The organism is Bacillus sp. 7884-1 (assembly GCF_002272245.1).
Lineage (GTDB): Bacteria > Bacillota > Bacilli > Bacillales > Cytobacillaceae > Neobacillus.
In genome coordinates, this window is the sequence record NZ_NPDD01000020.1 from 1 (window position 1) to 56,892 (window position 56,892).

Here is a 56,892-nt window from a genome sequence, read left to right on the forward strand (position 1 = left end):
TCCCATCGATTAAGGTGAATCTTCCTTACGCAATCAGACTTGTTTGGTAAATTCGAAGGCAATCGAGATCTAATCAGCTACCTTTTTAATTTCTAGAATTAAAACTATTTGAAAACAACAATCAATGCGAAAACAGCCTTTAGATAAATATAAGAAATCCGATCAGTACCACAGTTGACTTAATCGGAGTTTAATTATCATTTTTAAAAATTTATACTTAAATTATATTTCGGGATATCAACTCTTTTCAATCGGTATTGAAAGGGTTTGAAAATTCTCCATATATTTGTAATAAATTTGACTTTAAATGTCCTTAACTTAGACAGAATATTATATAAAATGAAAACGAAAAGAAATAGACCAGCATGCCGGTCTATTTCTGTGTTAATGCTTTATTAGGGTCCATATTTATTGCTGTCCAAGCAGTCTGATCTCCGAAATTTCTAGACCAGGCAGCTACTCCAGCTAGTTGGTAAGTAGAAGCAAGGTTTGCACGTTTAGATAATGATAATTCATCTTCAATCCAGACTTTATAGGTTGCCTTCTCCACTTCCGCATAATATTCTACATAGTTTTGACCGCTTTCTTCATCATAAGCAGGCTGTAATCCTTTCTCCGCAAGCCATTCTTTCACCTTCGTCATCGACAAAGCCTGAGAGCTAACCTCGGTCGTCCCGTCCTCTTTTTGTTGTTCTTTCCAAAGTCTGGTGTATAATGGCACACCTAGAATGAGCTTCTCTTTTGGAACTTCATTCAACAAGTTTTGTAGATTTTTCTCTACCCAAGGCAGACTTGAAACACTCCCGGCAACCGGAGATGAACCAGAATGCTCATCATAAGCCATAATAATAAGATAATCTACAATACCAGCGAGCTTACTTCTTTCATAGAAGGAAGACCAGTTATTATTTTCGCCGGCATAAAAGGTAATGTCCATCGAAACAACTAATCCAGCTTCGTGTAAGTAAGGTGTTGCTTCCCGCATGAATTGAGTGACTAGCGGACCGTCTTCCTGCTTTACATTTTCTATATCAAAGTTAATTCCCTGTAATTGGTACATTTGACTGAAATGAAGCAGCTGTACGATTATCTTTTGCCGTGTTTCAAAATCTTTTAACGCCTCATGCGTGAGCACTGGGTCAAACGAATTCGAAAATAACCCCCATACTTGATAGCCCTTTGACTGTGCCCATTTACTATATTCCAAGGATGCTAAATTACTTGTGCTTCCATCGTTTCCAATTAAGGCGAACCAAGATGGAGACACTACATTCAAACCCAACATATCAGGTATTTGCGTATGATCTGGATTTTTGGTATAAACCGCTTCCCAGGTTAATTGAATAGGCCCATTAATTTTGGGGATTTCTAATATTTCATTTTTCTGTGAGATTGTAATCGTAACTTCTTTGTTTTTCTTAACATATTTCTTGTTGATGTACCCACTTAATCCATTTTCTTTTCTCACCAAATAATAATCCTGTTCCTCAGCCTCTATCATGACGGTTTCTTGTTTAGACATTTCCGCAGTATATGGTGAATTTAATGTGGACTCAGTTCGTAATCTCAATTTTTCAGGGTGAACATCTTCTGCTGTTATTTCTCCTTGAATATAGTGATCACCATTTTTTTGTACCCAAACAGCACCCGTTTCCTCTAGAAGCGAATATTGGATAGGATAATAGGACAGCAACGGATCGATTGCCACATATAATTGACCTTCTTTGGAAATAGTCGGTGATACCTGCAAATCCACTGGTTTTTTATTAATAAAGAAAGTTAACGAATCTGTAGGCATTTGAATGACTTTATCTGTTGTCGTAATGATGATGGACTTAGATTTTTCATCAAAAATAATAGAATTATCTATGTGCTCTTGCATAAATGTAAGTGGGAGAAAGATAGAACCCCCCTCGAGTAGTGCATTTCCCTTTTGAGTTCCTTCAAAAAGGATTGGATTTTTTTCGGTAAAGTAAGTTGATCTTTCCTTAGATGCAAACGGATATAATAAAAAAAGAATAGAAGATGCAATCATTAAAATTGCGATCATCAATCCTCCTAGGATCCATTTTGGTGATAATAATTTCTTCTTACGGTATTCAATTTGTGCCAACGTTCTTCCCCCTCACATCTATCGTACGGTATTAAATAAAAATTGAGAAGGAATTTTTTTAGCACTTTTTGAAATAGTTAAAAGCGGTGGTAGTGTTTTTTCATCATTACATGGTAAAATAATAGGACATGCATTATTTATAGAAGGAGAAATCGTTGATGGTTCAAATTATTTTAGTCTTGATACTAGCCTACCTGCTAGGATCCATTCCGTCAGGTTTAATCATTGGGAAAGTTTTTTATAAAACAGATATACGTGAACATGGAAGTGGGAATTTAGGAGGAACGAATACTTTTCGAACCTTAGGAGTAAAAGCGGGTCTAGCTGTTACTGTGGCTGATATCTTAAAAGGGACGTTAGCGGCATCCTTACCTGTATTGTTTGGACTTGATAATATCAATCCTTTACACGCTGGTGTTTTTGCTGTTATTGGACATACCTATCCCGTCTTTGCTGGATTTAGAGGCGGCAAAGCAGTAGCTACTTCTGGAGGCGTATTATTGTTTTGTGCACCACTTATGTTTTTAACCATTTTCGTTGTCTTTTTCGCCAGTCTTTACATAACAAAATATGTATCACTATCATCCATGCTTGCTGGCATTTGTGCTGTGATTTATGCTGCAATCGATGGAGACATTCCCCTTCTTATTGCAGTAACACTTTTGACCTCATTTGTAATTTATCGACACCGTACCAATATAAAGCGAATCATGAATAAAACGGAACCTAAAATTAAATGGCTTTAAGGAATCTTAAATGGTTCCTTAAAGCCATTTTTCATGAAAATTTCATATTTCCTGTCATTTTCCTTCCTCATTGTAAAGTAAAATAAGGGTAAAGGAACCCATGGAGGGGATTTTATGTCTGACCTTAATCAAACCTATATGTTTTCAACAGATGTTTCAACACCTGCAGATCAAGAATTTGTGGTTGAATTTTATCAGTGTTTAATGGATGATATACCAGAAAAATTTCCTTACAAGGTAACAAAGAATTTTGACGAACTAATTGATTTTTTTGAGCAAATGGATGAATAAATAACAGAAAAAACGGAGTTTCTAAAAGTAGAAACTCCGTTTTTAAACTTTTAATAATGTAAATGAGTATTTACCCAGAGCATTCTCTACATAATCAAGTTTAGTATGGTCAAAATAAACATAATCCTGTTCATGTATGAGAATATTAAGCCCTTCAAATTCAAATAGTAGATCACCAGTAATTTTCCGCTCTTCCAGAGACAGATTTAATTTGGGTCCTCCTCAGCCAATCCCCATACTCAACCGAACCAGTAGTTCCTCATTTGGAGATTGCTTTTCTCTCAGGATAATTCCTTCCAATATACTACGGGCACTCTCCGTAATCTTGAACAAACCTATCACATCCTTAATTTTTTTTCATAATTTGCAGGAAAAAGTCGAAAAATAGCACATAAATATATTATAGTATTGGTAGAATGGTTGAAAATATTTTGCCTCAAAACAGACTAGTAAGGAGAACCTATGAAAAAGAAGGCCATAATTTCGTCTTTTATTATCATTTCTTTGTGTATGATCGTTGCTGCGGTGCTTCTTATTAAACAGCATAATAACCAGGCTGCTGCAGAAAAAAAACACCCTGCAAAGGAACATACTACAAGATTGCAGACTGTTATGAGCAGGACTCTAACAGAAAAGGTAACTGTCGGTGCCATCGGCGACATTTTGATTCATGATACGGTTTATCAGGATGCGTATAATGGATCGCAATATAATTTCAACCCTATCTTCGAAAATGTTAAAAGCATGATGGAATCACCGGATGTACTAACGGCTAATCAAGAAAGCATGTTAGGTGGAGTTGACATTGGTGTATCAAGCTACCCGACGTTTAATAGTCCACATGAGGTCGCAGATGCTCTCGTCCATTCGGGGGTTGATATTGTGTCAATTGCTAACAACCATACGTTAGACAAAGGGGAAAGAGGTATTCTTTCCGCTACGGATTATTTAAATAGCATCGGACTTCCCCATGTTGGAAGCTTTCTAAATCAAGAGGATCGCAAAAAACTAAGAATCATCAATAAAAATGGCATAAAATTAGCCTTTCTATCTTATACCTATGGTACAAATGGAATACCCATTCCAGATGGAAAGGACTTCCTTGTTAATCTTATCAATCTTGATCTTATGAGTGACGAAATTCTGCGTGCTAAGAAAGAAGCAGATGTTGTGATTATGAGTATCCATTGGGGAAATGAATACCAACGAATTCCGACCAACGAGCAAAAGGATTTGGCGAATTTCCTTGCGAACCAAGGAGTTGATATCATCTTCGGGTCTCATCCCCATGTACTTCAGCCAATGGAATGGATCAATACGGAAGATGGCGGAAAGTCATTTGTTATTTATTCATTGGGTAACTTCATTTCAGGACAAGTAAGAGACTATAAAGATATTGGCGGCATGGCAACGGTTGAAATAACGAAACATATATCTAATACTGGAAAGTCAATTGAATTATCAAATCCGGCTTTTTATCCCACCTATGTTTCTAGCCAACGAAGTGAAAATTATCAAGTCGTACCATTAGAAAATGCTGGTTCCTTCGGATTGCAAAATGCTGCTGCTAAATACCAGGAAATTAAAGACCATATGACCCAATGGCTCCGTTAATACGGGGCCATTTATCCGTTTTAATTGGAAGGAAGTTTCAAATGAAACAAATTAACTATCAAGGATATATTTTATCAATATTGTTTATCGTTTTAATTTATTTCTTCACGAGAAGTTACTATAGTCTATTTACTTGGTTCCTCCTTGGCCTGTTCCTCTTGCTCGCTTTCCTGAAGGAAGAAAATCGTTTATTTGCATGGGTGATGATTTCCTTTTTTGGTGGAAATCTAATTCTCTTTTATACCGATAAATTTATTGAAGGGTATCAGTTCATTCCAATCTATAGGGTAATCATAAATCAAGTATTGTTCCTTATCCCTATCCTATCGATATGTTATGTAATTAAGCAGTTCAATAAAAAAATTAGCTTCTTTTTTAATAAACCAGAGCTAAATAACACCAATAAGCTTTCCTATATCATTTTGATACTTCTTGTTGTTGGTGTTACTTTCTTATTAATCAATAATAGTGAATCAGATTTGAACAGGATCCTTTCTCTTATCACCTTCACTCTTATTCATGCCTCTCTGCAGGAAGTGATATGGCGAGGTATTCTGTTAACACAATTAATTAAGATAACAAATGAAACATCTGCTATTTTGTTTACAAGTATTGCCTTTGCGATGAACACAACTATATTTGGATTTTCTATTTCTGTAGTTCTGGTATATCTATTTTTAGGGTTCATATTTGCCTTGTTCACCATTAAATATAAAAGCATTTTGCCATCTATTTTCGCCCATACATTGATATTAATTTTCTTTTACCTAAATGACTGGCTTCAACTTCCTTTATAGGCAACATCATCGATAATTGCCTTTAATTTATTATATAATAACATCATAGGTATTTTGAAAGGAGAAACAGATGAAAATCCTAATCAACAGTGAAGCAGCAGCATGGTACAAGCAAGAACTAAATCTTAAAACAGGTGATTTTGTCCGTTTCTATGTCCGTTATGGCGGATGTAGTACCGTACAAAGTGGGTTTTCACTTGGTATATCAAATGATGAACCCGTTGATATTGGAGCAAAGACAACCGAAGACGGGGTAACTTTCTATATTGAAGAAAAAGACTTATGGTACTTCGATGACCATGATTTAATCATTGAGTATCATGCAAAATATGATGAGCCTGTTTTAGATTATAAAAAAGCATAATCAAAAAAAAAGCACACATGAAAGATGGTACTTTCATGTGTGCTTTTTCTATTACCTGTTCTCCAGTTGTTGGACAACTAGCTCGCATATTTCATGTGTCTGTAATGAATCTCTGGCAGTAACGGATGGAAAGCCGCCATTACCTACCGCCCTTATAAACTCTTCAACAATCTGTTCAAATCCTCTTTTAAAAAGAGTAGAATCCCAATTGTTAAAAGAATGAGCGATTTCCTTTTGATCACGATAAATCGCTAATTTATCTAAATCATGAACAACTCTTTTCTCGTTCGTTCCCATTACTTCTAATCTCTCTTCTACTGCCCCGCTGTCGCGATTCATAATCGCGATACCTGTCATGTCCTTACAGATAAATTGAACGACTACATGATAAAGCATCCCATTATCTACTCTTCCATTAACGATTGTTTCTTGGACAACACCTTTCAACAGGTAACGCACCGTATCTAAAACGTGGATAAAATCATCATAGACAAATGAGCGAATATCGCTGGGGAGTGCGTGGCGGTTCTTTTGTAAAATAACCATATTTGGTCGTTCAATTTCTGTCAATGCCTGATAAAATGGGGCAAATCGTCTGTTAAATCCAGTCATTAAGATAAGCCCTTTTCTCTCGGCAAGTTCCACAAGTTCCTTGGTTGTCTCCAAGTGATAGGTGATAGGCTTTTCGACATAGACATGGATACCATTCTCTAAAAGCTCTCTTACAATTTCCTCATGAGATTCCGTTGACGAATGGACAAATGCTCCTTTAATTCCGCATTCTATTAGTGAAGTAAGACTAGAATGAGTATGTGGAAAACGATATTGAGTACTAATTTCTGTTAAAACGTTAGTATTTCTTGTGAATAGATGGAATTCCACATCAGCTAGCTTACTAAAAACAGGCAAATAAGCTTTTTTCGCTATATCCCCAAGACCGATAATTCCTAACTTTAACATGGTTTCATCTCCCTGCTTTCACCAAATATGGTGATGTAATCCTTCTTTATCTAGTATTTCTTTTTGCTTTTCTCCAATTAAATCAAAATGTGAATAGCCGTCACGGCGGTGGTGAATCCATTCTTTTTGTAACCCATATTGTCTTCCCCATTCAGCAAGTTTTTCAAGGTCTAGGCAGCCTACCTTAGTAACGGTGTTACAGCCTGGAAAACGATCATCCAGCCAATAGTGGGTTAAGAATGCGATTTCACCCTTATCAATTTTTCGTTTCCACTCCATTACTTCCTGTCTTTTGATTCCAAATGCCATATAGTCACCTCAAAACTCTTACGGTTACTTCTTCTTTATTTCTTCATACTTCAGGTACCATTCAGGAAACGCCTTTTTGAATGCAATCGGTCTAAAGTTGTCCTTTTTGACAACAATATGAGTCGAAGTCCCTTCTGCACATACTTCCTCGTCTCCATTTATGATGGAATACCCATAAACAGTTTTAAGCCCGTCATTTTTTTCAATCCAAGTCTTTACGAAACCTCTATCACCATAACGTAAAGGTTTTTTATAGGTAGCTTGGATGTCATAGACGGGTGCAAAATACCCTGCATTCTCCATATCTACATAACTATAGCCAAGGTCCTCAATTAATCCACTTCTGCCGAGTTCAAAATACTTTAAATAGTTGGCATGATAGATGACTCCCATCATGTCCGTATCTGCATATAAAAGTTGAATCTCTCTTGTAGATATAAATAAATTGTCCATTTCTCTATTCCCCTTCCCTAATCAAAGGAAATTTAGTAAGCGCCTTTTCCACATCTTCACTTTCAATATGGATGGCCTTTTCTAATAATTCCTCTTCCTCTGTCACTCCTATAAGCCTCATTGCTTGTGCTTGAATCATTTCATCTGCCAAATTGGTAGCAAATCTTCCGTTCCCTTTGAATGTATGATTTTCAATACTTTGATTCAAAAGAGCTCTTGCTTCTTCACTTAATTGGTATTGAAAGCTATCTACATATGTCTCGATAATCGCAATAAGCTCTTCCGCTGAATAGTCAGGAAACAGGAAGAATTTTTTAAATCTCGAGCGCAAACCAGGGTTGCTCTCTAATAGCCGGTCCATTTCATTGGGGTAACCTGCAAGGACCACAACAAGATTTTCATTATGCTTGGTCATTTCATCAACGAGAGTGTCGACTACTTCCTTACCAAAATCACCTGCTGTTTGGCTTAAAAGTGAATAGGCTTCATCAATAAATAATACTCCGCCAAGAGCCTCGCGGATTTTTTTCTTTGTCTTACCTGCTGTTTGACCCACATAACCTGCCACGAAATCCGCTCTGCTTGCCACAATTAAATGACCTCTTTTTAACATTCCGCATTCTTTCAGGAGCTCTGCATAAATTTTTGCCACTGTGGTTTTACCAGTGCCGGGATTCCCAGTGAAGACCGAATGAAGCTGAATGGGTACCGTTGGAAGCTTCTTTTCTTTTCTAAACTGCTGCATTTTAACAAAGGAAAATAGGGTTTCTAATTCACCTTTTAGTTTAGTCAAGCCAATTAACCGACCTAACTTTTCAAACGGAGATTCCCGATTTTCATTCTGTTCTATTTTAAAATCCGCTTTGTCTAATAAGGTGTAAGTGAGAATATCCTCATTTGATTGCGGATGATCAGACCCCTTTTTAAAAATGGCATCTAACACAATATTGCGAACGGATCGCGCATTACCGAAAGTATCATCCACCCGTTCCTGATCAAGGCGATGGTTAATTTCTATCTTCGCTTCCTCCGTAAGGATATAATCGTTTTCTGAGGCAATTATTTCAGCAATCGATATTAATTCCTCATTGGAATAATTAGGTAAATGAATGAGGTTAGATTGAGGAAATCGGCTTCTTAGTCCAGGATTAGCATCTAAAAAAATACGCATTTCATCAGGATATCCCGCCAAAATTACGGCAAATTTCCCACCGTATTCCTTTCCCGTCATTAACGAAACAAGAGTATCAACCGCTGTTTGCCCATAATCATTTCCAGTTTGGCCCTCTCGTTTTAAACTATAGGCTTCATCAATAAACAGTACCCCGCCAATCGCTTTCTCAACTACGGCGCGCACGTTTTCCTCTGTTTGACCTACAAAAGCCCCTACGAGCTGTGATCTATCAGTTTCAATCACTTCAGGACGCGGCAGCACTTCAAGCTCATGATAGATTTTAGCTAATAAACGGGCGATGGTTGTTTTCCCTGTTCCTGGATTTCCAGTCAGAACCATATTAAGACTTAATTCATCCTTTATTTGGAAACCAAGCTCTTTCCGATCCTTTTGGTATTTTAAAAACTGGTAAAAATCATTGACTCGCTTTTTTACGACATCCATCCCAATCATTTCATTTAATTGGTCCAAGGCATTTTCTGAATCCTGTTGGACGTCTTCTGCGACAATAAAGAGATTCTGCCAGTTTTTTTTAATATCTTCGAGGCTGGACAAATGTAGTTTTAAGTCCTCATAATAGGTTGCCGTATGAAATACTCCTTTTATGGATTCCTCATACTCCTCAGCAGCCTTTAATAAGTTCCCGTTAACTTCAATAGCTTCAGTAAGCAAATCAACCAGTTTTTTATATTGAAGAGAAAGTGGTTCATTTCTCAATGCCTCAGCAAGATTCCTCTTATCGGTAAGATTCTCTATATGATCATCTGCTTCTGCTAAGAAGTTTTGACAAATTTGTATGTATTGCTCAGCCACTTTCTTCTTTGCAGTTCGATTATCTGTTTCCCTTATTGCGGGAAATTCTAGGATATCTAAAATGTCTTTTTTCTTCTTCCAATCGTACTGTATGAAATAGGACTTTGCCATCTCGTTATCTGGGTGTAAATCTAATGCTTTTTGTAACCAAGCAAAAGCTAATGTATCTTGGTTCTTGCGCGTTAAACGTGAAAGTGCGGCCATTGTTAACATTTTTGATATAAGTACGGGGTTTGATTGGCCTCGAATAGCCGTTAATAGCTCATTTTCATTGGTAATACTCCCGTTTTCATTCAGTTCTTTTTCCCACTGGGTAATCTGTTCGGTTTGGTCAATTGGTTGATTCTTTTGTTGTCGTATCATAGGATCACTTCTTCTTCAAAATTTCCCTTTTATCTTACCACAACAAGACCATTGACACGAAATTCAAAGATTTAATAAATAAAGGACCTGTACGAATTGAACAGGTCCTGGAACTTTTGCTTAGACTTCATCCTTAATTTCTGCGCGGTAGGATTCGATACTTTCCCGGCGTCGTTCGTTTTTCGCGTCAATCTGCTGTAGTTGTGTTTCGCTATCAGTGAATGCCTTTGAATCCTCTGCGGCTTCAATGTTTTCTAGTGTATCATGTATCATCGCTTGAAGCTTTTCAGCATTATCACTACGGTCGTCTGGTTTCGGTTTGTTGTTATTAGTCATAGAATTTCCCTCCTAGGTGGTGTAGTGTTACAGATATAGTGTGTAACTTATTGAAAAAAATATCACAGAAAATTTCTGCTAGGAAAAAATCACAAAAAAGACCCGCAGGCTGATGCCTGACGAGTCTTAACCACTTATTTATTCACCTTTTGTTTGGATGACTTGCGCATGCTTACCAGATGTATCTTGATGGGTTTTACCTTTGTTTCCTCCAAAACCCCTATCTTTTGTTCCAATATGGTTAGGAGCAAAGTGTTTACTATCTCTTTTCGGATTACTCATGTTTATCCCTCCTCCTTAAACATTTTGCCCGCTTTAAGGGAGGAACATGATTGGTAATCTATGTGAGTTACTCTGCTTTTCCAAGTCTCTTTTCTTCTAAACGCATTTCAATTTTTTCCATCGCAGCTCTATCTTTCAAAAGTTGACTTTTATTTTCGGATACAAGTTCTGCAAAGGAACGTTTTCTAGGCTTTCTCATGTATATCACCTTCCTTATTAACTATTCTAACAGTTATTATGCCCGGAAATGGTTTCAATTATTACAACTTTTTGAAAATTAAAAGAAAATTATACTTTAAAGCGTTACTATGTTAGAACAAAAAAAGACATTGGATTAATTTATCCAATGTCTATTTCAAATCCTTGGTATATTGTTTCATAGCATCGAGATTCATGGCGCCGATAAATTTGTTTCCAATATTGCCCTTCGTATCGATAAAATACGTGGTTGGAATAGAAAGGACTTGATAGGTTTCGTTTACTTTATCTTCAGCATCTAAAGGAATCGGAAAGGTAATACCATTTTCATCTACAAAAGCTTTTACATCTAGGTGTGGGTCAATGTTTACGGCTAAAATAACTACCTCATCCCCAGCTTCTTTATGAAATTCCTCCATGGCTGGCATTTCTGCTTTACATGGCGGACACCAAGTGGCCCAGAAATTGAGCATAACTTTTTTCCCTTTTAAATCGGATAGTTTAACAGTATCTCTCGATAATGTTTTAAGTTCAAAATCGGGTGCCTTTGCCCCGACTTTTAAACCACCCATATTCGCAGCTTCTTGACTTACATTTTCGGGTTCAGCCTTTTTATCCATAGCCTGAACAATCGCAACTCCAAGTAAGGCTATTAATGCAACAACAGCAATGACTTTTTTCACCATAGCCGAAAACCCCCTTGATTCAATAATATGCTACATCGATTTTACACTATAAAGTCAGTTGAAATACAGGTTGTATATGCCAAATATGTGACAATTTAAAAACAGTTTAGTAGAAGTATTCTAGAAAAGCAAATCAAATTACTTATTTAAGGCGTTAAGAACACTGGTTGTTACCCGGTCTACAATCAGGTCAATATCTCTTTCTGATAAGGTCTGTTCATTCACGGAAGTCACTTTCTTTGCATGAGTGCCTTCAGGGACATCAACGCCCTTCGGGGAAACCCCTTCTAATCCCATCATCGTTTTAAGATCAATAAGCTTAGCAACATTTTCTTTGGAAAGTTCGCGATCCCCTTTTAATAGTCTGGAGATCCAATTAATTTTTGCCGTGAACTCTAAAGATTCCATTAAGTAATAAGCGTATTCTAAATTCTTCCCCCATGTCAAGGCACCGTGGTTTTCCAATAATACCCCTTGATGATTGTGGACATGTGTTTTGACGGCCTTTGGTACTTCATCTGTAGAAGGTGTCCCATATTGAGCTAAGGGAATGGTCCCCAGGGATACAACAGCTTCTGGCATAATTGCCTGATCTAAAGGAATTCCTGCAATCGCAAAGGCAGTTGCATACGGGGGATGAGCATGTAAGACAGCATAAACATCTGGCCGTTCACGATAAACAAGCAGGTGCATTTTCATTTCCGAAGTAGGGGTATAATCCCCTTCGATTACATTCCCATCGCTATCTACTTTTATAATCATATCTGGGGTTAAGAATCCTTTACTAACATTGGTTGGAGTAATTAAAAACTCATTTTCACAAATACGGACAGAAATATTTCCATCATTGGCTGCAACGAAGCCCTTTTCATATACACGTTTTCCGATATCGCATATTAATTTTTTATATTTAATCTCGATAATCATCTAAACCCTGCTTTCCGTTATGAAAACAATTGATTAATAATAGTATACCCTTCTCCTTAATGATATTAGAGTTTTATGCCTAGGTTAAATTACCACAATCTTATGAAAATTTGTTAATATGAAATTACGGAGAGGAGTTGGATTATGAAGATACTTGTTTTAGGGGGAAGCCGCTTTTTAGGTAGAACATTTGTCGAGGCTGCTCAATGGCAAAATCATGAGGTAACAATATTTAATCGCGGGAATCAAAATGAAGGGTTTAAAGATGTTGAAATCATTACGGGTGATCGCTTTGGTGACTTAAACGAACTTAAAAGCCGTTATTGGGATACTGTTTTGGACACAAGTGGATTTATTCCTTCCTCAGTTTTAAAGTCCACCGAACTGCTAAAAGACCGGGTAAAGCATTACACCTTTATTTCAAGTATTTCTGTTTACAAAGATTGGATTCAGGAAAATCTCGATGAAACTTATCCTGTTTATGAAATGTCATTAAAGGAAGCAAATGAGCTTTCTAAAAATGGCGTAAATTATGAGTATTACGGGCAATTTAAGGCTTTATGTGAAGTGGTTGCCGAGAATAATATGCCTGGGCGTGTTGCAAATATTCGTGCTGGGCAATTGGTCGGGCCTAATGATTATACGGACCGCATTCCCTATTGGATAAATAGAATTGCAGCAGGCGGTAAAGTTCTAGCACCAGGGAATCCAAATAGACCTGTACAAATGATTGATAATAAAGACTTATCAAATTGGATATTAAAGTTAATGACGAATGAGACAACAGGAACATTTAATGCAACCGGACCTGATTATAACCTAACCATGAAAGATTTTCTCGATACTTGCATAAAGGTAACAGGCTCTAATGCTGAAGTCGTTTGGGCTTCTGAAAAATTCCTTCTTGATAATAAGGTCGCTCCATGGACGGAAATGCCGCTTTGGGTGCCGGATGAGTTCCCTCTTGAACCAGAGCTTAAAGAACCTTGGAAAGGCGCCTTTACTGTTAATATTTTAAAAGCCATTGAAAGGGGGCTCACTTTCCGTCCTATTGAGGAAAGTTTAGCTGAAATATATGACTGGGAAAGGAAACGTAGTCTCGCTGAGAGCGAATGGAAATCTGGAATGCTGTCAGATAGGGAGAAAGAATTGCTTGAATTGTGGTTTAGAAAATAAGAAAAATTGTTTATCGCTGATATAATCGAATTAACGCTGATAATTAGAAATGGTCCCTGCTAGAGGGACCATTTTGAGGGCAGTTTACGCTGCTCTTTTTGCTTTTTACATTAATTTTCTTTTTTGCTTCAATAGTTCGTTGAATTCACAATCTAATTCCGGGTATTTAGGATTTTTTTGGTCAATTAGTGATAATTCACCCAAGATTGTAGCGATTCGATTTTCAATAATCATCAATGTTTCTTTTTTATCAGTAGGTTCAGTACCTTTGGTTTTATTAAAATACTCATCTGGCTTCATTTCCACACGTTGAATTCTTTGGTTCTCGAATACAAGGAGTTTATCACACAGCTTATTTAAAAAATAGTAATCATGAGAAACAGTAATTATCGTACCTGCGAATTCATTAAGTGTTTTTTCAAGTTGTTCCCTGCTCGGTAAGTCCAGGTGATTGGTTGGTTCATCTAAGATTAGAACATCATAGTCCTTCATAAGCATGTCAACTAACTTCACCCTTGTTCTCTCTCCGAGACTCAAAGTTCCAATGGGCTTCGTAATAAACTGTTCCTTTAATCCCAGATTGGCAAATAATGTCCTCGCCTTGAGAATGTTTTCTCGGTCAGTAAAACCTAATGCCTCTAATGCAGTTTTATTAACTGGTAAGTCATCAACATCTTGACTTAGGTAAGCAACCTTTAAAGATTCACTTTTCCAAAGCTCACCGCTGGAAACGGGTGTTTCACCAAGTATCATTTTAATTAAAGTCGTTTTACCGCAGCCGTTTTCTCCTATTAAACCAATGCGCTCTCCGTGATTAATATAAAAATGAGAATTGTGGAATAGGGATCTTGCATCAAACGACTTTGTTACACTTTTAGCCTCAATTATCCTTTTACCTCTATTTCCTTTCGTATCAAACTCAAATTTGACCTTTGTCTCCTCAAGAGGTTTGTCGACCTTGTTTTTTTCAAGCTCGCTCTGGAGCCGTTTCATTTTGGACTTCACTTGAGCATCACGTTTTTTCGCCTTTACCCGGTGATATTCTTTATTACCAAAATCTCTTCCTTGTTTAGTTGATGCTCTGTGAGCTTTCTCGGACCAGGACGATAATTGCTCCATTTGCATTTCTATTTCTTCTTTTTTGCGCTGTTGAACCTCATAATGGTGGATTTGGGTTTCTAGTCGATGCTGCTTTTCCTTCTGATAATCACTGTAGTTACCATTGTAAAAGTTAATCTTTTTATTCTCTATCTCAAAAATACGTGTCACTGTTTTATCTAAAAAATGACGATCGTGAGAAATAATCAGCACGGGTCCTTTAAATTTCTGCAACTCTTCAATCAACCATTCAATTCCTTGAAAATCAAGGTGGTTGGTCGGCTCATCGAGAATTAAGAATCCTGGCTTGGAAGCCCACACATTGGATAATGCGAGTTTCAACTTCTCGCCACCGCTTAAATGGTTTAAACGCTTCTCTTCCCATTCATAAACCTTTTTAAGACCCAACTCACTTGAATGCTGTAATAAGTCTCCATCAATAGAAAAGATATCACTGCCTTCATAATCAATAGATTGGGTAAGGTATCCAATCGTTAATTCAGGTGATTTTTCAATAACACCTTTATCAGGTGCAAGTTTACCTGTAAGGATATTAGCCAATGTCGTTTTGCCGGTGCCATTATAACCGACGAGACCAATTCTTTCGCCGTTTTTTATATCAAAAGAAATATTGTCTAGGATTTTCCTTAGATTAAAGTTCATTTCTAATCCAGTTACTTTTATAATTGATAAATTATTTTTGTTCATAAAAAAACTCCCTTCCATTGAACCTGAAGAGAGTGTTTTAAGTCAGACGTTTACACATTCATAAAAAGCATACGTTAATAAACCTAAAAAGGCTTAATAACAATGTTTTGATTGAAATATAAACGTTCAGGACTAAAAAAGGACAGACTAATCCTATTCTTCAGGTTCACCATTTTTCGCTATTCGAATAAATGTGCTGAAAAAATAAGATTATAACTTCATTCCTCTTTACCATTCCTTTACGTTTGTTATATTTATTGTATTTTACCTAAACCGAAATTGTCAATCATTTCCCTAAAATTAACATTTGAATACTGGTTTCCACTCTCAATATTATTTTTTAAATCGGAAAGAGTATAGTTCTGCCAATCCTGTAAATTTTCCATATCCCACTTTTCCAAAAATAAAGTATACAAAAAAATCTCTCTAATTTTTAAAAAGATTGGAATTTGCTGAATGAGTTCTTTGCTGATTGTGTGTTCCTGCTGATAACCTATTAAGAAATGCTCCCAGAACTCCCTGCTGAATTGTTTATTTTCGGGTGTAAAAGATGATGCTTGCCAATAAGCATGATAAAAGGCAGCGGCTAAATCATAAGCAAACCAATGGTAGGCACAATCATCAAAATCAAAAAGTGTTAGCCTGCCTTCGTTTACAAAAAGATTACCTTGGTTATGTATAAGCCCGAATAGGTCAGGAGATTGTGGAAACTTTACCAACTGATTTAATAGTTGTTTGTACTTATTTGCTATAGTTTCTGTTGTGATTTTAGGGAATAGATGTAGTATATCTGGTTGATCCACTGTCCAAATCGGGCGATCTATCTTTCTCTTTTTTCCAGTCCTATGCATTTTCCCCAATAGATTTCCCCAATGAAAATAAAGTTTTTCATTCCATACATTAGTATCGGTGACATCAATGGGTGTTCCTTTAGCTTTTTCAAATGCCACTACAAAATGGTAATCATCGATTGATTCGACCAACCTCTCACGCACGGATTTTAAGGGTAATGATACGGGTACACCATTCTCCTTTAACCCCTCTATAAATGCCAGTTCGTTAATAATATCCGATTGCGTTCGTCTAGAGGAAGGTGTCACTCTGAATATGAAAGGACCCGCTGAATAAACAGTGTTATTAAAGCCATCATTAATTCGAACTAGTTCACCTTCTATATGACCATATAAATGTATTAAAGAATCATAAATCATTTTGCTCTCTCTTTCTATATAATCCTTATTTAAATTTGTTAAAAATATTTTCTGCATAGCACCCAAAACGAGAAATTGTTGACGTTCCTCTTTTTTTAAGCATTCTCTCCAGTTCCATTCTTTTTTTCTTCAATTTTGCTTGAAAAAGTTTTTTCTCTTCTTCATCTGTTACAGTTTCTAATAATTCTTCAATTCTAAAAATTTCATTTTTTACATCCTCAGGCGAATATCCCGCATTTTTTAATACGCGGTACGCCATTTTCCATTCCTCAGACATTCCTGGAAAATCATCTTTTAATTCCAGTGGCTGTCCCATACCTGGCAGATTATCGAGATCCTTTTTCTTTATGGCTTCCTTGATTTTATCCTCGGCGATTCTTGTAAATAAATCCATACCTATCACACCCTTCGCTCTACAGGTAAATACTTTAGTCTTCTCTAATATATATGTAATTACCCGTAAAAAACCACCATGCAAAGCTGCATGGTGGTTTGAATATTATGCTTCTTGTAATTTTTCGCGAAGTACCATTGGAAGGATACCGCCATGACGGTAGTAATCAATTTCAACTTCAGAATCAAAGCGAACAAGCACTTCAAATTCTTTCTTGTTGCCTGCTTCATCAGTAGCAGTAACTTTTAGTAAATCACGTGGTCTTACGTCTTCACCGACTTGGACATCGATTGTTTCTTTACCAGTTAAACCAAGTGTTTCAGCGCTTTCGCCTTCTTTAAATTGAAGTGGAAGAACACCCATTAACACAAGGTTTGAACGGTGAATACGCTCGAAGCTTTCAGCAAGAACTGTTTTAATGCCTAGAAGGTTTGTACCTTTCGCAGCCCAGTCACGTGAAGAGCCCATACCGTAATCTTTACCAGCAAGAACAATAAGTCCAGTGCCGTTTTCTTTGTATTTCATGCAAGCATCATAGATCGGTGTCACTTCGCCTGTTGGCCAGTAAGTGGTTACTCCACCTTCTGTACCTGGTGCGATTTGGTTACGGATACGAATGTTTGCAAATGTTCCACGCATCATTACTTCGTGGTTACCACGACGAGAACCGTATGAGTTAAAGTCACGTGGCTGAACGCCTTTTTCCAATAAATATTTACCAGCTGGAGTGTTCTTGCCAATTGCTCCTGCAGGTGAAATATGGTCAGTTGTAACAGAATCTCCAAATTTTGCTACTACACGTAGGTCTGTTAATGGTTCAACCTTACCTGGTTCAGGTGATAACCCTTCAAAGAATGGTGGGTTTGCAATGTAAGTAGAATCTTCATCCCAAGTATATAATGGCTCATTGCTTGTTTTAATCTCGTTCCAACGCTCGTTATCTCCGAATACATTTGCATATTCACTGCGGAAAAGTTCAGGAGTAACTGTGCGTTTCACAACTTCATTTACTTCAGCAGTTGTTGGCCAAATATCTTTGAAGAATACATCGTTACCATCTTTGTCTTTACCAATTGATTCAGAAGCAAAGTCAATGTTCACTGTACCAGCTAAAGCATAAGCCACAACTAGTGGTGGTGAAGCAAGATAGTTACCCTTTACAAGCGGGTGAATACGTCCTTCAAAGTTACGGTTACCTGAAAGTACAGATGTAACCAATAGATCGTTTTCAGCGATTGTTTTTTCAATTTCTTCTTTTAATGGGCCGGAGTTACCGATACATGTTGTACAGCCGTAACCTACAAGGTTGAAGCCGATTTCCTCTAAATATGGAAGTAATCCAGAATCACGAAGGTATCCAGTTACAACTTTAGAACCTGGTGCTAATGATGTTTTAACAAACTTAGGAACTTCCATTCCAAGTTCAACTGCTTTTTTCGCAACAAGACCTGCACCCACTAAAACATATGGGTTAGATGTATTTGTACAGCTAGTGATAGAAGCAATCGCAACTGCACCCGTTTTAATCGTTGTTTGGTCACCGTTTTGGAAATTAACTGTAGCCGACTTTTCAAGCTCATCTGCTTGTAAGCCGAATCCTTGGTTTCCTTGTGGAGCAGAAACTGCCTTTACGAACTCTTCTTTCATTTTTGAAAGTGGAATCAAATCTTGTGGACGCTTAGGACCTGAAAGATTTGGTTCAATAATAGAAAGATCAATTTCAACTACATTTGTATAAACTGGCTCAAGGGTAGGATCAAAGAATAATCCATTTTCTTTGCAGTATTGTTCTACTACATTGATTTGCTCTTCTTCACGGCCAGTTAAACGCATATAGGCAAGAGATTCATCATCAATTGGGAAGAATCCGCATGTTGCACCATATTCAGGAGCCATGTTCGCAATTGTTGCACGGTCTGCTAATGGAAGTACAGATACTCCAGGACCGAAGAACTCAACAAATTTACCAACTACACCTTGGCTGCGAAGTACTTGAGTTACTTTTAAAGCAAGGTCAGTTGCAGTAGCGCCATTTGGAAGCTCACCTGTTAACTTAACCCCTACTACTTCAGGTACTGGGAAGTATGAAGGCTGTCCAAGCATTCCTGCTTCTGCTTCAATACCGCCAACGCCCCATCCAAGAACGCCTAGTCCATTAATCATAGTTGTATGTGAGTCAGTACCAACTAAGGTATCTGGATATGCTTCTAATTCACCTTCAGCATTTTCTGAAACATGAACAACATCTGCTAAGTACTCAAGGTTAACTTGGTGTACGATACCCGTTGCAGGCGGAACTGCACGATAGTTATTGAATGATTTTTGAGCCCAGCTTAGGAACTGGTAACGCTCTGCATTACGTTCGAATTCTAAATCCATGTTGACACGTAAAGAGTCAGCAGAACCGTATGCATCAACCTGTACGGAGTGGTCAATAACAAGGTCAACTGTTTTCTCTGGGTTAATTTTATCAGGATCGCCGCCAAGGTCAGCCATTGCTTTTCTTAATGAAGCAAGGTCAACGACTGCTGGAACACCAGTGAAATCTTGTAGGATAACACGTGACGGTTTGAATGGAACATCTACTTCTTTAAGTTCATCTGTTCCCCATTTTGCTAAGTTTTCAACGTGCTCCTTTGCGATGACACGGCCATCATATTGACGAAGCACAGATTCAAGTAATACTTTTACGGAATATGGCAATTTAGAAACCTTGCCAATACCAGCCTCTTCAAGTGCACTTAAGCGGTAGTAGTGATAACGTTTACCGTTTACTTCGAAGGAAGTACGTGCGTTAAATACATCATTTTTCACCATAGTGAAACCCCCTCATTCGTCATCATTAACTAAAATTAACGAAAAGTTGAAAAGTTTGAATATTCCTATCCATCCCTACTTTTCTCACAATTCTAATCTTAATACAACCTTGTACATAAGTAAATAACAAGAAAGTTATTGTAATTGATAAGTTTTTCTTATGGTATTTATGTATAATGTTCTAAATATTTAGAAAAATCTTATAACGGCGTATAACTGAATAGTCATAAAGATTAGAATTGCGTACATATTTATTATCTCAAAAAACTTTTTTCTTGTCATTTATTTTCCCTTAAAAGGAAATATTAACACTATCAGTGAGAATTCTACAGAATTCTCATAGGAGGTGAATGGTATGCAAAGAAGAAAGTCAAATCATGTTATTCCGGGCGCAAATGCTGCTAAAGGTCAGGGTCAAGGAGCAGGATTTAACGAGGAAATGGCGAACGAACCTTTAACCATTAAGGAAAAAATGAACAATAAAAAACGGAAGAAAAATCAATAATTGTAAAAAAGCAGGAGTTACCCCCTGCTTTTTAGCCTTGTTCTTATTCTGGAAGATTTACTTCTGCAACAATGTTTTCCAAATCCTGTTGAAAGCGCTCAAGCTGGGCGCGTTGGTGTTCAGAAGCTACTTCAAGAGCATTTTCAATTTGTTGATACGCTTCATTTACTTCTTCTTTTAAATGCTTCAATTGATGACCGTAACTTGCACTATCACTAATAATGGTTGCAGCAAGTCCTTGAGCTTCTTCATATCCTTGCTGGGCAGCTTGAAATGCCTGCTGTTTATCCTTATTATATGGAAATCGATCAATATCCACCATTGACTGTTTCACTCCCCTCACGTTTCTATAACGTTAAATTGCACAGCGGAATAGCAAATTATTCAGCATAAAAACTCTTCAGCATTACATCCTATTATTATAGGAGGGATGAAAAAATGGTGAACAAAAACGACGGCAAGGATATGAGAAGAAATCAGCCAAAGATATCTGGCCAGCCTGAGCCAATGAGTGGATCAAAAAAAGTAAAGAATCGCAACCATACACGCCAAAAACACAATTCACACCATGATATGTAATTAAAACTTTGTGACCAAAGAAATAGTTCTAACCCCCTCTAGACCGTAGAGGGGGTTAGATTTATAATTGTATTAATGATTGAACCAAAAGCTTTTCTTCTTCCTCTGTTACGGTTCTTAGGTCGATGATAAACTCATCCTTTTGAATTCGTCCGATAATGGCTGGTTTGAATTCTGTTCTCAATTTTCTTCCTACTTGTTCTGCAGTAAGGGCATGGTGTTTTAAAGAAATAACCATGGTTGGAAGTTGAACGTCCGGCATCGTTCCCCCGCCAACTTGACTTGTACCAGGGAAAATTTTCGCCTGAAAATACTCTGTACCTTGTAACAAGTTTGTAACAAACCTCTTCGATCTTTCGTCTAATTCTTCGATAGAAACTAATAAATCACGGATGGTGGGAATGTTTTGGACGCCCTTTTCCCCACGTGCATAATCAATTAACGTCCCTTCGAGTGCTGCTAAAGTCATTTTATCGACCCGAACTACTCGGGCTAATTGGTGTTTTTTTAAACGATCAATAATTTTCTTTTTCCCAGCAATAATTCCAGCTTGAGGTCCACCCAGCAGCTTATCTCCACTAAAGGTAACAATATCCGCACCCATAGTAATAATCTCTTTTACTACCGGTTCTTCGCCGATTCCGTGTTTTCTAAAGTCAAATAGTGCACCGCTGCCAAGGTCTTCATAAAAAATAACATCTTCAGCACGATTTGTAAGCTGTATGAGTTCTTCGGTTTCCACTGATTTGGTAAAACCAATCACTTTAAAATTACTTGTATGTACTTTCATGACAATCGCCGTTTCAGGATTAAGCGCTTTTTCATAATCATATAAATGAGTTTTATTTGTTGTTCCGACTTCGATTAATTTCGCTCCGCTTTCTTCCATAATAGAGGAAATACGGAATGAACCGCCAATTTCTACTAACTGACCTCTTGATACAATGACTTCTTTATTTTCTGCAAGCGCTCTTAATACAAGATAAACGGCAGCAGCATTATTGTTGACGACCATTACTGCTTCTGCACCGGTAATTTCTTTAAGCAGAGCTTCTACATGGCTATGTCTGGAACCGCGCTCCCCTTCATTTAGCTTATATTCGAGGTTGGAGTAATTTTGCGCTGTTTCCACTACATGACTGATAGCATTATCGCTTAACCTTGCTCTCCCAAGGTTTGTATGAAGGATCGTTCCAGTACCATTGATTACTTTTTCAATTGTATAAGAAAATTGTTTTTTTATATTTACAGCTAATCGTTGAAAAACTTCATCTATAAATTGTTTGGTGCCTGGAGTTGCACCATTCCAGTCTCCATTTAATAGTAACATCCTAATTTGATCGACAGCTTCTTTTAACTGTTTTGTCAGCTGAGTAACATCTAGATGATTCTCCCTAAGGAGAGCTTCGAACTGTTCATGATTTTGCAATTCATGGACAGCTGGAATTGAACGTAACCATTCCTTCACTACAAAAACTCCTTTACTATTCCTACTTTATTCCTATTATACCATTTCACATTTTCATTCGGAATGAATAAAATAAACCGAGCAAGGGGGATCGTTATGAAATCGAAAAAAAATATACAGCCAATTGATTTTGACCTTGTGGAAAAATGGTTGGAAAACTACTGCCTTGATCCTCTAACTACCCATGATGATTTGACTCAATTTCGAATCGATTTATACGAAACTGATCAAGAATGGATTGTTGAGGCATTGCTTAACGAGTATAACAGCTCTGAAATTAAAGTTTTTATAGAAGATAAGAAACTGATTATTACTGCTGATAAATCTTCCACTCCCTCTAATCAACAAAAAAGAGTTCGGACTATTCAGTTCCCCTTTCAGGTTATTAATCAAAAAGTAACAGCCAATTATATTAATGGAATATTAGAGGTTCTTATATCAAAATCTGAGAAAGGTTTAGGGAAAAATTGCTTTATCACACTGCCCTAAGGTTTATCTTAAGGCATGATTTTTCATCAGTCAGTTAACATAATATCATTATAAAAAACAATAAGCCCTCATATCTTATTTTGATATGAGGGCTATGTTTATTTTTCTGATATTATGTTAATGATATCCTCGGTGTCAGGAAATACACCCGTATCGAGTTTGGAATAAATCTTTTCTCCATTGACAGTTACTTCAAATGCTCCGCCTGATACAGGGATTAGTTCCATTTTTCCAATCTTTCGATTAAAGTGCGTAAAAAGTTCTTCCGCGAAACTCGCGGCTTTTGGTGCGTAGTTTCATTGCATGCAAAATTCTACAATTACATGATAGTTGTTCATTTTAACTCCTCCGTGTATATAAATCTATTTCCTACATTGACATAGTAAAAACATTTTATCGTAAGGATTTTTTCCTAGCAAATTTTTTGCTTATATCTAGTATGTGCGATTTTAAATGGAAAGAGTTATACTAATAAATGGAGGTGGATTTATGAGTGAGCAAGAGAAAATACGCCTAACCTCTTTATCAACTAAAGCAGGCTGAGGATGTAAAATTGGTCCTGAGGACCTAGCGCAAGTTTTGCGCCTATTACCAAAACAAGACCCTGTTCCAGAGTTACTAGTGGGGCATGAAACTTCAGATGATGCAGGTGTTTATCAACTAACGGATTCGATTGCCTTAATTCAAACGGTCGATTTCTTTACTCCAATCGTGGACGACCCATATATGTTTGGACAGATTACTGCGGCTAACGCATTAAGTGACGTTTATGCAATGGGTGGAGAACCAAAAACGGTCTTAAATATTGTAGCATACCCAATAAAGAAGCTTGGTGCAGAGATGCTTTCAGATATTCTCCGCGGTGCAGCAGATAAAGTAAAGGAAGCTGGAGCACTTACCGTTGGAGGTCATTCCATTGATGATCAAGAGCCTAAATTTGGTCTTTCTGTTACGGGAATTGTTCATCCAGATAAGGTTTGGAAGAATGTTGGAGCGAAGCCCGGAGATGTATTGGTTATAACAAAGCCGATAGGTGTTGGTATTATCACTACAGGGATTAAGCGGAGTGTGGTAACACCTCAACAAGAACAAATTGTCACAGAAACAATGGCTGAGTTAAATAAGACGGCTGCAAAAATTTTAATGAACTATCATCCTCATGCTGTAACGGATGTAACAGGCTTTGGCTTGTTAGGACATAGCAGTGAAATGGCACGCGGAAGTAATGTGAGCTTTGAGATTTCCTACTCTAAGGTTCCAATTCTTGAAGGTGCATTAGAGTTAGCGAGAGCTGGAGTGGTTCCAGGTGGATCAAAGTCAAATCACAAATGGATACTCGAAGATGTTGAATATGAAGACTTGCTTTCTGAGGAACAGTTAGTTCTATGTGATGCTATCACTTCTGGGGGGCTGCTCGTTTCTATGAGTGAAGAAGAAGCTGTTCAATATGTGGACAATCTTCATTCAGCAGGAAAACTGCATGCTGCTATTGTTGGCAGGGTTACCGAAAAGAAAGAGAAATTAATTTATGCGAAAAGATAACAGCGTGGCGCGCATGCCACGTTGTTTTTTTATAAAAACCGTACAGTTCATACAATAAACCATACAGCATTTACAAATAACCCTACAGTTCCTACAATAAACCGTACAGCTTTTACAATTAGCTATATAAAAATCTAAAATATACCCAAAATGACCATTTTGAAACATAAAAAAAAATAGATGCCCGATTGAATCAGGTCATCTATTTCTATTAGAACACTTACAAAATTAGGCTCGAGTTTTGTTCATTTTTAGTTTATTTGTAAGTTTACTTATCATATCTTCTGTCATTTTCGCTAAATCATATTCGAATTTAAAGCCCCACTCTTCTTCTGCGGCAATGGCATCGATTGAATTTGGCCAGCTGTCAGCAATTTTTTGACGAACAGGATCAACATTATACATCAGATCAAAATTAGGAATATGTTTCTTAATTTCATTGGCAATTCCTTCAGGATCAAAGCTCATCGCCGTTACATTAAACGAATTACGGTGTTTAAGCTTGCATGAGTCTGCCTCCATCAAATCGATAATCGCATTCAGGGCATCGGGCATATACATCATATCCATGTAAGTCCCTTTGTCGATGTAGGATGTATATCTGCCATTTTTAATGGCTTCATAGTAAATTTCAACCGCGTAGTCTGTAGTTCCTCCACCAGGCAGTGCAACGTACGAAATCAAGCCTGGGAAACGTAATCCCCTCGTGTCGACTCCGAACTTTTGATAATAATAATCTCCTAAAAGCTCACCAGCTACTTTGTTCACTCCATACATCGTGGTTGGACGCATAATCGTGTCCTGTGGTGTGCTGTCTTTGGGTGTTGAAGGACCAAAAGCACCAATTGAGCTCGGTGTGAAAAACTGTGCATTAAGCTCTCTGGCAGTTTCTAACGCATTCATCAAACCACCCATATTTAAGTTCCAAGCTAAAACGGGCTTTGCCTCTGCAGTAGCAGAAAGTAATGCGGCTAAGTGCATAACTGTATCCACTTTATACTTCTTTGCTACTTCACCCATTCTATTTAAATCTGTTACATCAACAGTTTCGAAGGGGCCGCTCTCTGCTGCCTCACTGTCATTCTTTTTAATATCAGTAGCAATAACATTATCATGACCATAGGTTTCCCGTAATTTCATCGTAAGCTCAGAACCAATCTGTCCTAATGCACCTGTAATTAAAATTCGTTTCATTCTTCTCCGTCCTCTTCACATATGTCATAATATCTCGCCCATTGAAGGGTTTCTATGATTAAATAATGCCCATATCCTTGCCGACTTTCTCATATATAGCAATGGCTTCATTAAGCATTTCTGTCGTATGTGCAGCTGTTGGCATATTACGAACACGTCCTGTTCCTTTTGGCACCGTAGGGAATACAATCGCCTTAGCATAAACACCCTCTTCATTTAAACGTTTGCTGAATTGCTGCGTTAACGCCTCGTCACCAATAATACATGGTGTAATCGGTGTCTCGCTGTTTCCAATATTAAATCCTAATTCCTTTAAGCCTTTTTTGAGATAATCTCCATTTTCCCAAAGCTTTTTGTTAAGCTCGGTGCTTTCCATTAAGATTTCAATAGATTTCTTGCTTGCTGCTACATCAGCGGGTGTTAAAGATGTTGAGAATAGGAATGGACGACTGCGAACCTTTAACCAGTCAATTAAATTCTTCTTCCCTGCAACATAGCCTCCTACTACACCAATAGCCTTTGAGAGGGTTCCAATTTGGAAATCAATTTTATCAGACAAGCCGAAATGCTTAACAGTCCCCGCTCCATCACCAAGGACACCCGATCCATGTGCATCATCTACATATGTAATCAGGTCGAATTCTTCAGCAATTTTAACGATTTCTGGTAATAATGCAATGTCCCCATCCATTGAGAAAACGCCATCGGTAATTACCATAATTTTATTGTATTGGCCAGATTCCTTCGCTTCCTTTGCCTTTCTACGTAAATCTTCCATATCCGAGTGGTTGACACGAATAATTTTCGCTCTTGATAGACGACAGCCATCAATAATGGAAGCATGGTTTAATTCATCGGATAAAATCGCATCGTTTTTATCCATAACAGCCGAAATAGCTGCCATGTTACAATTGAAACCAGATTGATAGGCGATCGCAGCTTCTGTATGTTTAAATTCTGCTAACTTCTCTTCCAGCTCAACATGAAGCTTTAAAGTTCCATTAATCGTACGAACAGCTCCGGCTCCTACACCATATGTTTCAATTGCCTCCGCTGCTGCTTCTTTTAATCGTTCATCTGTTGCTAATCCTAGGTAGTTATTGGAAGAAAGATTGACTAACTGTTTACCATTTATTGTAATCATTGGACCATTAGGACTTTCTAATGGATCGATGACATTGTATAGACCCTTCCCTTTTAAATCTTCAAGGTTTTCGTTTAAAAATTGCTCCAAAATCGTACTGGACACAAATATTCCCCCTTATTGTCGTTAATAGAAAAACATTTGTCCGTCTCAGGCGGACAGTTAGGTGTTCGATAAATACCAGCATAAAAGGATTTCTGTAATATACTTTACCACGATTTTAATGAAATGTGCATACCTAGAGGACATTCTGTGTAAAAAATTTTCATTATTAGGTTATCCAATTAGAAATCAGGTTATTTTTCAAATGGAAGAAAAAATGTATAATGGAAGGCATACTCTTGTTTAACCATAGAAAGGATGTACCACGTGGAGTTATTGTCATCACTTTTTTACACAATTATCGTTGGCGGTATATTTGTCTTCATTTTTATTTACCTTTATGATTTGTTATTTGGAGAGAAACAACAAAAACAAATTCGTAAAATACAAAAATACTACCGTCAAGAAAACATCAAAAAAATAGAACTGCTCGAGCATCAACCGAAAAAATACACCTTATATCAGGTGAAAACAGATAAAGAAACAAAACGAGTGAAAATAAAGCCAGGCTATAAAGTGGTCAAAATGGTAAAGAAAAAAGAACCTTCCCAGTAGTATTGGGATAGGTTCTTTTCGTTATTTTAAAGTTAATCTGCTTAATTTCGCAGAAGTTTGATTAACTTTTTCCAGGGCTTCTTGGTATTCCATTTCTAAGCGATTGATAATATCTGATGCAGATTCAATTTTATCAATTGCTCCTACACCGTGTCCTGCCGACCAGATATCACGCCACGCTTTGGCATCTGACTTACCTTGTAAACCATCAAAATCCACTTTTTCCTTTTTAATCAATTGTTCAGGATCCATACCTTCCTTAACGATACTTGGAATGAGCATATTTGCCTTAACACCAGAAAAAGCATCGGTTAAAATGATGTCCTCCTGTGTCGATTTGACAAGCATTTCTCTGTATTCATCATTTGCCATACTTTCAGTTGCTACAATAAATCGTGTTCCCATATAAGCTAAGTCAGCCCCAGCTGCCTGTGCAGCTAATATCCCCTTACCCGTTGAGATAGCGCCCGCAAGAACAATGATTCCATCCCAGAAGGTGCGGACCATATCAACAAAGGCGAAGCTGTTAATTTGTCCGCTGTGTCCACCGGCACCGCTTGCAACTAAAATTAAACCGTCAACACCTGTTTCAGCAGCTTTTCGAGCAAACTTGAGATCGCTGACATCGGAAAAAACCAGCCCTCCATATTCATGTACAATTTCAACAACATGTTTTGGACTACCTAGAGAAGTGATAACTAATTGAGGTTTGTGTTTTTTTATTAATGCCAATTCATCCTGAAGACGGCTATAGGTGCTATGTACAACCATATTCATGGCCCATGGAGCAATTTTACGCTCCGGATCTGCCGCCCTAGCATCTGCTAATTCATCATTTAACTGCCCCATCCATTGATCAAGTAGCTCAATGGGTCTTGCATTTGGTGCCGGAAATGAACCGATGACACCATTTAAGCAGCAATTCTTTACTAGTTCCGGACCTGAAACCAAAAACATCGGTGCCGAAATGACAGGCAGCCGAAGCTGATTCCACCAATTTTCAAAGATTGATTTTTGCATTTAAGACTCTCCTTCATTTTGGAATTTTCTGAATAGACTTCCTACTTAAATAGTACCTGAAAATGAATGGTTATTCAATCATAGAGTGAAGCCTTTTATTATAATGAATAAAGCGTTTTTCTGACACGAACAATGGGACTTTAAAAATCACGATCGTTCGTCTTTTACAAAAAAACAATTGATTTCCTTTTTTACCATGTTATAATGAGTGTATAAATTCATAGGTTTCACTCATATAATCGCAGGGATATGGCCTGCAAGTTTCTACCGGATTGCCGTTAACAATCTGACTATGAGTGGGTAATGAAGTAACGCTATTTTTTTGGCGTTCCATTATTGGTCTATTAAGCCCAAATGTCATTGCCTCACTCAGATTTGAAGTGAGCAATGGTGTTTGGGCTTTTTTATTTTTTCATAGGGGGATAAACATGAGATTACTAGAAGAAAAGATTAAAAAGGACGGCAGAGTCCTAAATGAAAATGTGTTAAAGGTTGATTCATTCTTAAACCATCAAATAGATCCTAGTTTAATGAATGAAATTGGCAAAGAGTTTACCCAGCGATTTGCAGGTGAAGGAATTACAAAAATCGTAACAATCGAGTCATCAGGTATTGCCCCTGCTGTTATGGCAGGATTATATATGAATGTTCCAGTAATTTTTGCGCGAAAAAGAAAATCAGTCACTTTAACCAATGACCTTCTGACAGCAAGTGTACATTCATTTACAAAAAACGAAACGAATGAACTGGCGATTGCAAGTAAGTATTTAAATGAAAACGATAAAGTTCTAATTATCGATGACTTTCTTGCTAACGGTCAGGCAGCTCTTGCCTTAGTAGAAATGGTCAATCAAGCAAACGCTGAGGTTGCTGGCATCGGTATTGTCATTGAAAAATCCTTTCAGCCAGGTGCTCAGAAATTGAAAGAGCAAGGATTAAGAGTTGAATCATTAGCAAGGATTTCCTCTCTAGCAAATGGAGAAGTTACATTTATTACTGAGAAAACGGAGGAATTGGTCTAATGAAACAACATCCATTTAAAATCGCATCTTTAGGAATTCAACATGTATTAGCTATGTATGCAGGAGCCGTGATCGTACCTCTTATCGTCGGAGGAGCTTTAAACCTTACTGGAGAACAATTAACCTATTTAGTTTCGATTGATATTTTGATGTGCGGGATTGCAACCATTTTACAAGTTTGGCAGAATCGCTTTTTCGGAATTGGTTTGCCGATTGTTTTAGGATGTACGTTTACTGCTGTAGGTCCAATGATTGCAATTGGCGGAGAATACGGTGTTTCAGCCATTTACGGTTCGATTCTAGTCTCTGGTTTAATTGTTGTCTTGATTGCCAGTTTCTTTAGCAAGTTAATTAAATTCTTCCCGCCAGTAGTGACGGGATCGGTAGTAACGATAATTGGTATTACCCTTATTCCGGTTGCGATGAATAATATCGCTGGCGGACAAGGAAGTCCGGATTTTGGCAGTCTTTCAAATATCAGTTTAGCTTTTGGAACTTTATTATTCATCATTCTTCTCTATCGTTTTACCAAAGGATTTATTCGTTCTGTTGCGATTCTTCTTGGTCTAGCCGGTGGAACAATTGCAGCTGCATTAATGGGTAAGGTGAATTTTGCGGCAGTTGGTGATGCATCATGGTTCCATATGGTAAAGCCTTTTTATTTCGGTACTCCTACCTTTGAATGGACACCGATTATCACAATGACCCTTGTTGCAATTGTAAGTTTAGTAGAATCTACAGGTGTCTACTTCGCCCTAAGTGATATTACAGGAAGAAAGCTTAAGGAGACTGATTTAGCTAAAGGTTATCGTGCAGAAGGTCTTGCCATCATGCTTGGAGCTTTATTTAATGCATTCCCATATACAACATACTCTCAAAACGTAGGACTCGTACAACTTTCAGGTGTCAAAACTAAAAATGTTATCTATACAATGGGAACAATGTTAATTATCTTAGGATTCGTTCCTAAAATAGGTGCTTTAACAACAGTTATACCTACCCCTGTTTTAGGTGGAGCAATGGTGGCTATGTTCGGAATGGTTATTGCTTATGGAATAAAAATGTTAAGTAAAGTAGAATTTGCTTCACAGGAAAACCTCTTAATCATCGCATGTTCTGTGGGGATGGGTCTTGGTGTTACCGCTGTTCCTGACCTTTTTGCTCAACTCCCAGCAAGCGTAAAAATCCTAACCAATAATGGAATTGTTGCTGGAAGCATGACTGCCATTTTCTTAAATATTGTGTTTAATGTCGCTAGACCAGCAAAGCAAAGTCAGTCTTCAGAAGTTAATAGTCAAAGTGTTGCTTAATAGGAATGAAAGAAGCTGCCTAGGTTCAGATTGAACCTGGCAGCTTCTTTCATTTTCATTCATTGAGTCCAGTTCTCTTGACACTAAAATCCACCTTTATATTGACTTTGGCATTCTTATATATTTTGTACCATTTTTCATCCGTAAGGTTTGAGTGACGAACAGCGCTTCTATATGTATCACCAAGGCCAAACACATCTGAATTTTTGGATTGACAATAGGCGATGAGTTTTTCAATATCCTTTTTCGTACTCTTCTCGATTTCGGTTTCAATCAACTTCATATTTTGTGGATTACCAATATCAATCGAACTAGTTATTTCAAGTAATCTAGCGCTAAGTTTTATATCAATATCAAATTCGGGTTTATCTCGGTTTATCAGCTTGATGTCACTACGGCTCTGTATTGAATCTAGAGCTGCGACCGTTTTATGACTTCTTTCATTCCCTTCCTTCAATTTTGGGGAATCACTTTTGATTAAAACATCCTTACTCCCAGACTTATATTTATCATTTATTAAGGCTAAATAAAAGCTTTGTTCCGTATTAATTTTGCCAACTAATTTAGCGCCTTTAAAGATGGCAACCCCTGAAAATAGAATTCCCTCTTTTTCATTTATATTTATTATAGGCATGACTGGTTCTTTTCCTACTGTGAAATGGTCATGTAAAACCTCCTGCATGGTTGAAGAAGGCATCATTTTAGCCTTGGTATTTTGTTCCATGAACCTGAAAATATGTATCCCAATATCAGGAATATGCTCAAGTTTTAAATGTAACAAATCCCTTGCCTTCCCGTCAGTCATGGCTAAGAATGTCATATCACTAATAATAGGATCACTCGTTAACGTTTGTGCTATCTTGGTTTTACCTTTTTTTAGCATGTCTTCTCCGTATATGATAACTCGAAGCTGCCCCGAGGTTAATCTCCTAGAGGTTTTTTTATTTGCATTTGTAATAATTCCCCTAATCGTTAGTGACTGGGATTCCACAATAACAACATCTTTAGGTGCGTTAGGATCAATCTTTAACTCAACCAACGTTCCTAAAATGGATCCATTTTTTCCTAAGTCATATCCAACCGTTGTAATCATACCTAATCGGTCAAGTACTTTAGGTTCCGCACAGCCACAAAGTAGTGAAATGGATAAGGAAATACAAAACCATCCTTTTTTTTTCATTTCATTTTCTCCTTATAGGCATTCATCTTCTTCTTTAGTCTAGCGAAAGCATATAGAACAAGAGGATAACAAAACGTAATATAAAAAGCTACGCTAGCAAAGAAATCGTTAAAATGATTGATTTTTACCCGTGTATTAATAAACAGACTACTTACAAAAATAATGGTTGTAAAAACCAACAAAACTCTTCTCGTTTTTATTCCAAAAATGCGTTTAGCACCACGTACAGCTGCCCACAAATAAAGCATTAGATTGGGGAGAATGATAAGGAGCCAAAAAGTTACAGCAACATACTCTGTTCTTTCGATAAAAGGGAGCTTAACAATTTTGAATAGGGAAAGAGTTGGCCAAATGGTACTTTCCAATTGCCCAGGACTAAAATAGCTAATGGCTAGAAGCATAAGGATTAAATATAAGAAAGTGGTTGTTGCGATTCCTATATGAGCATATTTTTGAACTTTATCCTTTTTTTCCATATAAGGATAAATTACATAAAGGATTTCGAAGCCTATTATGGTTAGAGTCATTTTATGAGTTCCCTTTAAAATGGAAACCAAATTGGATTCCATCACGGGGAGAAGGTGATCAAAGTCTGCAAAACGTAAAGGATAGCCAATAAATCCAAACATCCAAATAGAAAGCGTTATGCTAAAAAAACAAACTCCCACAATCATTCGAATCCCGCCTGTCACCCCATAAATGACTAAAAGCAGAATAGAAAATGAAAACAGCCAGACAGGTACTGTTGGGAAAACCCAAGTTTGAATGACCTCAATATAGTTTTTAAGAATAATCAAAAATACCCATAAGCAATATAGGATATATACACTGTTAAATGCCTTTCCTAGCCATTTTCCATAAACATCATGGTGTATACCATAAATATCAGTAGAACCATATATCTGTAAAGTTTTAATTATAACAAAAACCACAATATGAGTGGCAAAACCTGCAATCAGAACCGAAATCCACGCGTCCTGCTTCGCTTCCATAAAGATAACACGTTGAAAACCGTGTATCCCAATCCCCACTTGTATTGCATGAATAATAAAAATTACCAAAAAGGTACTTAACAAAAATGGAGGTTTTGGTTGATATTGAACCTTCATACGTTCACCTGCTACTTAAGGTCAATTTTTTTCTTTAGCCTTTTCAGGGTCATATTTGTTTTCGTTTCTTGGTCTTGTTAGGTCGGGTCTTTTATAAGTGAATGATAATGGCAGCCGGATGATACTGTCCTTCCAATCGGCGAAACGAGGAGGATAAAAAGGTGATAGATAAGGACTCCCAAGGCTCGATTGCCGTAACAGGTGCAGAAGTAAAAAGCAAAAACCGTACATAATTCCGTATAACCCCCAAAATCCAGCCAATATAATGAGAGGAAATCGTAAGATCCTAATTACATTGCCCATTGAATAACTCGGTGTTACAAATGATCCAAGAGCCGCTAAGGCTATGATGATAATGAGAATGTTGCTCGTAAACCCTGCGTCCACTGCCGCTGTTCCAATCACGATACCTCCGACAATACCCATTGTTTGACCCACTTTGGTCGGCAATCTTGCTCCGGCTTCTCGTAGTAATTCAAGAAAAAATTCTAATAATAAAGCTTCAATAATGGGTGGAAATGGTACCTTTGCCCTTGACTCACTAAGGGTTATCAACAAAGTCTGCGGAATGACTTCATAATGAAAGGTGATACAAGCCACATAAATTGCGGTAAGAAATACGGAAAAAAATAAAGCGATTAATCTTAATAATCGGTAGAATGTGCCAATATGCCAATTCACATTACTATCTTCCTGAGCTTGAAAAAATTCCATGAAAGTGTGAGGGCAAATGATAGCCAATGAGCTGCCATCAACCAATACCGCCAGTTTCCCTTTTAACAGCAAATCACAAACTCGATCCGGGCGCTCTGTTAACGACATTAAAGGGAAAATGGATAAAGATTGATCTTCTATAAGCTGTAAAAGTACGGAACTATCTAGAATTCCATCTATTTTTATCCCATCGATTCTATTTCTTAAGGTGTTAACCATTTGTTCAGAGGCAATCCCGCTCATATACAGAATGGCACCAGATTTATTCGTGCGGCTCCCTACCACAAAATCCTCCACACATAAATCCGGATCTTTAATATAGTTTCGGATAAGTGCAATATTCGTCATTAAGCTTTCATTAAAGGCTATTTGAGGACCAATAACATGAGACTCATTCTCCGCAAATGTTAATGCACGTCCAACTCTGGAAGGGATTTTTGCTAAAAGAACGGAGGTTTCTCCTTCTAAATAAATGATTACACTTCCGTCTAAAGCAGATTTGACCACCTTTTCCATCTGATTTGACTTTTCAATCTCACCAACTGATAAATGCTCAATTACTTTTTGGATGGAATCGAAGGATAGGTCTTTTATCGGATCAATAATATCCTGATGAAACATGGTTTTATCAATTAAAGGACCAATGGAGAAAATGGTTATCCCTGAACTTCCAACTACATTCTCTAAAATGTCAGAACTATAATGTAATCTTTTTTTAAACTCAGCGGACATTTTTTCTCGTGTTTCTGGAATAAGATCCTGGTTCATGGTTGGTAAATTACCTTTTGGTAAAAATGGCTTCTTTATAAAGAACAAATGTAGCACCCTCAATCATTCAAAACATTCGCTTAAGTATTATTTACCATTAAAACCTCTTTATACCACAGGACACTTCTTCAAAAAAATAAAGCAATGCTATCATTCGCATCGCTTTGGGAATTTCATGATTGGCTCGTTTTCGGTATCCATTTCTGAATCCATTCCTGCATCGGGACTGGTGTTGCTTTCGCCAGAGCCACCAATCGTTTTGGTAATAGAGATGGGCGAAATGTAAATAGCACCGCCAAAGTTAACAATGCCGCCAGAAATGGTTCCTATTGAAACATTATTATGGTTTGTGACCAAAGTAACCCCCTCCTTGGTGTTATATTATGATATGTCTGGGTCTTATTAGTGTTCGTCATAAACAAAATGAAAGAGCCCATATAGATAAGGCTCTTTTGGCAGGTTTGTATCGTTTTCTCTTTCTAAAAAAAGGATTTAAACATTTCTTGGTGATCGTTGCATTCCTTACAAATGTACTCAATTTCTAACGGATCTTCTCTTACCATATGTACGGTTTCTCTGCTGCAATTTTCACAAAATCTGACTTCCTGGATTTGTTCCATGAAATAAGCACCTCTTTTTCTTCGTTCATAAAAATAGTATGTCCAAGAATATCATGTCTTTTTCATCCATATCTATGCCATTTTTCATGGTTAAATCCTTGTTGACTTATTTTGCATTTTCTTTTTCAATTTTTAAAAGCTGCTCCTTCATATCCAATCCACCACGAAACCCAGTCAGTTTACCGTTCTTCCCAATAACTCGATGACACGGTACCGTTAAGAGGACTGGATTTGCTCCAATTGCTGTACCAACAGCACGGACTGCAGTAGGCCTCTGAATTGCATTTGCAATATCGGAATATGTCCACGTTTCTCCATAAGGAATTTGACAAAGTGCATTCCACACCTCTGTTTGAAAATCTGTTCCCTTTAATTCTTGGGAAATGGTAAATGAAGTACGTTCCCCTAGGAGGAATTCTTTAAACTCAGCAACATATGGCTGCATGACGACATCATCCTGAACCAATGAACTTCCTGGATAATGTTTGTTGACCCAAAGCTCCAATTCCTCAAAAGGTTTATTCTGCGAACCTACGTAACAGAGTCCCTTAGAAGTTGCTGCCATATATAGTTTCCAATTTTCATAAACCAACTTTGTCCAATATAGTGTAGGTTTCATCTTAAACCCCTCCATCGTCTTTCTATGTTATAACTTAATTATATCATTGAAAAGAGGCGGATGATGAGTGATTCAGACATGGGAAATTAACGACGAGGAATTAAAATTGTCTTTACCTAAAGAATTCAACTTTAAAGAAAATATAAATTATCTAGCGAGAAATAGTAACGAGTGTCTTTTTCATATCATAAATAACCGTGTTTACAAGGCAATTTCAATTGGAGCAGATACACTAATTATTGAAGTTAGTTCTGAAGATGATAACTATTTAATCATTCGATTTTTGGGAGTGAATAAGCCGAATATCGCAGGGCTTTGTGCAGAAGTCGCTTGTTATGTTAGAGATTGGTTTGATTTAGATAGAGATTTACGTCCCTTTTATACCATGGCAAAGGAGGATACACTCCTTGGTCCAGCTGTTGATTCCTTTTATGGCCTACGGATTATTGGAATTCCTGATTTATTTGAAGCCCTTTGCTGGGGCATCCTGGGGCAGCAAATTAATTTATCCTTTGCCTACACTTTAAAAAGACGTTTAGTCGAAAAATTTGGTAGAAGTGTTGTCCATGATGGTATCACCTATTGGGTGTTCCCCTCATCGGAGGATATTGCTGGATTACAAGTTGAGGAATTAGAAAGTTTGCGCATGACGAAAAAGAAATCCGAATATCTCATTGGGGTTGCTCAACTTATGGTTGAAGAAAAATTAACAAAAGAAAAGTTATTAAATTTAAGTAATCATAAGGATGCCGAGAAAATGTTAGTTAAAATCCGAGGTATTGGTCCGTGGACGGCTAATTATGTTTTAATGCGTTGTCTAAGATACCCCTCTGCCTTTCCTATTGATGATGTAGGTCTGCACAATGCGATTAAACATCGATTAGGAAAAGAACTAAAACCCACCAAAGAAGAAATCATAAAACTAGCAGTAAATTGGACGAATTGGGAGTCTTACGCAACATTCTATTTGTGGAGGTACCTTTACTAAAGACGTATAGATTTACAATGGATGAAAAAACTAAGAGAAACGATTTTACTAAGGAGCATATATTTAATGAAGTCCATTAAGCCAATTAAGATTACCTCTAAACATACGGATCAACCATATGAAAAATTAACCTCAGCAGAATTGGGTAAACTTTGGGCTGTCTATATGGGAAATACCATGTCCAAATGTGTAATTAGTTATTATCTCCAGCATGTGAATGACAAGGACATAAAAGAAATCCTGAAAAATGCTCTAACCATCGGTAACGAATTTCTTAAAGACATTAAAACTATATTTGAAAAAGAGCATTTCCCCATTCCTATTGGCTTTACGGAGGATGATGTTAATTTAGGAGCTCCTAGATTATTTGCTGATGAATTTTATCTTCATTATTTAAAATACGCAGCTAAAGCAGGGCTGAGTCTCTACTCCACTGCGATTCCATTAATGCTTAGAAAAGATGTAAGGGATTTTATCTTAAAGTGTAATCAATTAACCACTGATTTGTTAGTAACCCTTAATGATACATTAAAAGAAAAGGGGTATTTAACGAGGCCGCCGGTGATCCCGATTCCAGAAAAGGTTGAATTTGTACAAAAGGAAAGTTATTTTAATGGTTTCTTAGGTCATGTCCGCCCTTTACACGGTCTGGAGATTGCTCATTTATACGATAATATGGAAAATAATTCAACAAGCAAAGTACTATTAATTGGCTTTGGACAGGTAGCGCAAACAGAAAAAGTAAGAGAATTTATGCATCGCGGAAAAGAAATCACCATGAAGCATATTGAATCTTGTAGACAACAGTTACATAAAGAGGATTTGCCTGCACATCCACTTTTGGATGACTTGGTAGAAAACTCAACATTTGCCCCATTCTCAGATAAACTTATGATGTTTCATAAAATTGATATGTTCAGCATGAAAATCAGATCCTATGCGAATGCTTCATCCCTTAACGGGCGGCATGATATTGGTGCTATGTACAGCAAATTTTTATTGGATATAGGGCTTTATGTACAAGATGGTGCTAAGATATTTATTGAGGAAGGATGGATGGAACAACCGCCTCAAGCAGTTGACCGAGATTCCATGTCTTCGAATAAATAAGATAAAAAAAGAATGAGCTGCCTGCCCATTCTTTTTTTATCTTATTTTTCCCAAAGTTCTATCCGTCTTCCCTCTGGATCTGCAATCCAAGTAAAGGTACCGAACTCACTCTTCTCAGGTTCTTTAAGTAAAGAAATCCCTAGTTTTTGCAGGTGTTTTACACATTCATTCATATCTTCAACCTGAAAATTCAACATCACCTGCTGCTCCATTGGAAAATAATCACTATCCTCTTTAAAGAGTGAAAAGATGGTTTCATTTCCTTCTTTAGAAGGAAAGATGGTTCCATTCCATTCGTTATCCAATGGTATTCCTAATACCTCTTTATACCATTTTTTTAGTTCAGTGATATTACTAGACCTCCAAAAGACTCCACCAAAACCTATTACATTCATACACTCACCTCAAATTTCGTCGTACCTTTTATTTCTATTTTCAACCCCTTTAATCCTTTATATTTTTTTAAAGCCTTTTTTTCTCAACCGCTTTTGCCTAAAATGTGGAATGTCGAAGAATGGTCACAAACGATAAACGCTTAAAAAATTAGTCTCCCGCATTTTGTGCGGGGGATTTCTTTATTATCAAGTGTTTTACCCTAATATCCTATTATTTTCCTATAGAAAATCTAGATTAAAATCTATTTGTATAATAGATAAATTGAATTTAATAGAATGAAACTATTCATTATAATCAATTGAGCAAGGAAATAACTAGTGTACTAAAGTACAAAATTAATGAGGTGAAATGTTTTATGCAAAAATGGTTAATTGGTATCATTTTATTTATGCTTGTTTTTTCATTGGCAGCTTGTGGGCAAGCTGAAGATAAAGCAAAAGAAGGTAATGAAGGAAAAGAAGATAAAAAGACTGAGGAAGTATTTAAAATTGGTGCGATTCCTGATCAAAATGCAGCCTTCCTTCAAACAGGAATGGAAGCTGTTGCAAAGCAGTTAAGCGAAGAAACTGGTATGAAAGTCGAATATGTACCTTCTGTTGACTACGCAGCACTCGTTACAGGATTCCAACGTGGTGAAATACATTTAGCATGGTTTGGCGGTTTAACAAGCGTGCAAGCAAGAAATCTTGTCCCAGATGCTGAATCAATTGTTCAACGACCTCGTGACGCTGAGTTCAAATCTGTATTCATTACCCAAGAAGGCTCAGGTATAAATACTTTGGCTGATTTAAATGGAAAATCCTTCACATTTGGCAGTGAAAGCTCTACCTCAGGACATTTAATGCCGCGTTTTTTCTTAGCAGAAGAAGGTATTGATGCTAACACAGACTTTAATGGAAAGCCTAACTTCTCAGGCTCTCATGATACAACATACAAGTTAATCGAATCAGGTTCCTTCCAAGCAGGTGCGTTAAACATTTCTGTTTGGGAAGCAGCAGTAAAAGAAGGAAAAGTAGATACAAACAAAGTGAAAGTATTCTATACTACACCAGATTATTATGATTATAACTGGACAATTAATAGCAATGTTGCAGATGTATTTGGAAGTGATGCTAAGGAAAAGGTAAAAGAATCACTCCTATCTATGCCAGGCGACACTAAAGAGATTTCTGATTTGTTCCAAACAGACAAATTTATTGAAACAAAAAATGAGAACTATGGAAAGATTGAAAAAGTTGCCAAAGAATTAGAGATTATAAAGTAGTAGGTGTTGTTACATGTCATCCAAAACGATGATTGAAGCAAAAAACATATCAAAACATTTTGAGCGGAAGATAGCCCTATCTTCCCTTTCTTTTTCTATCATGCAAGGTGAATTGGTTGCCTTAATTGGACCAAGCGGTGCTGGAAAAACCACTCTGTTGAATTCTATTGCTGGAATTTTATCACCTGAGGACGGAGAACTCCTCATTGACAGTAAACCCCTCAAAGATTATAAACGAGGCAAAAGGTTTGCGAAGAAAATAGGTGTGATTCGTCAGCAGTTCGATTTAATTGGTCCTCTTGCTGTTATTCATAATGTCCTCGCTGGTAAATTATCAGAGTGGAGTCTTATTAAATCCTTATTTTCCCTGCTAGTCCCCCAAGATAAAGAATTGGCATTAACAGCACTTGAAAGAGTCGGTTTAAAGAATAAACTTTACGAAATTACTGCTACACTTTCAGGCGGTGAACAACAGCGTGTGGCAATGGCAAGATTAATGGTACAGAACCCAGAAATCATTCTTGCAGATGAACCAGTAGCTTCACTCGACCCTGCAAGGGCAGATGATGTGCTCAGCATGCTGACAAATATCGTTACTGAGAAAAATCAAACATTACTTGCCAGTCTGCATTCAGTAGAATACGCCAAGAAATACTTTACGAGAATCATTGCTCTCAAAAATGGTGAAATATATTTTGATTTGCCAACAGAAGAAGTAACATATGAAAAATTAAATGAATTATACCAACTAAAGGAGCAGGGTTCAGATGATTAAGCTAATCCCCTCCCTTAGATTGCATAAAAGATTCATTCTTTCGTTACTGTTGATCATGGTTTTCGTTTGGAGCCTTTCCTCTATACAGTGGAACTCAGAACTTTACCATGCTGGCGGCATTCCTACCATGCTGCAAATATTTGAAGGGTTAATTCAGCCAAATTTGGACCCTGTACTTTTATTAGTGGGTTTAGAATCGGCTTGGATTACCCTTGCCTATGCGGTTGCTGGGATGTCGCTAGCAATAGTTTATGCTTTTATTGTTGGTGTATTAGCCTCAGGAACATTAACTTCCAGCAAATTATCGCGGATTATTTCTAAAGTGTTTTTTCGAGGGATTTTAGGTTTTACTCGTTCGATTCATGAATTAATCTGGGCCTGGCTTTTTGTGGCAGCAGTTGGACTTTCCCCCTATGCCGCAATCCTGGCACTAGCGATTCCATACGGTGGAATTTTAGGACGGATTTTTGCAGATATGTTAAATGATGTTCCAGAGCAGCCTATTCTCGCTTTGAAATCAGCAGGCTCCACCCGCCTGCAAACACTTCTCTATGGCTATCTTCCATTGATTTGGTCAGATTTTATTAGTTATACCATGTACCGCTTTGAGTGCGCCATTCGTTCCTCAGCGATAATGAGCTTTGTTGGCCTTGGCGGTCTGGGTTTTCAAATCCAATTAGCACTTGCAGATTTGAAGTATGATTCCGTTTGGACATTTGTCTTTTTCCTAATCGCTCTCGTGATTTTTGTGGATGGTTGGAGTAATTTCGTCCGTAAAGGATTAACAGAGCATAAACGAAGGAAAGGACTAAATTCAGGGTGGCTCTCCGTCCTATTTGCACTTCTCTTAATTGTCGCTTCCTGGTTTTATATCACAATTGCTGAAAAAGCTAATTTAGGAGAATTATTATCAGAGAAAAATCTGGAATATGCTAGTAAGTTTTTCGGTGGACTCCTTGGAATCAATCAAGAAAACCCAGCATTCCTTAATGGAGAAAGCTGGTCATTAGTGTTGAAGCTGACAATGGAGACTCTTGAAATGAGTATCATCGCAATAGGATTTGCAACGATTGTCGCTTTCATAACCGTTATTCCAGCCGCTAGAAACATAGCGAATGGAAGTCTTACCTTACAAAAAAATTGGTATAACAGAATACTTTACGGTGTAATCCGCCTTTTTTATATCTTTTCAAGATCGGTTCCAGAATTAGTTTGGGCAATGATGATTATTTTCATATTTAAACCTGGTATCTTACCCGGAGCATTAGCCCTTGCCCTTCACAACTTTGGTATTCTCGGTAAACTCTGGGCAGAGGTTGTCGAAGATATGGATCCAAGACCTATCCGCAACCTAGCAACTGCTGGAGCTTCTAAAATAGAAATCCTATTTTATGGAATTCTTCCGATAGTACTCCCTAGATTTCTCACGTATATTCTCTATAGATGGGAAGTAATTATGAGGACGACCATTGTTGTTGGTTTTGTAGGTGCTGGCGGTCTGGGGATGGAGTTTAAACTCGCAATGAGTTATTTTGATTATACACAAATTACCTTATTGTTACTTTGTTATATGATTCTCGTCATCATTGCAGATTTTGCTTCTGAAACAACTCGAAAAGCAGTTAAATAAGAGCACATGTCATCCTGACTTGTGCTTATTTTTTGCGTTTTTTTCTGCTAATCATTTGCTAGTAATTGCTAATTAGTTGCTATCTAAATGATAGCATGTTTAATTGATGCCTTTTGGCTGTTTTGCAAAATTAAATGAAATAAAAAATTGAATTACTTGTATTGGATTCATGTTTTCTATTATTCTAAGCATAGCACCCAAAATTTAATCAATAGTATACATATGGATTTGAAGTGTTCAGATCATATAGGAGTTGGAGTATTTGGAAACAAAAAGAGCTTTACCTATTTTATTTTTAGTCATGTTTTTAGTGATGATCGGTTTTGGAATCATCATCCCTGTTCTGCCTTTTTATGCAGAAGAGATGGGGGCATCCCCTACACAACTCGGATTATTAATGGCTGTTTATTCACTCATGCAGCTGATTTTTGCGCCATTTTGGGGTAAATTATCCGACCGAATCGGTCGTAAGCCGATCATGATGATGGGCATTGCTGGATTATCGTTATCATTCTTTATGCAGGCGATGGCTACGGAGCTTTGGATGTTATTTGCAGCGCGTATCATTGGCGGAATGTTATCTTCTGCAAATATGCCAACTGCAATGGCCTATGTTGCTGATATAACAACCCCAGAAAATCGTGGAAAAGGAATGGGCATTATAGGGGCAGCTGTTGGACTTGGTTTTGTATTTGGTCCTGCCATTGGTGGTATATTTTCAAAATCAAGTATGAGTATGCCTTTTTATTTAGCTGGTGCATCTTCGTTAATAACCTTAGTCATTATTTTCTTTTTCTTGAAAGAATCCTTACAAAAAGATAATGCAGAAGTGAACCAAGGGAAAACACAATCACGATGGAAAGCATTTTCTGGTCCTGCAGCGGTATTGTTTTTATTACAGCTGTTAATCTCTCTTTCATTATCTGGCTTAGAAGCGACCTTTGCCTATTTTGCTGCAAAAAAAGCAGGATTAGGAGCCATACAGCTAGGATATATTTTCATGATTATGGGTTTTGCTGGTGCGATGGTACAAGGCGGTTTGGTTGGCAGATTAACAAAGAACTACGGAGAAGGTAAAGTTATTCAAGGTGGAATTATTGTCTCGGCGGTAGGTTTTGCTTTAATCCTTCTAGTAGACAGTTTTACAACTGCAGCTATATTTTTATCCATCTTTGGGATTGGAAACGGCGTAATTCGCCCGAGTGTCTCTTCCCTGCTGACGAAAACTACAGATTCTGGTCATGGAAGTGCAACTGGACTCCTTTCCTCTTTTGATTCATTAGGCAGAATTGTTGGACCTCCCCTGGGTGGCTGGTTATTTTCACTTTCAATCGGCTTACCTTATATATCTGGTGCAATCATTTCAGTTATAGCCTTAGTAGTTTATCAATTTTATCGTTCAAAAGCTTTAGTCTTAAAAACAAACTAGCATATGTCATTAGGACATGCATAAGATAGGTTACGAGGATGTACTTGTTAAAAGGAGTTGAGATGAATGAAGATACTCTCTCATTTCACGACGTTTTTCTTCCTATGTATCATAGTTGCTCTTGTAGCCTATCTTGATTCTCCGTACTCATTTATCCATAGTGGCTATTCCTATTCCACCAGTGAACCAGCTATGGCACAGCCTGTCGACGTAGAACCGCCAACTGATGTGCCGGTTTTAGAAAATCGGCTTGATAGTGTTAAACAAATGGATGGTTATTACGTGGAAATCTATCAGGAATACGAAGTTTATTACGATGAAGAAGGAAACGTAGTCAAAAGAGATCCTACATCAAAAACAGAAAGTGTCCGCTATTGGGATGAACCTTAAAAGCTGTCGAGTAATCATCGACCGCTTTTTCTTTTTTTGCCAGTTAAACGAAGAAAAACTAAATAAAACTTGATAATCGAACTAATGTTCGATTATAATAATTTTATAACCTTTGTTTAAACTCCAAATTTAAAGAGCAATAATAATTGGAGTATAAGGTGAAAATTATTGTACTTATTAAAGGAGACTAAAAAATGATTAAACCCTATTTAATGTTTAACAGAGAATGCGATGAAGCTTTTAAATGGTATCAAAAAGCTTTTAATGGAGAAATAATTGCCATTCAAAAATATGGGGATATGCCTCCAAATCCCGACTTCCCTGTTGCTGAAAGTGAAAAAAACCTTGTTTTACATGCTGAATTAAAATTAACAGAAACCGGGTATATAATGGGTTCTGATTATCAACAAGAATTACAAGGTGCTGATAAAGTGTGTATTAGTGTGGAGCTAAATTCTGAGGAGCATGCTATGAACGCTTGGAACGTACTTAAAGATGGTGGAACTGTCCATAATGAGCTTCAACCAACATTTTTCGCTAAACTTCATGGTTCGGTGAAAGACAAATTTGGCGTAACCTGGATGTTTACTGTTAGATAGAAAACAGAAATCCGAAGGAAATCAAAAGGCTTCCCAATTACTTGGGAAGCCCTTAATTATTTGTCTTGATTTTAAGAAGTCTTAAACTATTTAATTTGAAGGTTGTAAAAAAATCGAAGCTCTTCATCGAGACTTTGTAGAATATTCATAGGCAATTTTAGAAAACCTAAAAGTATATGGAGGTGAATAAGATGAAAAAATGGCTCTATAGTTTAATTTGTGTTGCTTTTATAGGCTTTCTTACAGCTTGTGGAGGCGGTGATGATGAGACAGAACAAGATACCACAACTACAGAGGAACAAGCAGGCGATGAACAGGAACAAACAGCTGATGCAGGGAATGGAGAGGCTCTATTTCAGCAAAGCTGTTCTTCTTGTCATGGTGGAGATTTAAAAAGTGGAGGAGCTCCAGATTTAGATAAAATCGGGTCACAATACTCCAAAGATGAAATATTAAATATTATTGAAAATGGTAAAGGCGGTATGCCTGCAGGACTTCTTAAAGGCGATGACGCAGCTGCTGTTGCTTCGTGGCTTGCAGAGAAAAAATAAAAGTAGGTAAAAACCAGAATGGACATTCCAATCTGGTTTTTTTTGAGCGAATAACGATAAGAGCAATTATTTGATTGATAAAATAGTTTACACTACAATTAAGTAGTTAATGAACATTAAAAATGGTAAGGAGAAAAATATGAAGTTTAAATTAATAGTCTTGGTCCTCATTTCTATTCTACTTATTACAGCATGTGGACAAAAGACACTTAGCGAGCCAATTACATTACATAACCAGGATCAGAAGGAAGTATCGTTTCCTTTGGAAAAACCAACCGTATTCTTTTTTATCACTTCCTACACCTGAGGACTCTGCCACCAGCAACTAGTTCAGTTGCATGAAAATATCGGAAAATTAGAAGGCATGGATGTAGAAATGTATGTAATTAGCAAAGATCTACCCGAGGAACAACTACAATTATACAAAGAATTAGAAAGTATTTATGGTAAGAGCCTCCCCTTTGTTTCTGATCCAGATTTGGAATTAATCGATTTCATGGGTATGAAAAATGGTGATGTTGCATATAGAGGCTATGGGATGCTAGACCAAGATGGAAAAGTCGTTTTTAAAAGTGTGAATGATCACTGGGGAGAGCAAATTGATAAAACAGTTGAAGAAATTAAAAATGAATACAATAAACTAAAATAAACAACAGGTGGCCACAATCAACTCGATTGTGGCGCCTGTTGTTTATAAAGAATTACACCCCTAATAGTATTTTTATTAATTTCGATACCACTGTGCCGCAGCCTCTACTTCTTCTCTTGTCAATTGATGTCCTCGACGCTCCCAGTGAAGGACAACCTTTGCATTCGCTTTTACTAATAAGGATTGTAATTCTTCTGATTCCACTGGTGGACAAATGGGGTCATTGGTTCCAGCTGCGATAAATACGTGCTTTCCCTCTAAATTTGGAAGATCTATTCCCCTTCTAGGTACCATAGGATGATGTAGAATCGCACCCTTTAGAGCATTTTCGTAGTGAAATAGTAAACTTGCTGCAATGTTAGCTCCATTTGAGTATCCGATTGCAATGATATTATCACGGTCAAAATCATAATTCACCGCTGCTTCATCAAGAAATTCATTTAATTCCTTTGTTCGGAAAATCAGGTCTTCTTCATCAAATACCCCTTCCGCTAATCTACGAAAGAATCGCGGCATTCCATTTTCTAGTACATTTCCACGAACACTTAAAACCGATGCTTCGTCATCAATCATTCCTGCTAGGGGCAGCAAGTCTAATTCATTTCCACCTGTACCATGCAGCATTAAAAAAGTTGGCTTTGTTAAATCTTTTCCCTTATTAAATATGTGTTTCATTTCTATCTACCTCCAGAACCTCATTTTAACGTAAGAATCTCTAATACAAGATATTTATTAATAATTATTTAAGCTTCTACTTTACTCTTTACTTTTTTGAGAAGTGTTATGATTGTTTCTACTTCATCTCCACTTAAAGAACTAAAAAGATCATCAACTAATTCCTGATGCTTGGGCATAATTCCCTTCATTAATTGAATTCCATCATGTGTTAAGGTTACATGAATAATTCGGCGATCCTCTGGACAATCATTTCGACATAACAAGCCTCTTTTTTCTAATTTATCGATTACATAGGTCATAGAACCGCTAGATATTAAGATTCTGCTGCCAATCTGCTGAATGTTTTGTTTTCCATGTTGGAAAAGTACCTCTAATACGGCAAATTCCGTAACACTCAATTTGTTTTTCGTCATTTCATCTCTTATTACTTCTTGGATAGATTTAGATGTTTGCATTAATAACAAAAATGGCTGGTTGGTACATATGTTATCCATATAATCACCTCCTAAACTATTTTGATTTCGAATATCTTGAATATGAGATAATAATAAAACAAATTTCTATTCTAGTCAAATCCCTTTTATTGAAATTTGTAGATATCCCGCAATATTCTCTTTATAACAATAAAAAATGCGAAACCTCGTAGATTCCGCACTAACATTATTTATATACGAGTGGTTTAATCATTTGGTTATCTCCTATTAAAGTGATTTCACTAAATGGTGTTGGTGATCCTACTTTTGCATTTGACGAAATTACGCTCCCGCTTCCAACGACGGAGCGGTAGATCTCAGCATTTTCACCAATAATCGTGTTAGGTAAAATAACAGAATCCTTAATAATTGCCCCATGGCCTACTGTCACACCGTAAAACAGCACAGAATTTTCAACCTTTCCATAAACCTTGCAGCCTTCACTTAAAATGGATTGGTGTAGGGAAGCATTTCCATCTAAATACATAGGTGGATGGCTTATTCCATTCGTATATATAATCCATTCTTCATTTTTAAGTATCGGGTTAGTGTTTACAGATAAAAGGTCCATGTGTGCTTCCCAAAAGCTTTGGACGGTACCAACATCCTTCCAGTAGCCATTAAAGTGATACGCATGTAAATGGCAGTTATCCTCAATCATAGATGGTATAACATCCTTGCCAAAATCTTTTGTAGAAAATGGATTGTTTTCTTCTATTTCTAAAGATTTCTTTAATATAGACCAATTAAATAAATAAATCCCCATTGATGCTAAATTTGACTTTGGATAAATGGGCTTTTCCTCAAACTCGATGATCCGATTTGACTCAGGATCAATATTCATGATTCCGAATCTTCTTGCTTCACTCCAAGGGACTTTAATGACTGAAATGGTAACATCCGCTCCAGAGCGCTTATGCTCTTCTACCATATGACTGTAATCCATTTTATAAATGTGATCACCTGAAAGGATAAGTACATATTCTGGGTTTTGATTTTCAATATAGCGGAAATTTTCGAAAACGGCATGTGCGGTACCTTCATAGCTGCTATCTTTATTATCATATTGTTTTGGCTGCAGTATAGCCACTCCGCCAATTTTTCGGTTAAGCCCCCATTTTTCACCGTCCTCAATATAATTCTGCAGGCTTTCTTGTTTGTATTGTGTAAGGATTCCAACTGTATCAATCTTAGAGTTTTTACAATTACTTAGTGCAAAATCAATGATTCGGTATTTACCTCCAAAGGGGACAGCTGGCTTTGCTAAATTCTGAGTTAATTCCTTTAGCCTTGTTCCCTTCCCTCCTGCCAACAACATGGCAACACATTGTTTTCTTGTCATGGGGTTCCCTCCTTTTTATAATACAATTTCCGTTATGTAATACTTACTTGCCATCATTGTAGCACCTGTGTTAAATGGGAAATATCTATAAATTGCGACCGGTTAATCATTTATTCGACGTTATTTCTTTTATCTATCAAAAATAAACAAGAAATAGTTATTGACAAGGAACAAATACAAACTGTTTATGTCGAATATGAACGATGTAATAATTGAAAAATATGAAAATTATGTGAATAAATTTTCTCGCAAAAAAAACACGCTGATTTTGTATCAATCAGCGTGTTTTTATAAATTTTAATGTCCGACTGCCTTTTCAAGATTACCTGGCTTATTATGAACTGCTAACTTTTCTAACAATTTATTACTCTCTTTATTTAGACCTATTAACTGAACTTTAATGCCATTCTGATGGTATTTTATGATTACTTTATCAATGGCTCCTACAGCCGAGTCATCCCATAAATGTGCTTGTGTTAAATCAATCGTTACGTCTTTTACCTCCTCATTGTAAAGAAAGCTTTCTACAAATTCTGTTGCAGATGCAAAGAATAATTGACCTGAGACGGTGTAGACTTTTTTATGTGAACCTTTTGAAGGTAATGTGGTTACTTTTACTTTTGAAATCTTTGAAGCGAAGAAAATGGCACTTAATAAAATTCCAACCAAAACACCTTTTGATAAATCATGTGTCACAAGAACCGTCCCCACGGTCGCAATCATCACAATCGTATCAGAAATTGGGGTCTTATGAATGTTTTTTAAAGCTGACCAATCAAATGTGCCGATGGAAACCATGAACATGACACCAACTAATGCTGCCATTGGAATTTGTACCAAGAGATCATTTAAAAGGATGATTAAGATCATTAGAAAGACACCTGCTACTAACGCTGATAACCTGCCTCTACCCCCGGATTTCACGTTAATAACTGATTGACCAATCATAGCACAGCCAGCCATACCGCCGAAAAACCCTGATACAATATTTGCGATTCCTTGTCCTCTTGCTTCCTTATTCTTGTCACTAGTGGTATCCGTCATATCGTCCACAATGCTAGCTGTTAATAAAGATTCCACCAACCCAACAATCGCTATAGATAGTGAATAGGGGAAAATGATTTGTAATGTTTCAAAGGTTAACGGAATATCAGGTATTAAGAAAAATGGAAGAGTCTGAGTCAATTCGCCCATATCACCTATCGTACGTACTCCACTTCCAGTCATTACTGCAATTACGGTAATGGTGATAATCGCTACTAATGGAGATGGAACAACCTTGGTAAAACGTGGGAAGATATAAATGATGGCTAAGGCTCCGGCTACCATCGCATACATTGCCCAGGATTCTCCAACAAAGTGGGTTAATTGTGCAGAAAAAATTAAGATCGCGAGTGCATTAACGAATCCAATCATGACGGAACGCGGTACAAATTTCATTAACCGGCCTAATTTGAGAACGCCCATTACGATTTGAATTACACCCGTTAGGATGGTTGCAGCAAGCAGGTATTGCAGCCCGTAATCTGCCACTAACGTTACCATGACCAAAGCAGTCGCACCCGTTGCTGCGGAAATCATTCCAGGTCTTCCCCCTACAAATGCGATGACAACAGCAATACAAAAAGATGCATACAAACCGATCATCGGGTCCACTCCAGCAATAAGTGAGAAGGCTATTGCTTCTGGAATTAATGCCATAGCGACCACGATTCCGGATAGTACATCCCCCTTGATATTACCGAACCATTGATCTTTAAGTGTGTTACTTTTCATGAAGCACCTCTTTTCAATTCTATATTTTTTGTTGACTTTCAACTCTCATGAAAGCCAGGGCCGTTGTGAACAAATCACAGTATAAATGATTGTGACAAATTTGTGAAATGGAATGTAAGCGCGCACATTAATCCTTTCTACTGTTTTACTCTCCCTTTCTCTAGTTTTCTATCTGATTCTGTGAAAAACTAAAAAACAGAAGGGTCTATGCCCTTCTGTTTTCTCTATTCAAGCTCATTTTTTAATACTTCATTTAAGTCGGTCCAATCTAATATTCGAGGATAGTTTAAATGCCGATTATATGACTGGTCCCTAACAAACACTTTTAAGGAATCATGTGAAAGTGTATCTAATACCTCAGCTTTATCATCAAAATAATAATCTAACTTTAATTCTTTGATAATTTCAACCTTCTCATGATCTTGCATTCCATAATAAAAACGGTCATCGCGAACAGGGAAACCTTGTTCTTTCATCCATTTTTTCGTCCGTTCTCCATGTTCCTTCGGCCTCGCAGTTATGTAATAAATTTCATGCCCTTTTTTAGCTAGTTCCTGTAATATTTCAACCGCATTTGGAAAAGGAGGGCAGTCCGTATAATAAATCTCCTCTAATGAAGTTTTCCACATTTCACTTCCCTCTTCATCAGTTAATCCAAAGGGCTCGTGGATTTCAACCCTTTTTAACTCGTGGAATACTTCGGATGGTACGTTTTTGTTTAACCTTTTATTGTAAATCGTAAATGCATGTTCTCTCAGGTTGATTAAAGTATCATCAATATCAAAACCAAATTTCATATCAAAGCCCCTCGTGAGAGTATATCGGATATCCTGTAAATTTATAATCGCTGCCGATTTGCTGCAAAGATAGATTAGTTAAATTCACTGCGTCTCTCATTTTATCAAACCCAGCCCCAGCTAAAAAGGATGGAGCATTGTGACCGCCAATTATTTTTGGAGCCATATACAAGACTACTTTATCAATTAATTTTTTTTCTAAGAACGACCAGTTGACCGTTCCTCCTCCTTCAATTAAAACAGAAGAGACTAATTTTTCACCTAATAGTTGAAGGACTTCCTCGGGATTAACATTTTTTGATCCTGTCGTTTGAAATACCATTACTCCAGCGTCCTCGAGGATTTTTCGCTTTTCTTTGTCAAAATTCTCGCTTGTAAATATCCATGTTTCAGCCAGGTTATCCGTAATCACCTTCGATTCTAAAGGGATTCTTAAAGTAGAATCTAAAACGATTCGAATCGGATTACGGCCATTTGGTATTCGTGTAGTAAGCTCAGGATCATCCTTAATTACTGTGTTTACCCCAACTAGGATGCCCATATTTTCATTTCTAAGATGATGAACATCTCTTCGTGCTTCCTCAGAAGTAATCCATTTACTATCAAAGGAATGTGTAGCAATTTTCCCATCTAGGGTGATTCCTGCTTTCAATGTAACAAACGGTTTTTTCTCAACAATAAATTTATTAAAAACTTCGTTCATATTTTGTGATTCTTCTTGACGTACTCCAACAATAACTTCGATTCCGGCATCCTCTAGAATTTTTACACCATTCCCTGATACAACCGGATTAGGATCAAGGGTTGCAATCACAACCTTTTTAATTCCTGCTTCTACAATAGCTACGGCACAAGGTCCTGTCCTTCCGTGGTGGGAACACGGTTCAAGGGTCACATAAATGGTACCGTCTTTTGCTTTATCACCAGCCATCCGAAGCGCGTGAATCTCTGCATGCGGTTCTCCTGCCTTCAAGTGAGTACCTATTCCTACTACACGGTTATCATTGACAATAACTGAACCGACCAATGGATTGGGGTCTGTTTGGCCTTTCATCGCCTGTGCATTTTTTAATGCCAAATCCATATAAAATTCATGATTAGTCATTTGGATAAGTCCTTTCATCTGCTTCTAGATGACCTGACTTTTTAATTTTTGTCTGTAAATATTTCTCATTGTATTCAGAAATATCTCCCCATAAAGGCTGACGTCCTGAGACCTCTAAACCGGCTTCTTTTAACGCATTCAATTTTTTTGGATTGTTTGTCATTAAGGTTACTGGTTTTCGACGAATAGCTTTTAGAACCTGAATGGCATCACCATAGTTCCTTGAATCATCAACAAACCCTAAACCTTCATTCGCTTCTACTGTGTCATATCCGTTTTCTTGTAGTACATAGGCCATTGCTTTACTAAATAAACCGATTCCTCTGCCCTCATGGTTAGCTAAATAGAACAATGCACCTGTTCCATGCTCTTGAATCATTTTCATCGATTGCTTAAGCTGGTAGCCGCAATCACAGCGCTTACTGCCAAAAATATCACCAGTATGACAAATGGAATGCATGCGAATAATCGCATCCGCTCCATACTCAAAGTCTCCATAAACTAAGACACTTGACTGCTGAAATTCAGCTAAGTTAGAAGATGATAATTTATCGATAATCCTTTCGAAGTCCTCTGTAACCTCATTACAATTTAACCAGCAGTACCATTTGAACTCCACAGTTTCTCCGTATAAATTAACGGGAAGCTTTATAGGTCCGACTAAATAAATGGCCCCTTTTTCCGTTTTTATTAATTGGATTTTATCTTCTAATACCGAAAGTACCTTAGAATCAAGACCTTGTTTCATTTATATATCCCCTTTTTTTATTAGTTTGTCATATTCATTTTTATTTCATGCTTATCCTTGAGCGGGATATGGGTAATTTTTTTATAACCCTTAAGAGGGAGCAATCTAATGAGAGCTCCCTAATAACTCCTATTTTATTATCAATCCTAATAATCGTGCAAATCCTAAGGCTTGCTCTTCTGTAACTTCACAGCCAGCTATATCTTTTATAGAAACATTTATTCGATCAAAGGTACAGGTACTTAAATCAATCCCCTTTAAAGGGGTTTGTTCAAAATTGGCTTCATTTAAATCACATTCTTTAAATGCCACCTTAGTAAAATTAGATTCATAATAGTCAGCATTGCGAAGTAAACATGAATCAAAACGTACTTGCTTTAGTTTGGAATATCCAAACGAAATCAAATTTGCATTGCAATTTTGAAACAAAACATTCCCGAGTGAGGCGTCGGAAAGATTAAGTCCAAGGATTTTAGAGTCTTTAAATTCAACACGATGAATGCTTCCATCTCTAAAATCTGTATTGGATAAATCACAGTGATCAAAAATAACGTCTGTTAATTCGATACCTTTAAAAGAAACATCTATAAAAGTGACATTTTTAAAAATAACTTGTTCGAACCGTATTCTATGTATTTCTTCACTCTTAATGGAACAATCATTTATGATACTCATTTCATAATAAGGCTCTTCCATTGGTTGAAAACCTATAGATGTTAAACCATCTGGAATTTTGGGTTGTTGAATTTTAAAAGTATTTGCCATTTTAAAACCATCCTTACGAATAATCTAATAGAAAAGACCTTTGTTAAACAAAGGTCTTTATTAACTACTATTCACCTAAATCGACATTGTGATAAATTCGTTGAACATCTTCAAGATCTTCCAATACATCAATCATTTTTTCGAATTTTGCTTGTGCATCCTCAGGAAGAGTCAATTCGTTTTGTGCCAGCATCGTTAATTCTGCGACAGTGAATTCAGTGATTCCCACATTTTTAAATGCTTCTTGAACGGCATGGAACTGTTCTGGTTCAGCATAAACGATAACGGATTCATCTTCTTCTAAGATGTCACGTACGTCAACATCAGCTTCCATTAAGATTTCAAGAACTTCATCGGCTGTTTTTCCTTCAAGACCAATAACCGCTGTGGCATCAAACATATAAGCAACAGATCCGCTAACTCCCATGTTTCCGCCATTCTTACCAAATGCAGCACGAACGTCAGATGCTGTACGGTTCACGTTATTGGTTAAAGCGTCAACGATAACCATTGAACCATTAGGACCGAAACCTTCGTAACGAAGCTCAGAGTAGCTTTCTTCTGAACCGCCTTTAGCTTTGTCTATCGCACGGTCAATAATGTGTCTTGGTACATTGTACGTTTTAGCACGTTCTAATACAAATTTTAAAGCTTGATTAGATTCAGGGTTCGGTTCCCCACTTCTCGCTGCTACATAAATTTCAACTCCAAATTTTGCATAAATACGGCTTGTATTTGCATCCTTTGAGGCTTTCTTTTCTTTAATATTGTTCCATTTACGGCCCATACTGTCCACTCACTTTCAATATTGACTCTACATAAGAATAGTAATAGAAATAGATTGCATCTTCAACCAATTTCTGAAAATCATACGTTAATGCAAATAATATTATACCGTATTTGGGCAATTTGTTAAGTAGTAAAAAGCATACTTTATAGCTGTAATGAAAAAAAGTCGGGAAAATAGTTCCTGACTTTTTTAGGATAATTTTAGTTTTGTGACAAATTTGAGTTCATTTTGAAACTTTTCTAGTATTTCTACAAAAGATGAATTGATTAATAACGGGAATAGATTTTCGAGTGCTTCCTGATAATTTTGCCCTAATGCTTCCCTCAAAAGAACATATTCGTGAAAAAGTAATGCTTTTTCAAAATCAATTCCAAGCTCATATAAGCCACGAAACAAAGTCTCTTTTGGAATTTGTTTAATCTTTTTATAGATTTTTTCATTTTTCTCAATGAATTTTTCTTCTAAATAACTCGTTACATAATCTCTGTATACCATTTGCCCAATATCATTTGTTTCTTTTTTTGTGTAATTAAAGCCAATGACACGGCCTTCCTTATTTTCACGTATAATAAAGGTTTTATTGCCTTTTAGATGTTGAATGAAGTTCTTTACACTTTTATCAAAAATTTTGTTGAATTGGATGATTTGATGAAGTTTGACAGCAAAATCTGTATTTTCTTCACCAATAACAAATAATCTGTCCACAATAGGCAATAGCTTTAATACTCCTTCAGAAAGCTGACTCGAGGCATCATAGATAATAATATCGAACTCTTTCTTCATTTTTTTTACAATCCGCTTTTGTTCTGTTAGTGTCAATTTAGAAAAATCATGGATTACCTCTTCAGAAAGACCTTCTTTTTCTAATGTGCCATAAGAAATAAATGCAGCCGATAAATCAGTATTCATTTTTAGCCAATGATAAATAGATAATGATAATTCCGTTACACCTGATTTTGCTTTTGGCGAATAAAAACCGACCAAGTACATATTACTCACCTGCCTTTTATTACTATAGTATTTAAATAAGGATATAAAGGTTAAAGACAAACTCTTGCTTCATCACTTTTTTAAAAAAAAGGCTCTAAATGTATGTTTTTATAAAAAAAGAATGACATCAAAATGATGTCATTCTTTGTGCTTCTTATCTAATCATTATCCTGAAGCTCTTGGGCTGCTTTCAAATCCGCCTCTTTTATGAGACCCATCACAAAATGGTTTCTTGTTGGACAGTCCGCACCTGCAAAGATAAACTTTTGCTTTTTTCGTATATTCATTACCTTCTGAATCAACTAATTGAAACTCACCGCTTACTTCCAATGGACCATTATCAGAAATTTTTATTCTATTTTCCATATATCCTACTCCCTTGCGTTTTTTATAAGTGAATAAAATTCAGCCCGAAGATCTGGTCGATTTTCATAGATGCCAAGAAGACTTGATGTTGTGGTAACAGTGTTCGCCTTCTTAATTCCTCTGCTGCACATACACATATGCTTCGCTTCTACGACAACAATTGTTCCTTCTGGATCTAATACTTCTTCAATCGCTTCCGCTATCTGTGTCGTAAGTCGCTCCTGGACCTGGAATCTTTTAGCATAGCCTTCCACCAAACGCCCCATTTTGGAAAGGCCGGTTATTTTCTCCTTTGGAATATAGCCAATATGAGCAACTCCAAAGAATGGAGAAAAATGATGTTCGCATAAAGAATAAAACTCGATATCTTTTATTAAAATAAGCCCCTTATGGTGGATATCAAAGGTTTTTTCTAAGTGAAGTTTAGGATCTTCATGATATCCTTCCGTGTACTCTAGGAAGGCTTTAAGCACTCTATATGGCGTTTCCTGTAATCCATCACGCTCTGGGTCATCACCGCAAAGTTTAATTAATTGTTTTATTGCTTCAGTAAAAGTCGTAACATTGGCTAAGTTACCATTTTCCTCAATGGTTTGCTTGTTAAATAAATGGGGAAATTTTTCACATAAAATAAGCAGCTGTTCACTCTTCAAAACCACATCATTCCTTTTTGATTTATAGGATTACTCATCCTCAATGATGATACGTGATGTGTTTTCAGTAATAGGTTCATTCAAAAGAACCCGAAATGCACAACATCCATCACCATTCTGAAGCCGTTTCTCTCTCTTTACAGAACACCCTAATAAATGAGTTAATACAGAAACGCTTACACTACAAAGTATTGGCCGCTTTATAGCAACATTATGGAATGGACAGTTACGCTCTATAAGGGAATAAGAATTATCTTTATTTTCTAGTTCCATAAATGAGTCATCTTTATTATAAAAGTCCTTTAATATGTCTAAGCGTTCGATTATACTTAATCCAGTTAATTTTGGTTCCCACTGGCGAATTCTTTCCTCAATCATCGCAGATAGCAGGTTTTTAAGTACATCTTCCCCTAGAAGTGTTAACGTATCGAAAACCTCAATCGTTAATTGATCATAATTTTTATTGAATAGATGTTCCCCTGCTGTGGTTAAGCGGTACTGCCATAAAGGACGGCCAACACCGTTATTCTCTGAAAAGCGAGTAACCCACCCTTCTTTTTCTAGTTGTACGAGGTGTTGACGTACGGCTTCGCCACTCATATCCATGCTTCCAGCCAGCTCGCTAATCGTCGATGATCCTTTATTTTTTATTAGGCCAATGATTCTACGGCGCGGTTCTGACAAATGATTAACGAGGATACTCATCAACAACCCACCCTTTTTCACCTTTGATTAAATATATTCAGGGAAAAGTATAATAGTTCAAGTTTTTTATTGGAAAATTTGATTTATTTAAAACTAGGATCTGTTATACTTGGCTGTTGATTTGTGCTCCACTAAGGAAAGCTTCTATGAATA

General features: G+C 37.0%; 62 protein-coding genes, 2 pseudogenes and 1 riboswitch. Of the genes and pseudogenes, 24 read left to right on the forward strand and 40 right to left on the reverse strand.

Annotated features, from left to right (window positions below; translation table 11 throughout):
* Positions 1 to 373: 373 nt before the first annotated feature.
* Positions 374 to 2,113, reverse strand: coding sequence for a glycosyl hydrolase family 18 protein (locus CHI06_RS02790; RefSeq protein ID WP_095246904.1), 1,740 nt, complete (start codon positions 2,111 to 2,113; stop codon positions 374 to 376).
* A 158-nt stretch (positions 2,114 to 2,271) separates the two neighbouring features.
* Between CHI06_RS02790 and plsY the strand changes: the two genes are divergently transcribed.
* The 5 genes from plsY to CHI06_RS02810 all read left to right on the forward strand — a co-directional run bounded on the left by plsY (position 2,272) and on the right by CHI06_RS02810 (position 5,925).
* Positions 2,272 to 2,859 carry a glycerol-3-phosphate 1-O-acyltransferase PlsY gene (plsY, locus tag CHI06_RS02795; RefSeq protein WP_095246905.1) on the forward strand — a complete coding sequence of 196 codons (588 nt, stop codon included), beginning with the start codon at positions 2,272 to 2,274 and terminating at the stop codon, positions 2,857 to 2,859.
* A 114-nt stretch (positions 2,860 to 2,973) separates the two neighbouring features.
* The gene (locus tag CHI06_RS29610) at positions 2,974 to 3,150 is read left to right on the forward strand and encodes a hypothetical protein (protein ID WP_179292517.1); all 177 of its coding nucleotides are present in this window, start codon (positions 2,974 to 2,976) and stop codon (positions 3,148 to 3,150) included.
* Positions 3,151 to 3,612: 462 nt separating this feature from the next.
* A complete protein-coding gene (locus CHI06_RS02800; RefSeq protein WP_095246906.1) occupies positions 3,613 to 4,764 on the forward strand; it encodes a CapA family protein in 1,152 nt (383 codons plus the stop codon).
* Positions 4,765 to 4,805: 41 nt separating this feature from the next.
* Positions 4,806 to 5,561, forward strand: coding sequence for a CPBP family intramembrane glutamic endopeptidase (locus CHI06_RS02805; protein WP_179292518.1), 756 nt, complete (start codon positions 4,806 to 4,808; stop codon positions 5,559 to 5,561).
* 70 nt (positions 5,562 to 5,631) lie between these two features.
* Positions 5,632 to 5,925, forward strand: a complete 294-nt coding sequence (locus CHI06_RS02810; protein WP_095246908.1) for a HesB/YadR/YfhF family protein — start codon at positions 5,632 to 5,634, stop codon at positions 5,923 to 5,925.
* A 51-nt stretch (positions 5,926 to 5,976) separates the two neighbouring features.
* Here CHI06_RS02810 and CHI06_RS02815 read toward each other — a convergent pair whose 3' ends face one another.
* From CHI06_RS02815 to CHI06_RS02855, 9 genes are all read right to left on the reverse strand, one after another.
* Positions 5,977 to 6,885 (reverse strand): Gfo/Idh/MocA family protein, encoded by a 909-nt coding sequence (locus tag CHI06_RS02815; RefSeq protein ID WP_095246909.1) that lies wholly within the window; start codon positions 6,883 to 6,885, stop codon positions 5,977 to 5,979.
* A gap of 18 nt (positions 6,886 to 6,903) precedes the next feature.
* The gene (locus tag CHI06_RS02820) at positions 6,904 to 7,194 is read right to left on the reverse strand and encodes a hypothetical protein (protein WP_095246910.1); all 291 of its coding nucleotides are present in this window, start codon (positions 7,192 to 7,194) and stop codon (positions 6,904 to 6,906) included.
* Positions 7,195 to 7,218: 24 nt separating this feature from the next.
* Positions 7,219 to 7,647, reverse strand: a complete 429-nt coding sequence (locus CHI06_RS02825) for an acyl-CoA thioesterase (protein WP_095246911.1) — start codon at positions 7,645 to 7,647, stop codon at positions 7,219 to 7,221.
* Between the two features lie 4 nt (positions 7,648 to 7,651).
* A complete protein-coding gene (locus CHI06_RS02830; protein ID WP_095246912.1) occupies positions 7,652 to 9,997 on the reverse strand; it encodes an AAA family ATPase in 2,346 nt (781 codons plus the stop codon).
* Positions 9,998 to 10,117: 120 nt separating this feature from the next.
* Positions 10,118 to 10,333 carry a small acid-soluble spore protein Tlp gene (tlp, locus tag CHI06_RS02835; RefSeq protein WP_095246913.1) on the reverse strand — a complete coding sequence of 72 codons (216 nt, stop codon included), beginning with the start codon at positions 10,331 to 10,333 and terminating at the stop codon, positions 10,118 to 10,120.
* Between the two features lie 138 nt (positions 10,334 to 10,471).
* The gene (locus CHI06_RS02840) at positions 10,472 to 10,615 is read right to left on the reverse strand and encodes an acid-soluble spore protein N (protein ID WP_045521758.1); all 144 of its coding nucleotides are present in this window, start codon (positions 10,613 to 10,615) and stop codon (positions 10,472 to 10,474) included.
* A 67-nt stretch (positions 10,616 to 10,682) separates the two neighbouring features.
* Positions 10,683 to 10,814 carry an FbpB family small basic protein gene (locus tag CHI06_RS02845; RefSeq protein ID WP_034672833.1) on the reverse strand — a complete coding sequence of 44 codons (132 nt, stop codon included), beginning with the start codon at positions 10,812 to 10,814 and terminating at the stop codon, positions 10,683 to 10,685.
* A 151-nt stretch (positions 10,815 to 10,965) separates the two neighbouring features.
* A complete protein-coding gene (locus tag CHI06_RS02850) occupies positions 10,966 to 11,499 on the reverse strand; it encodes a redoxin domain-containing protein (protein WP_095246914.1) in 534 nt (177 codons plus the stop codon).
* A gap of 138 nt (positions 11,500 to 11,637) precedes the next feature.
* On the reverse strand, positions 11,638 to 12,426 hold the full coding sequence (locus CHI06_RS02855) for a class II aldolase/adducin family protein (protein WP_095246915.1): 789 nt from the start codon (positions 12,424 to 12,426) through the stop codon (positions 11,638 to 11,640).
* Positions 12,427 to 12,570: 144 nt separating this feature from the next.
* On the opposite strand from CHI06_RS02855, the gene CHI06_RS02860 reads away from it, so the two are divergent.
* Entirely contained in the window at positions 12,571 to 13,602 is a 1,032-nt protein-coding gene (locus CHI06_RS02860; protein WP_095246916.1) for an NAD-dependent epimerase/dehydratase family protein, read from the forward strand.
* A gap of 105 nt (positions 13,603 to 13,707) precedes the next feature.
* On the opposite strand, the gene abc-f is transcribed toward CHI06_RS02860, so the two are convergent.
* From abc-f to acnA, 4 genes are all read right to left on the reverse strand, one after another.
* Complete coding sequence (gene abc-f, locus CHI06_RS02865; RefSeq protein ID WP_179292519.1) at positions 13,708 to 15,408, reverse strand: ribosomal protection-like ABC-F family protein; 1,701 nt, start codon at positions 15,406 to 15,408, stop codon at positions 13,708 to 13,710.
* A gap of 254 nt (positions 15,409 to 15,662) precedes the next feature.
* Positions 15,663 to 16,619 carry a phosphotransferase enzyme family protein gene (locus tag CHI06_RS02870; protein ID WP_179292520.1) on the reverse strand — a complete coding sequence of 319 codons (957 nt, stop codon included), beginning with the start codon at positions 16,617 to 16,619 and terminating at the stop codon, positions 15,663 to 15,665.
* Positions 16,620 to 16,644: 25 nt separating this feature from the next.
* Positions 16,645 to 17,013, reverse strand: coding sequence for a DnaJ family domain-containing protein (locus CHI06_RS02875; protein WP_095246919.1), 369 nt, complete (start codon positions 17,011 to 17,013; stop codon positions 16,645 to 16,647).
* Positions 17,014 to 17,118: 105 nt separating this feature from the next.
* On the reverse strand, positions 17,119 to 19,830 hold the full coding sequence (gene acnA / locus CHI06_RS02880) for an aconitate hydratase AcnA (RefSeq protein ID WP_095246920.1): 2,712 nt from the start codon (positions 19,828 to 19,830) through the stop codon (positions 17,119 to 17,121).
* 355 nt (positions 19,831 to 20,185) lie between these two features.
* Here acnA and sspO point away from each other — a divergent pair, with 355 nt between their 5' ends.
* Positions 20,186 to 20,335 carry a small acid-soluble spore protein O gene (gene sspO / locus CHI06_RS02885; RefSeq protein ID WP_045521763.1) on the forward strand — a complete coding sequence of 50 codons (150 nt, stop codon included), beginning with the start codon at positions 20,186 to 20,188 and terminating at the stop codon, positions 20,333 to 20,335.
* Between the two features lie 43 nt (positions 20,336 to 20,378).
* Here sspO and CHI06_RS02890 read toward each other — a convergent pair whose 3' ends face one another.
* Positions 20,379 to 20,657 carry a hypothetical protein gene (locus CHI06_RS02890; RefSeq protein WP_095246921.1) on the reverse strand — a complete coding sequence of 93 codons (279 nt, stop codon included), beginning with the start codon at positions 20,655 to 20,657 and terminating at the stop codon, positions 20,379 to 20,381.
* Between the two features lie 116 nt (positions 20,658 to 20,773).
* Here CHI06_RS02890 and CHI06_RS02895 point away from each other — a divergent pair, with 116 nt between their 5' ends.
* Positions 20,774 to 20,914, forward strand: a complete 141-nt coding sequence (locus tag CHI06_RS02895) for a small acid-soluble spore protein P (RefSeq protein ID WP_179292521.1) — start codon at positions 20,774 to 20,776, stop codon at positions 20,912 to 20,914.
* 61 nt (positions 20,915 to 20,975) lie between these two features.
* Here the strand turns inward: CHI06_RS02895 and selA are convergent, their stop codons facing one another.
* Positions 20,976 to 22,382 (reverse strand): L-seryl-tRNA(Sec) selenium transferase, encoded by a 1,407-nt coding sequence (selA, locus tag CHI06_RS02900; protein WP_095246922.1) that lies wholly within the window; start codon positions 22,380 to 22,382, stop codon positions 20,976 to 20,978.
* A gap of 96 nt (positions 22,383 to 22,478) precedes the next feature.
* Here selA and CHI06_RS02905 point away from each other — a divergent pair, with 96 nt between their 5' ends.
* Entirely contained in the window at positions 22,479 to 22,871 is a 393-nt protein-coding gene (locus CHI06_RS02905) for an Hsp20/alpha crystallin family protein (protein ID WP_095246923.1), read from the forward strand.
* A 98-nt stretch (positions 22,872 to 22,969) separates the two neighbouring features.
* On the opposite strand, the pseudogene CHI06_RS02910 reads toward CHI06_RS02905, so the two are convergent.
* Positions 22,970 to 23,155 (reverse strand): annotated as a pseudogene (locus CHI06_RS02910) (Rdx family protein); the annotation flags it as partial.
* 205 nt (positions 23,156 to 23,360) lie between these two features.
* Between CHI06_RS02910 and selD the strand changes: the two are divergent.
* Positions 23,361 to 24,413: a selenide, water dikinase SelD gene (selD, locus tag CHI06_RS02915; protein WP_095246925.1), complete on the forward strand. Its 1,053-nt coding sequence runs from the start codon at positions 23,361 to 23,363 to the stop codon at positions 24,411 to 24,413.
* A 228-nt stretch (positions 24,414 to 24,641) separates the two neighbouring features.
* Here selD and CHI06_RS02920 read toward each other — a convergent pair whose 3' ends face one another.
* Positions 24,642 to 25,607: an L-threonine 3-dehydrogenase gene (locus tag CHI06_RS02920; protein ID WP_095246926.1), complete on the reverse strand. Its 966-nt coding sequence runs from the start codon at positions 25,605 to 25,607 to the stop codon at positions 24,642 to 24,644.
* Positions 25,608 to 25,665: 58 nt separating this feature from the next.
* Entirely contained in the window at positions 25,666 to 26,856 is a 1,191-nt protein-coding gene (locus CHI06_RS02925; RefSeq protein WP_095246927.1) for a glycine C-acetyltransferase, read from the reverse strand.
* 264 nt (positions 26,857 to 27,120) lie between these two features.
* On the opposite strand from CHI06_RS02925, the gene CHI06_RS02935 reads away from it, so the two are divergent.
* Positions 27,121 to 27,408, forward strand: coding sequence for a hypothetical protein (locus CHI06_RS02935; protein ID WP_095246929.1), 288 nt, complete (start codon positions 27,121 to 27,123; stop codon positions 27,406 to 27,408).
* A 21-nt stretch (positions 27,409 to 27,429) separates the two neighbouring features.
* On the opposite strand, the gene CHI06_RS02940 is transcribed toward CHI06_RS02935, so the two are convergent.
* Complete coding sequence (locus tag CHI06_RS02940) at positions 27,430 to 28,428, reverse strand: NAD(P)H-dependent flavin oxidoreductase (RefSeq protein ID WP_095246930.1); 999 nt, start codon at positions 28,426 to 28,428, stop codon at positions 27,430 to 27,432.
* A 211-nt stretch (positions 28,429 to 28,639) separates the two neighbouring features.
* Positions 28,640 to 28,741: riboswitch (purine riboswitch) on the forward strand.
* A 115-nt stretch (positions 28,742 to 28,856) separates the two neighbouring features.
* Here CHI06_RS02940 and CHI06_RS02945 point away from each other — a divergent pair.
* Both CHI06_RS02945 and CHI06_RS02950 read left to right on the forward strand, forming a co-directional pair.
* Positions 28,857 to 29,450 (forward strand): xanthine phosphoribosyltransferase, encoded by a 594-nt coding sequence (locus CHI06_RS02945; protein ID WP_095246931.1) that lies wholly within the window; start codon positions 28,857 to 28,859, stop codon positions 29,448 to 29,450.
* The gene (locus CHI06_RS02950) at positions 29,450 to 30,760 is read left to right on the forward strand and encodes a nucleobase:cation symporter-2 family protein (RefSeq protein ID WP_095246932.1); all 1,311 of its coding nucleotides are present in this window, start codon (positions 29,450 to 29,452) and stop codon (positions 30,758 to 30,760) included. The genes CHI06_RS02945 and CHI06_RS02950 overlap by 1 nt, the downstream gene beginning before the upstream one ends.
* A gap of 55 nt (positions 30,761 to 30,815) precedes the next feature.
* On the opposite strand, the gene CHI06_RS02955 is transcribed toward CHI06_RS02950, so the two are convergent.
* The 6 genes from CHI06_RS02955 to CHI06_RS02975 all read right to left on the reverse strand — a co-directional run bounded on the left by CHI06_RS02955 (position 30,816) and on the right by CHI06_RS02975 (position 35,770).
* The gene (locus CHI06_RS02955) at positions 30,816 to 31,940 is read right to left on the reverse strand and encodes a Ger(x)C family spore germination protein (protein WP_095246933.1); all 1,125 of its coding nucleotides are present in this window, start codon (positions 31,938 to 31,940) and stop codon (positions 30,816 to 30,818) included.
* The gene (locus CHI06_RS02960; RefSeq protein WP_095246934.1) at positions 31,937 to 33,049 is read right to left on the reverse strand and encodes a GerAB/ArcD/ProY family transporter; all 1,113 of its coding nucleotides are present in this window, start codon (positions 33,047 to 33,049) and stop codon (positions 31,937 to 31,939) included. Before CHI06_RS02960 ends, CHI06_RS02955 begins: the two co-directional genes overlap by 4 nt.
* A 21-nt stretch (positions 33,050 to 33,070) precedes the next feature.
* Positions 33,071 to 34,579, reverse strand: a complete 1,509-nt coding sequence (locus CHI06_RS02965) for a spore germination protein (RefSeq protein WP_257009148.1) — start codon at positions 34,577 to 34,579, stop codon at positions 33,071 to 33,073.
* Between the two features lie 102 nt (positions 34,580 to 34,681).
* A complete protein-coding gene (locus CHI06_RS02970; RefSeq protein WP_095246935.1) occupies positions 34,682 to 34,888 on the reverse strand; it encodes a spore germination protein in 207 nt (68 codons plus the stop codon).
* Between the two features lie 122 nt (positions 34,889 to 35,010).
* Complete coding sequence (locus CHI06_RS29615) at positions 35,011 to 35,151, reverse strand: hypothetical protein (RefSeq protein ID WP_165979261.1); 141 nt, start codon at positions 35,149 to 35,151, stop codon at positions 35,011 to 35,013.
* Positions 35,152 to 35,257: 106 nt separating this feature from the next.
* Entirely contained in the window at positions 35,258 to 35,770 is a 513-nt protein-coding gene (locus tag CHI06_RS02975) for a methylated-DNA--[protein]-cysteine S-methyltransferase (RefSeq protein WP_306453797.1), read from the reverse strand.
* Positions 35,771 to 35,837: 67 nt separating this feature from the next.
* Between CHI06_RS02975 and CHI06_RS02980 the strand changes: the two genes are divergently transcribed.
* Both CHI06_RS02980 and CHI06_RS02985 read left to right on the forward strand, forming a co-directional pair.
* Positions 35,838 to 36,758 carry a DNA-3-methyladenine glycosylase family protein gene (locus CHI06_RS02980; protein WP_095246937.1) on the forward strand — a complete coding sequence of 307 codons (921 nt, stop codon included), beginning with the start codon at positions 35,838 to 35,840 and terminating at the stop codon, positions 36,756 to 36,758.
* A 66-nt stretch (positions 36,759 to 36,824) separates the two neighbouring features.
* Entirely contained in the window at positions 36,825 to 37,868 is a 1,044-nt protein-coding gene (locus tag CHI06_RS02985) for a DUF3231 family protein (RefSeq protein ID WP_095246938.1), read from the forward strand.
* A gap of 41 nt (positions 37,869 to 37,909) precedes the next feature.
* Here CHI06_RS02985 and CHI06_RS02990 read toward each other — a convergent pair whose 3' ends face one another.
* Entirely contained in the window at positions 37,910 to 38,263 is a 354-nt protein-coding gene (locus CHI06_RS02990) for a VOC family protein (protein ID WP_095246939.1), read from the reverse strand.
* Between the two features lie 356 nt (positions 38,264 to 38,619).
* On the opposite strand from CHI06_RS02990, the gene CHI06_RS02995 reads away from it, so the two are divergent.
* From CHI06_RS02995 to CHI06_RS03030, 9 genes and pseudogenes are all read left to right on the forward strand, one after another.
* Complete coding sequence (locus tag CHI06_RS02995) at positions 38,620 to 39,528, forward strand: putative selenate ABC transporter substrate-binding protein (protein ID WP_095246940.1); 909 nt, start codon at positions 38,620 to 38,622, stop codon at positions 39,526 to 39,528.
* Between the two features lie 13 nt (positions 39,529 to 39,541).
* Complete coding sequence (locus CHI06_RS03000) at positions 39,542 to 40,303, forward strand: phosphonate ABC transporter ATP-binding protein (protein WP_095246941.1); 762 nt, start codon at positions 39,542 to 39,544, stop codon at positions 40,301 to 40,303.
* On the forward strand, positions 40,296 to 41,933 hold the full coding sequence (locus CHI06_RS03005) for a PhnE/PtxC family ABC transporter permease (protein WP_095246942.1): 1,638 nt from the start codon (positions 40,296 to 40,298) through the stop codon (positions 41,931 to 41,933). Before CHI06_RS03000 ends, CHI06_RS03005 begins: the two co-directional genes overlap by 8 nt.
* A gap of 262 nt (positions 41,934 to 42,195) precedes the next feature.
* A complete protein-coding gene (locus tag CHI06_RS03010) occupies positions 42,196 to 43,362 on the forward strand; it encodes an MFS transporter (RefSeq protein ID WP_095246943.1) in 1,167 nt (388 codons plus the stop codon).
* A 66-nt stretch (positions 43,363 to 43,428) separates the two neighbouring features.
* Positions 43,429 to 43,752 (forward strand): hypothetical protein, encoded by a 324-nt coding sequence (locus tag CHI06_RS03015; RefSeq protein ID WP_095246944.1) that lies wholly within the window; start codon positions 43,429 to 43,431, stop codon positions 43,750 to 43,752.
* 194 nt (positions 43,753 to 43,946) lie between these two features.
* A complete protein-coding gene (locus CHI06_RS03020; RefSeq protein ID WP_095246945.1) occupies positions 43,947 to 44,351 on the forward strand; it encodes a VOC family protein in 405 nt (134 codons plus the stop codon).
* A gap of 191 nt (positions 44,352 to 44,542) precedes the next feature.
* On the forward strand, positions 44,543 to 44,902 hold the full coding sequence (gene cccB / locus CHI06_RS03025) for a cytochrome c551 (RefSeq protein WP_095246946.1): 360 nt from the start codon (positions 44,543 to 44,545) through the stop codon (positions 44,900 to 44,902).
* A gap of 139 nt (positions 44,903 to 45,041) precedes the next feature.
* Positions 45,042 to 45,209 carry a hypothetical protein gene (locus tag CHI06_RS29620; RefSeq protein ID WP_179292522.1) on the forward strand — a complete coding sequence of 56 codons (168 nt, stop codon included), beginning with the start codon at positions 45,042 to 45,044 and terminating at the stop codon, positions 45,207 to 45,209.
* Between the two features lie 15 nt (positions 45,210 to 45,224).
* Positions 45,225 to 45,551: pseudogene (locus tag CHI06_RS03030) on the forward strand (hypothetical protein); the annotation flags it as partial.
* A gap of 75 nt (positions 45,552 to 45,626) precedes the next feature.
* Here CHI06_RS03030 and CHI06_RS03035 read toward each other — a convergent pair.
* The 13 genes from CHI06_RS03035 to CHI06_RS03095 all read right to left on the reverse strand — a co-directional run bounded on the left by CHI06_RS03035 (position 45,627) and on the right by CHI06_RS03095 (position 56,739).
* Positions 45,627 to 46,226: an alpha/beta hydrolase gene (locus tag CHI06_RS03035; protein ID WP_095246948.1), complete on the reverse strand. Its 600-nt coding sequence runs from the start codon at positions 46,224 to 46,226 to the stop codon at positions 45,627 to 45,629.
* A 68-nt stretch (positions 46,227 to 46,294) separates the two neighbouring features.
* Complete coding sequence (locus CHI06_RS03040; RefSeq protein ID WP_095246949.1) at positions 46,295 to 46,723, reverse strand: MarR family winged helix-turn-helix transcriptional regulator; 429 nt, start codon at positions 46,721 to 46,723, stop codon at positions 46,295 to 46,297.
* Between the two features lie 166 nt (positions 46,724 to 46,889).
* Positions 46,890 to 48,044 carry a glucose-1-phosphate adenylyltransferase gene (locus CHI06_RS03045; RefSeq protein ID WP_095246950.1) on the reverse strand — a complete coding sequence of 385 codons (1,155 nt, stop codon included), beginning with the start codon at positions 48,042 to 48,044 and terminating at the stop codon, positions 46,890 to 46,892.
* Positions 48,045 to 48,341: 297 nt separating this feature from the next.
* Positions 48,342 to 49,820 (reverse strand): SulP family inorganic anion transporter, encoded by a 1,479-nt coding sequence (locus CHI06_RS03050; RefSeq protein ID WP_095246951.1) that lies wholly within the window; start codon positions 49,818 to 49,820, stop codon positions 48,342 to 48,344.
* A gap of 224 nt (positions 49,821 to 50,044) precedes the next feature.
* Complete coding sequence (locus tag CHI06_RS03055; RefSeq protein WP_095246952.1) at positions 50,045 to 50,617, reverse strand: 5' nucleotidase, NT5C type; 573 nt, start codon at positions 50,615 to 50,617, stop codon at positions 50,045 to 50,047.
* Between the two features lies 1 nt (position 50,618).
* Positions 50,619 to 51,722 carry a bifunctional diaminohydroxyphosphoribosylaminopyrimidine deaminase/5-amino-6-(5-phosphoribosylamino)uracil reductase RibD gene (gene ribD, locus CHI06_RS03060; protein WP_095246953.1) on the reverse strand — a complete coding sequence of 368 codons (1,104 nt, stop codon included), beginning with the start codon at positions 51,720 to 51,722 and terminating at the stop codon, positions 50,619 to 50,621.
* A complete protein-coding gene (locus CHI06_RS03065) occupies positions 51,715 to 52,470 on the reverse strand; it encodes a GTP cyclohydrolase II (RefSeq protein WP_095246954.1) in 756 nt (251 codons plus the stop codon). Before CHI06_RS03065 ends, ribD begins: the two co-directional genes overlap by 8 nt.
* A 129-nt stretch (positions 52,471 to 52,599) precedes the next feature.
* Positions 52,600 to 53,235, reverse strand: coding sequence for a pentapeptide repeat-containing protein (locus tag CHI06_RS03070; protein WP_095246955.1), 636 nt, complete (start codon positions 53,233 to 53,235; stop codon positions 52,600 to 52,602).
* 67 nt (positions 53,236 to 53,302) lie between these two features.
* The gene (locus CHI06_RS03075) at positions 53,303 to 54,022 is read right to left on the reverse strand and encodes a YebC/PmpR family DNA-binding transcriptional regulator (RefSeq protein WP_095246956.1); all 720 of its coding nucleotides are present in this window, start codon (positions 54,020 to 54,022) and stop codon (positions 53,303 to 53,305) included.
* A gap of 192 nt (positions 54,023 to 54,214) precedes the next feature.
* Positions 54,215 to 55,015: a hypothetical protein gene (locus CHI06_RS03080; RefSeq protein WP_095246957.1), complete on the reverse strand. Its 801-nt coding sequence runs from the start codon at positions 55,013 to 55,015 to the stop codon at positions 54,215 to 54,217.
* Positions 55,016 to 55,180: 165 nt separating this feature from the next.
* Complete coding sequence (locus tag CHI06_RS03085) at positions 55,181 to 55,381, reverse strand: CDGSH iron-sulfur domain-containing protein (protein ID WP_095246958.1); 201 nt, start codon at positions 55,379 to 55,381, stop codon at positions 55,181 to 55,183.
* A gap of 5 nt (positions 55,382 to 55,386) precedes the next feature.
* On the reverse strand, positions 55,387 to 55,971 hold the full coding sequence (gene folE, locus CHI06_RS03090) for a GTP cyclohydrolase I FolE (RefSeq protein ID WP_206021791.1): 585 nt from the start codon (positions 55,969 to 55,971) through the stop codon (positions 55,387 to 55,389).
* A 93-nt stretch (positions 55,972 to 56,064) separates the two neighbouring features.
* Positions 56,065 to 56,739 (reverse strand): helix-turn-helix transcriptional regulator, encoded by a 675-nt coding sequence (locus tag CHI06_RS03095; protein ID WP_095246960.1) that lies wholly within the window; start codon positions 56,737 to 56,739, stop codon positions 56,065 to 56,067.
* Positions 56,740 to 56,892 lie beyond the last annotated feature (153 nt).

Bases quoted from the DNA above. Each gene is read 5' to 3' on its own strand.
- CHI06_RS03045 (WP_095246950.1), bottom strand. From the start codon at position 48,044: ATGACAAGAAAACAATGTGTTGCCATGTTGTTGGCAGGAGGGAAGGGA.
- CHI06_RS02870 (WP_179292520.1), bottom strand. From the start codon at position 16,619: ATGATTTATGATTCTTTAATACATTTATATGGTCATATAGAAGGTGAA.
- CHI06_RS03075 (WP_095246956.1), bottom strand. From the start codon at position 54,022: ATGGGCCGTAAATGGAACAATATTAAAGAAAAGAAAGCCTCAAAGGAT.
- CHI06_RS02945 (WP_095246931.1), top strand. From the start codon at position 28,857: ATGAGATTACTAGAAGAAAAGATTAAAAAGGACGGCAGAGTCCTAAAT.
- cccB (WP_095246946.1), top strand. From the start codon at position 44,543: ATGAAAAAATGGCTCTATAGTTTAATTTGTGTTGCTTTTATAGGCTTT.
- CHI06_RS02950 (WP_095246932.1), top strand. From the start codon at position 29,450: ATGAAACAACATCCATTTAAAATCGCATCTTTAGGAATTCAACATGTA.
- CHI06_RS03015 (WP_095246944.1), top strand. From the start codon at position 43,429: ATGAAGATACTCTCTCATTTCACGACGTTTTTCTTCCTATGTATCATA.
- CHI06_RS03005 (WP_095246942.1), top strand. From the start codon at position 40,296: ATGATTAAGCTAATCCCCTCCCTTAGATTGCATAAAAGATTCATTCTT.
- CHI06_RS02850 (WP_095246914.1), bottom strand. From the start codon at position 11,499: ATGGTGAAAAAAGTCATTGCTGTTGTTGCATTAATAGCCTTACTTGGA.
- CHI06_RS02805 (WP_179292518.1), top strand. From the start codon at position 4,806: ATGAAACAAATTAACTATCAAGGATATATTTTATCAATATTGTTTATC.
- CHI06_RS03070 (WP_095246955.1), bottom strand. From the start codon at position 53,235: ATGGCAAATACTTTTAAAATTCAACAACCCAAAATTCCAGATGGTTTA.
- CHI06_RS02820 (WP_095246910.1), bottom strand. From the start codon at position 7,194: ATGGCATTTGGAATCAAAAGACAGGAAGTAATGGAGTGGAAACGAAAA.
- plsY (WP_095246905.1), top strand. From the start codon at position 2,272: ATGGTTCAAATTATTTTAGTCTTGATACTAGCCTACCTGCTAGGATCC.
- CHI06_RS02875 (WP_095246919.1), bottom strand. From the start codon at position 17,013: ATGGATTTATTTACAAGAATCGCCGAGGATAAAATCAAGGAAGCCATA.
- CHI06_RS02810 (WP_095246908.1), top strand. From the start codon at position 5,632: ATGAAAATCCTAATCAACAGTGAAGCAGCAGCATGGTACAAGCAAGAA.
- CHI06_RS03050 (WP_095246951.1), bottom strand. From the start codon at position 49,820: ATGAAAAGTAACACACTTAAAGATCAATGGTTCGGTAATATCAAGGGG.
- sspO (WP_045521763.1), top strand. From the start codon at position 20,186: ATGCAAAGAAGAAAGTCAAATCATGTTATTCCGGGCGCAAATGCTGCT.
- CHI06_RS03040 (WP_095246949.1), bottom strand. From the start codon at position 46,723: ATGGATAACATATGTACCAACCAGCCATTTTTGTTATTAATGCAAACA.
- CHI06_RS03065 (WP_095246954.1), bottom strand. From the start codon at position 52,470: ATGAAACAAGGTCTTGATTCTAAGGTACTTTCGGTATTAGAAGATAAA.
- CHI06_RS02825 (WP_095246911.1), bottom strand. From the start codon at position 7,647: ATGGACAATTTATTTATATCTACAAGAGAGATTCAACTTTTATATGCA.
- CHI06_RS03055 (WP_095246952.1), bottom strand. From the start codon at position 50,617: ATGAAATTTGGTTTTGATATTGATGATACTTTAATCAACCTGAGAGAA.
- CHI06_RS03035 (WP_095246948.1), bottom strand. From the start codon at position 46,226: ATGAAACACATATTTAATAAGGGAAAAGATTTAACAAAGCCAACTTTT.
- CHI06_RS02830 (WP_095246912.1), bottom strand. From the start codon at position 9,997: ATGATACGACAACAAAAGAATCAACCAATTGACCAAACCGAACAGATT.
- CHI06_RS02855 (WP_095246915.1), bottom strand. From the start codon at position 12,426: ATGATTATCGAGATTAAATATAAAAAATTAATATGCGATATCGGAAAA.
- CHI06_RS02955 (WP_095246933.1), bottom strand. From the start codon at position 31,940: ATGAAAAAAAAAGGATGGTTTTGTATTTCCTTATCCATTTCACTACTT.
- CHI06_RS03000 (WP_095246941.1), top strand. From the start codon at position 39,542: ATGTCATCCAAAACGATGATTGAAGCAAAAAACATATCAAAACATTTT.
- CHI06_RS02905 (WP_095246923.1), top strand. From the start codon at position 22,479: ATGAAATCGAAAAAAAATATACAGCCAATTGATTTTGACCTTGTGGAA.
- CHI06_RS02895 (WP_179292521.1), top strand. From the start codon at position 20,774: ATGGTGAACAAAAACGACGGCAAGGATATGAGAAGAAATCAGCCAAAG.
- abc-f (WP_179292519.1), bottom strand. From the start codon at position 15,408: ATGAACAAAAATAATTTATCAATTATAAAAGTAACTGGATTAGAAATG.
- CHI06_RS02975 (WP_306453797.1), bottom strand. From the start codon at position 35,770: ATGAAACCTACACTATATTGGACAAAGTTGGTTTATGAAAATTGGAAA.
- CHI06_RS03095 (WP_095246960.1), bottom strand. From the start codon at position 56,739: ATGAGTATCCTCGTTAATCATTTGTCAGAACCGCGCCGTAGAATCATT.
- CHI06_RS02890 (WP_095246921.1), bottom strand. From the start codon at position 20,657: ATGGTGGATATTGATCGATTTCCATATAATAAGGATAAACAGCAGGCA.
- CHI06_RS02990 (WP_095246939.1), bottom strand. From the start codon at position 38,263: ATGAATGTAATAGGTTTTGGTGGAGTCTTTTGGAGGTCTAGTAATATC.
- CHI06_RS02800 (WP_095246906.1), top strand. From the start codon at position 3,613: ATGAAAAAGAAGGCCATAATTTCGTCTTTTATTATCATTTCTTTGTGT.
- ribD (WP_095246953.1), bottom strand. From the start codon at position 51,722: ATGACTAATCATGAATTTTATATGGATTTGGCATTAAAAAATGCACAG.
- CHI06_RS02960 (WP_095246934.1), bottom strand. From the start codon at position 33,049: ATGAAGGTTCAATATCAACCAAAACCTCCATTTTTGTTAAGTACCTTT.
- CHI06_RS02940 (WP_095246930.1), bottom strand. From the start codon at position 28,428: ATGCAAAAATCAATCTTTGAAAATTGGTGGAATCAGCTTCGGCTGCCT.
- CHI06_RS29620 (WP_179292522.1), top strand. From the start codon at position 45,042: ATGAAGTTTAAATTAATAGTCTTGGTCCTCATTTCTATTCTACTTATT.
- CHI06_RS02995 (WP_095246940.1), top strand. From the start codon at position 38,620: ATGCAAAAATGGTTAATTGGTATCATTTTATTTATGCTTGTTTTTTCA.
- CHI06_RS03085 (WP_095246958.1), bottom strand. From the start codon at position 55,381: ATGGAAAATAGAATAAAAATTTCTGATAATGGTCCATTGGAAGTAAGC.
- CHI06_RS03020 (WP_095246945.1), top strand. From the start codon at position 43,947: ATGATTAAACCCTATTTAATGTTTAACAGAGAATGCGATGAAGCTTTT.
- CHI06_RS03080 (WP_095246957.1), bottom strand. From the start codon at position 55,015: ATGTACTTGGTCGGTTTTTATTCGCCAAAAGCAAAATCAGGTGTAACG.
- CHI06_RS02815 (WP_095246909.1), bottom strand. From the start codon at position 6,885: ATGTTAAAGTTAGGAATTATCGGTCTTGGGGATATAGCGAAAAAAGCT.
- CHI06_RS02840 (WP_045521758.1), bottom strand. From the start codon at position 10,615: ATGAGTAATCCGAAAAGAGATAGTAAACACTTTGCTCCTAACCATATT.
- CHI06_RS02845 (WP_034672833.1), bottom strand. From the start codon at position 10,814: ATGAGAAAGCCTAGAAAACGTTCCTTTGCAGAACTTGTATCCGAAAAT.
- CHI06_RS29610 (WP_179292517.1), top strand. From the start codon at position 2,974: ATGTCTGACCTTAATCAAACCTATATGTTTTCAACAGATGTTTCAACA.
- CHI06_RS02985 (WP_095246938.1), top strand. From the start codon at position 36,825: ATGAAGTCCATTAAGCCAATTAAGATTACCTCTAAACATACGGATCAA.
- CHI06_RS02920 (WP_095246926.1), bottom strand. From the start codon at position 25,607: ATGAAACGAATTTTAATTACAGGTGCATTAGGACAGATTGGTTCTGAG.
- CHI06_RS29615 (WP_165979261.1), bottom strand. From the start codon at position 35,151: ATGGAACAAATCCAGGAAGTCAGATTTTGTGAAAATTGCAGCAGAGAA.
- acnA (WP_095246920.1), bottom strand. From the start codon at position 19,830: ATGGTGAAAAATGATGTATTTAACGCACGTACTTCCTTCGAAGTAAAC.
- CHI06_RS02860 (WP_095246916.1), top strand. From the start codon at position 12,571: ATGAAGATACTTGTTTTAGGGGGAAGCCGCTTTTTAGGTAGAACATTT.
- tlp (WP_095246913.1), bottom strand. From the start codon at position 10,333: ATGACTAATAACAACAAACCGAAACCAGACGACCGTAGTGATAATGCT.